Annotated in this window: 57 protein-coding genes and 4 tRNA genes (2 of these 61 running past the window's edge); 28 read left to right on the forward strand and 33 right to left on the reverse strand. The window is 72.7% G+C overall.

Annotated features, from left to right (window positions below):
- Positions 1-377, reverse strand: partial view of an FUSC family protein gene (locus ACPYO4_RS07245; RefSeq protein ID WP_425708544.1) — the start only. It extends 835 nt beyond the left edge of the window; only the first 377 of its 1,212 coding nucleotides appear in the window; it begins with the start codon at positions 375-377; its stop codon lies off the left edge, out of view.
- A 124-nt stretch (positions 378-501) separates the two neighbouring features.
- Here ACPYO4_RS07245 and ACPYO4_RS07250 point away from each other — a divergent pair.
- A tRNA-Arg gene (locus ACPYO4_RS07250) sits at positions 502-574 on the forward strand.
- A gap of 143 nt (positions 575-717) precedes the next feature.
- On the forward strand, positions 718-1,053 hold the full coding sequence (locus tag ACPYO4_RS07255) for a YtxH domain-containing protein (protein WP_425708545.1): 336 nt from the start codon (positions 718-720) through the stop codon (positions 1,051-1,053).
- A 118-nt stretch (positions 1,054-1,171) separates the two neighbouring features.
- On the opposite strand, the gene ACPYO4_RS07260 is transcribed toward ACPYO4_RS07255, so the two are convergent.
- The 3 genes from ACPYO4_RS07260 to ACPYO4_RS07270 all read right to left on the reverse strand — a co-directional run bounded on the left by ACPYO4_RS07260 (position 1,172) and on the right by ACPYO4_RS07270 (position 3,829).
- Positions 1,172-1,420, reverse strand: a complete 249-nt coding sequence (locus tag ACPYO4_RS07260; RefSeq protein WP_425708546.1) for a hypothetical protein — start codon at positions 1,418-1,420, stop codon at positions 1,172-1,174.
- A gap of 385 nt (positions 1,421-1,805) precedes the next feature.
- Positions 1,806-2,576 carry a response regulator transcription factor gene (locus ACPYO4_RS07265; RefSeq protein WP_425708547.1) on the reverse strand — a complete coding sequence of 257 codons (771 nt, stop codon included), beginning with the start codon at positions 2,574-2,576 and terminating at the stop codon, positions 1,806-1,808.
- A complete protein-coding gene (locus tag ACPYO4_RS07270) occupies positions 2,573-3,829 on the reverse strand; it encodes a sensor histidine kinase (RefSeq protein WP_425708548.1) in 1,257 nt (418 codons plus the stop codon). Before ACPYO4_RS07270 ends, ACPYO4_RS07265 begins: the two co-directional genes overlap by 4 nt.
- 110 nt (positions 3,830-3,939) lie before the next feature.
- On the opposite strand from ACPYO4_RS07270, the gene ACPYO4_RS07275 reads away from it, so the two are divergent.
- Positions 3,940-4,785 (forward strand): GAP family protein, encoded by an 846-nt coding sequence (locus tag ACPYO4_RS07275; RefSeq protein WP_425708549.1) that lies wholly within the window; start codon positions 3,940-3,942, stop codon positions 4,783-4,785.
- Between the two features lie 38 nt (positions 4,786-4,823).
- Here ACPYO4_RS07275 and ACPYO4_RS07280 read toward each other — a convergent pair whose 3' ends face one another.
- Positions 4,824-5,414, reverse strand: a complete 591-nt coding sequence (locus ACPYO4_RS07280; RefSeq protein WP_425708550.1) for a helix-turn-helix domain-containing protein — start codon at positions 5,412-5,414, stop codon at positions 4,824-4,826.
- Between the two features lie 127 nt (positions 5,415-5,541).
- Here ACPYO4_RS07280 and ACPYO4_RS07285 point away from each other — a divergent pair, with 127 nt between their 5' ends.
- Complete coding sequence (locus ACPYO4_RS07285; RefSeq protein ID WP_425708551.1) at positions 5,542-6,597, forward strand: NAD(P)/FAD-dependent oxidoreductase; 1,056 nt, start codon at positions 5,542-5,544, stop codon at positions 6,595-6,597.
- Between the two features lie 7 nt (positions 6,598-6,604).
- Here ACPYO4_RS07285 and ACPYO4_RS07290 read toward each other — a convergent pair whose 3' ends face one another.
- The 4 genes from ACPYO4_RS07290 to ACPYO4_RS07305 all read right to left on the reverse strand — a co-directional run bounded on the left by ACPYO4_RS07290 (position 6,605) and on the right by ACPYO4_RS07305 (position 13,267).
- The gene (locus tag ACPYO4_RS07290) at positions 6,605-8,350 is read right to left on the reverse strand and encodes a pyruvate dehydrogenase (RefSeq protein WP_425708552.1); all 1,746 of its coding nucleotides are present in this window, start codon (positions 8,348-8,350) and stop codon (positions 6,605-6,607) included.
- A gap of 142 nt (positions 8,351-8,492) precedes the next feature.
- A complete protein-coding gene (locus ACPYO4_RS07295) occupies positions 8,493-9,329 on the reverse strand; it encodes an HAD hydrolase family protein (RefSeq protein WP_425708553.1) in 837 nt (278 codons plus the stop codon).
- Positions 9,330-9,385: 56 nt separating this feature from the next.
- Positions 9,386-12,997: an efflux RND transporter permease subunit gene (locus tag ACPYO4_RS07300; protein ID WP_425708554.1), complete on the reverse strand. Its 3,612-nt coding sequence runs from the start codon at positions 12,995-12,997 to the stop codon at positions 9,386-9,388.
- A gap of 132 nt (positions 12,998-13,129) precedes the next feature.
- On the reverse strand, positions 13,130-13,267 hold the full coding sequence (locus ACPYO4_RS07305) for a hypothetical protein (protein WP_425708555.1): 138 nt from the start codon (positions 13,265-13,267) through the stop codon (positions 13,130-13,132).
- Positions 13,268-13,396: 129 nt separating this feature from the next.
- On the opposite strand from ACPYO4_RS07305, the gene ACPYO4_RS07310 reads away from it, so the two are divergent.
- A complete protein-coding gene (locus tag ACPYO4_RS07310; protein ID WP_425708556.1) occupies positions 13,397-14,281 on the forward strand; it encodes an NAD(P)H-binding protein in 885 nt (294 codons plus the stop codon).
- Positions 14,282-14,358: 77 nt separating this feature from the next.
- Positions 14,359-15,033: an oligoribonuclease gene (gene orn, locus ACPYO4_RS07315; RefSeq protein WP_425708557.1), complete on the forward strand. Its 675-nt coding sequence runs from the start codon at positions 14,359-14,361 to the stop codon at positions 15,031-15,033.
- Positions 15,034-15,053: 20 nt separating this feature from the next.
- On the opposite strand, the gene ACPYO4_RS07320 is transcribed toward orn, so the two are convergent.
- Positions 15,054-16,451 (reverse strand): MFS transporter, encoded by a 1,398-nt coding sequence (locus ACPYO4_RS07320; protein ID WP_425708558.1) that lies wholly within the window; start codon positions 16,449-16,451, stop codon positions 15,054-15,056.
- A 169-nt stretch (positions 16,452-16,620) separates the two neighbouring features.
- Positions 16,621-17,805 carry an epoxide hydrolase family protein gene (locus tag ACPYO4_RS07325; protein WP_425708559.1) on the reverse strand — a complete coding sequence of 395 codons (1,185 nt, stop codon included), beginning with the start codon at positions 17,803-17,805 and terminating at the stop codon, positions 16,621-16,623.
- A 270-nt stretch (positions 17,806-18,075) separates the two neighbouring features.
- Between ACPYO4_RS07325 and ACPYO4_RS07330 the strand changes: the two genes are divergently transcribed.
- The 3 genes from ACPYO4_RS07330 (at position 18,076) to ACPYO4_RS07340 (ending at position 20,602) form a co-directional block, all read left to right on the forward strand.
- Positions 18,076-18,151 (forward strand) — tRNA-His (locus ACPYO4_RS07330).
- A gap of 584 nt (positions 18,152-18,735) precedes the next feature.
- Positions 18,736-19,203 (forward strand): SRPBCC domain-containing protein, encoded by a 468-nt coding sequence (locus tag ACPYO4_RS07335; protein ID WP_425708560.1) that lies wholly within the window; start codon positions 18,736-18,738, stop codon positions 19,201-19,203.
- A gap of 151 nt (positions 19,204-19,354) precedes the next feature.
- Positions 19,355-20,602 carry an AI-2E family transporter gene (locus tag ACPYO4_RS07340; RefSeq protein WP_425708561.1) on the forward strand — a complete coding sequence of 416 codons (1,248 nt, stop codon included), beginning with the start codon at positions 19,355-19,357 and terminating at the stop codon, positions 20,600-20,602.
- Between the two features lie 31 nt (positions 20,603-20,633).
- Here ACPYO4_RS07340 and ACPYO4_RS07345 read toward each other — a convergent pair whose 3' ends face one another.
- From ACPYO4_RS07345 to ACPYO4_RS07375, 7 genes are all read right to left on the reverse strand, one after another.
- Positions 20,634-21,800 carry a Gfo/Idh/MocA family protein gene (locus ACPYO4_RS07345; RefSeq protein ID WP_425708562.1) on the reverse strand — a complete coding sequence of 389 codons (1,167 nt, stop codon included), beginning with the start codon at positions 21,798-21,800 and terminating at the stop codon, positions 20,634-20,636.
- A gap of 2 nt (positions 21,801-21,802) precedes the next feature.
- Positions 21,803-23,302, reverse strand: coding sequence for a tripartite tricarboxylate transporter permease (locus ACPYO4_RS07350; RefSeq protein WP_425708563.1), 1,500 nt, complete (start codon positions 23,300-23,302; stop codon positions 21,803-21,805).
- A 9-nt stretch (positions 23,303-23,311) separates the two neighbouring features.
- Entirely contained in the window at positions 23,312-23,791 is a 480-nt protein-coding gene (locus tag ACPYO4_RS07355) for a tripartite tricarboxylate transporter TctB family protein (RefSeq protein WP_425708564.1), read from the reverse strand.
- Positions 23,792-23,881: 90 nt separating this feature from the next.
- Positions 23,882-24,904, reverse strand: a complete 1,023-nt coding sequence (locus tag ACPYO4_RS07360) for a Bug family tripartite tricarboxylate transporter substrate binding protein (RefSeq protein WP_425708565.1) — start codon at positions 24,902-24,904, stop codon at positions 23,882-23,884.
- A gap of 11 nt (positions 24,905-24,915) precedes the next feature.
- Positions 24,916-25,944 carry a LacI family DNA-binding transcriptional regulator gene (locus ACPYO4_RS07365; protein ID WP_425708566.1) on the reverse strand — a complete coding sequence of 343 codons (1,029 nt, stop codon included), beginning with the start codon at positions 25,942-25,944 and terminating at the stop codon, positions 24,916-24,918.
- A 207-nt stretch (positions 25,945-26,151) separates the two neighbouring features.
- Positions 26,152-26,661 carry a hypothetical protein gene (locus tag ACPYO4_RS07370; protein WP_425708567.1) on the reverse strand — a complete coding sequence of 170 codons (510 nt, stop codon included), beginning with the start codon at positions 26,659-26,661 and terminating at the stop codon, positions 26,152-26,154.
- Between the two features lie 79 nt (positions 26,662-26,740).
- Positions 26,741-27,697, reverse strand: coding sequence for a bile acid:sodium symporter (locus tag ACPYO4_RS07375; RefSeq protein WP_425708568.1), 957 nt, complete (start codon positions 27,695-27,697; stop codon positions 26,741-26,743).
- Between the two features lie 147 nt (positions 27,698-27,844).
- Between ACPYO4_RS07375 and ACPYO4_RS07380 the strand changes: the two genes are divergently transcribed.
- Positions 27,845-28,678, forward strand: a complete 834-nt coding sequence (locus ACPYO4_RS07380; protein WP_425708569.1) for a siderophore-interacting protein — start codon at positions 27,845-27,847, stop codon at positions 28,676-28,678.
- Positions 28,679-28,800: 122 nt separating this feature from the next.
- On the opposite strand, the gene ACPYO4_RS07385 is transcribed toward ACPYO4_RS07380, so the two are convergent.
- Positions 28,801-29,610, reverse strand: a complete 810-nt coding sequence (locus ACPYO4_RS07385; RefSeq protein WP_425708570.1) for a helix-turn-helix domain-containing protein — start codon at positions 29,608-29,610, stop codon at positions 28,801-28,803.
- Between the two features lie 71 nt (positions 29,611-29,681).
- Between ACPYO4_RS07385 and ACPYO4_RS07390 the strand changes: the two genes are divergently transcribed.
- The 3 genes from ACPYO4_RS07390 (at position 29,682) to ACPYO4_RS07400 (ending at position 31,171) form a co-directional block, all read left to right on the forward strand.
- Entirely contained in the window at positions 29,682-30,230 is a 549-nt protein-coding gene (locus ACPYO4_RS07390) for a VOC family protein (RefSeq protein WP_425708571.1), read from the forward strand.
- Positions 30,231-30,314: 84 nt separating this feature from the next.
- Positions 30,315-30,497, forward strand: coding sequence for a hypothetical protein (locus tag ACPYO4_RS07395; RefSeq protein ID WP_425708572.1), 183 nt, complete (start codon positions 30,315-30,317; stop codon positions 30,495-30,497).
- A gap of 11 nt (positions 30,498-30,508) precedes the next feature.
- The gene (locus tag ACPYO4_RS07400) at positions 30,509-31,171 is read left to right on the forward strand and encodes a class I SAM-dependent methyltransferase (protein WP_425708573.1); all 663 of its coding nucleotides are present in this window, start codon (positions 30,509-30,511) and stop codon (positions 31,169-31,171) included.
- Between the two features lie 77 nt (positions 31,172-31,248).
- Here ACPYO4_RS07400 and ACPYO4_RS07405 read toward each other — a convergent pair whose 3' ends face one another.
- A complete protein-coding gene (locus tag ACPYO4_RS07405; protein WP_425708574.1) occupies positions 31,249-32,610 on the reverse strand; it encodes an MFS transporter in 1,362 nt (453 codons plus the stop codon).
- 274 nt (positions 32,611-32,884) lie between these two features.
- Between ACPYO4_RS07405 and ACPYO4_RS07410 the strand changes: the two genes are divergently transcribed.
- Positions 32,885-33,430 (forward strand): winged helix-turn-helix domain-containing protein, encoded by a 546-nt coding sequence (locus tag ACPYO4_RS07410; protein WP_425708575.1) that lies wholly within the window; start codon positions 32,885-32,887, stop codon positions 33,428-33,430.
- Positions 33,431-33,474: 44 nt separating this feature from the next.
- On the opposite strand, the gene ACPYO4_RS07415 is transcribed toward ACPYO4_RS07410, so the two are convergent.
- From ACPYO4_RS07415 to ACPYO4_RS07425, 3 genes are read right to left on the reverse strand one after another with little or no spacing between them, the layout of a single operon-like run.
- Positions 33,475-34,437, reverse strand: a complete 963-nt coding sequence (locus ACPYO4_RS07415; protein WP_425708576.1) for a 1-phosphofructokinase family hexose kinase — start codon at positions 34,435-34,437, stop codon at positions 33,475-33,477.
- Positions 34,434-35,201, reverse strand: coding sequence for a DeoR/GlpR family DNA-binding transcription regulator (locus ACPYO4_RS07420; RefSeq protein WP_425708577.1), 768 nt, complete (start codon positions 35,199-35,201; stop codon positions 34,434-34,436). Before ACPYO4_RS07420 ends, ACPYO4_RS07415 begins: the two co-directional genes overlap by 4 nt.
- Positions 35,202-35,258: 57 nt before the next feature.
- Positions 35,259-36,317, reverse strand: a complete 1,059-nt coding sequence (locus ACPYO4_RS07425) for a zinc-dependent dehydrogenase (protein ID WP_425708578.1) — start codon at positions 36,315-36,317, stop codon at positions 35,259-35,261.
- A 184-nt stretch (positions 36,318-36,501) separates the two neighbouring features.
- On the opposite strand from ACPYO4_RS07425, the gene ACPYO4_RS07430 reads away from it, so the two are divergent.
- On the forward strand, positions 36,502-38,571 hold the full coding sequence (locus tag ACPYO4_RS07430; protein ID WP_425708579.1) for a PTS mannitol transporter subunit IICBA: 2,070 nt from the start codon (positions 36,502-36,504) through the stop codon (positions 38,569-38,571).
- Positions 38,572-38,668: 97 nt separating this feature from the next.
- Positions 38,669-39,202, forward strand: coding sequence for a putative glycolipid-binding domain-containing protein (locus ACPYO4_RS07435; RefSeq protein WP_425708580.1), 534 nt, complete (start codon positions 38,669-38,671; stop codon positions 39,200-39,202).
- Between the two features lie 21 nt (positions 39,203-39,223).
- On the opposite strand, the gene ACPYO4_RS07440 is transcribed toward ACPYO4_RS07435, so the two are convergent.
- The 3 genes from ACPYO4_RS07440 to ACPYO4_RS07450 all read right to left on the reverse strand — a co-directional run bounded on the left by ACPYO4_RS07440 (position 39,224) and on the right by ACPYO4_RS07450 (position 40,849).
- A complete protein-coding gene (locus tag ACPYO4_RS07440; RefSeq protein ID WP_425708581.1) occupies positions 39,224-39,676 on the reverse strand; it encodes a hypothetical protein in 453 nt (150 codons plus the stop codon).
- 201 nt (positions 39,677-39,877) lie between these two features.
- Positions 39,878-40,414 carry a DUF6506 family protein gene (locus ACPYO4_RS07445; protein WP_425708582.1) on the reverse strand — a complete coding sequence of 179 codons (537 nt, stop codon included), beginning with the start codon at positions 40,412-40,414 and terminating at the stop codon, positions 39,878-39,880.
- Between the two features lie 87 nt (positions 40,415-40,501).
- Positions 40,502-40,849: a hypothetical protein gene (locus ACPYO4_RS07450; protein WP_425708583.1), complete on the reverse strand. Its 348-nt coding sequence runs from the start codon at positions 40,847-40,849 to the stop codon at positions 40,502-40,504.
- 14 nt (positions 40,850-40,863) lie between these two features.
- Between ACPYO4_RS07450 and ACPYO4_RS07455 the strand changes: the two genes are divergently transcribed.
- Positions 40,864-42,144: a glutaminase gene (locus ACPYO4_RS07455; protein ID WP_425708584.1), complete on the forward strand. Its 1,281-nt coding sequence runs from the start codon at positions 40,864-40,866 to the stop codon at positions 42,142-42,144.
- 72 nt (positions 42,145-42,216) lie between these two features.
- Here ACPYO4_RS07455 and ACPYO4_RS07460 read toward each other — a convergent pair whose 3' ends face one another.
- Both ACPYO4_RS07460 and ACPYO4_RS07465 read right to left on the reverse strand, forming a co-directional pair.
- The gene (locus ACPYO4_RS07460; RefSeq protein ID WP_425708585.1) at positions 42,217-42,840 is read right to left on the reverse strand and encodes an SRPBCC domain-containing protein; all 624 of its coding nucleotides are present in this window, start codon (positions 42,838-42,840) and stop codon (positions 42,217-42,219) included.
- A gap of 89 nt (positions 42,841-42,929) precedes the next feature.
- Positions 42,930-43,847: an ATP-grasp domain-containing protein gene (locus ACPYO4_RS07465; protein WP_425708586.1), complete on the reverse strand. Its 918-nt coding sequence runs from the start codon at positions 43,845-43,847 to the stop codon at positions 42,930-42,932.
- Positions 43,848-44,045: 198 nt separating this feature from the next.
- Between ACPYO4_RS07465 and ACPYO4_RS07470 the strand changes: the two genes are divergently transcribed.
- The 5 genes from ACPYO4_RS07470 (at position 44,046) to ACPYO4_RS07490 (ending at position 47,686) form a co-directional block, all read left to right on the forward strand.
- Positions 44,046-44,951 carry a MetQ/NlpA family ABC transporter substrate-binding protein gene (locus tag ACPYO4_RS07470; RefSeq protein WP_425708587.1) on the forward strand — a complete coding sequence of 302 codons (906 nt, stop codon included), beginning with the start codon at positions 44,046-44,048 and terminating at the stop codon, positions 44,949-44,951.
- Positions 44,952-45,046: 95 nt separating this feature from the next.
- Positions 45,047-46,198: a methionine ABC transporter ATP-binding protein gene (locus ACPYO4_RS07475; RefSeq protein ID WP_425708588.1), complete on the forward strand. Its 1,152-nt coding sequence runs from the start codon at positions 45,047-45,049 to the stop codon at positions 46,196-46,198.
- On the forward strand, positions 46,195-46,857 hold the full coding sequence (locus tag ACPYO4_RS07480; protein ID WP_425708589.1) for a methionine ABC transporter permease: 663 nt from the start codon (positions 46,195-46,197) through the stop codon (positions 46,855-46,857). Before ACPYO4_RS07475 ends, ACPYO4_RS07480 begins: the two co-directional genes overlap by 4 nt.
- Before the next feature lie 131 nt (positions 46,858-46,988).
- On the forward strand, positions 46,989-47,315 hold the full coding sequence (locus ACPYO4_RS07485) for a hypothetical protein (protein ID WP_425708590.1): 327 nt from the start codon (positions 46,989-46,991) through the stop codon (positions 47,313-47,315).
- Complete coding sequence (locus ACPYO4_RS07490) at positions 47,312-47,686, forward strand: hypothetical protein (protein WP_425708591.1); 375 nt, start codon at positions 47,312-47,314, stop codon at positions 47,684-47,686. The genes ACPYO4_RS07485 and ACPYO4_RS07490 overlap by 4 nt, the downstream gene beginning before the upstream one ends.
- Before the next feature lie 102 nt (positions 47,687-47,788).
- Here the strand turns inward: ACPYO4_RS07490 and ACPYO4_RS07495 are convergent, their stop codons facing one another.
- The 3 genes from ACPYO4_RS07495 to ACPYO4_RS07505 all read right to left on the reverse strand — a co-directional run bounded on the left by ACPYO4_RS07495 (position 47,789) and on the right by ACPYO4_RS07505 (position 49,381).
- Positions 47,789-48,739: a PRC-barrel domain-containing protein gene (locus ACPYO4_RS07495; RefSeq protein WP_425708592.1), complete on the reverse strand. Its 951-nt coding sequence runs from the start codon at positions 48,737-48,739 to the stop codon at positions 47,789-47,791.
- 59 nt (positions 48,740-48,798) lie between these two features.
- Entirely contained in the window at positions 48,799-49,065 is a 267-nt protein-coding gene (locus ACPYO4_RS07500) for a hypothetical protein (RefSeq protein ID WP_425708593.1), read from the reverse strand.
- Between the two features lie 243 nt (positions 49,066-49,308).
- Positions 49,309-49,381 (reverse strand) — tRNA-Lys (locus tag ACPYO4_RS07505).
- 136 nt (positions 49,382-49,517) lie between these two features.
- Here ACPYO4_RS07505 and ACPYO4_RS07510 point away from each other — a divergent pair.
- From ACPYO4_RS07510 to ACPYO4_RS07525, 4 genes are all read left to right on the forward strand, one after another.
- The gene (locus ACPYO4_RS07510; RefSeq protein ID WP_425708594.1) at positions 49,518-50,666 is read left to right on the forward strand and encodes an MFS transporter; all 1,149 of its coding nucleotides are present in this window, start codon (positions 49,518-49,520) and stop codon (positions 50,664-50,666) included.
- Positions 50,667-50,681: 15 nt separating this feature from the next.
- The gene (locus ACPYO4_RS07515) at positions 50,682-51,152 is read left to right on the forward strand and encodes a peroxiredoxin (RefSeq protein ID WP_425708595.1); all 471 of its coding nucleotides are present in this window, start codon (positions 50,682-50,684) and stop codon (positions 51,150-51,152) included.
- A complete protein-coding gene (locus ACPYO4_RS07520; protein WP_425708596.1) occupies positions 51,149-51,655 on the forward strand; it encodes a peroxiredoxin in 507 nt (168 codons plus the stop codon). The genes ACPYO4_RS07515 and ACPYO4_RS07520 overlap by 4 nt, the downstream gene beginning before the upstream one ends.
- 76 nt (positions 51,656-51,731) lie before the next feature.
- Positions 51,732-51,813: transfer RNA gene (locus ACPYO4_RS07525), tRNA-Leu, on the forward strand.
- 15 nt (positions 51,814-51,828) lie between these two features.
- Here ACPYO4_RS07525 and ACPYO4_RS07530 read toward each other — a convergent pair.
- Entirely contained in the window at positions 51,829-52,674 is an 846-nt protein-coding gene (locus tag ACPYO4_RS07530; RefSeq protein WP_425708597.1) for an Ltp family lipoprotein, read from the reverse strand.
- 212 nt (positions 52,675-52,886) lie between these two features.
- Between ACPYO4_RS07530 and ACPYO4_RS07535 the strand changes: the two genes are divergently transcribed.
- Positions 52,887-53,423: a DUF4916 domain-containing protein gene (locus ACPYO4_RS07535; protein ID WP_425708598.1), complete on the forward strand. Its 537-nt coding sequence runs from the start codon at positions 52,887-52,889 to the stop codon at positions 53,421-53,423.
- Between the two features lie 92 nt (positions 53,424-53,515).
- Positions 53,516-53,914: a DUF3054 domain-containing protein gene (locus ACPYO4_RS07540; RefSeq protein WP_425708599.1), complete on the forward strand. Its 399-nt coding sequence runs from the start codon at positions 53,516-53,518 to the stop codon at positions 53,912-53,914.
- 18 nt (positions 53,915-53,932) lie between these two features.
- Here the strand turns inward: ACPYO4_RS07540 and ACPYO4_RS07545 are convergent, their stop codons facing one another.
- Positions 53,933-54,125: the final stretch of a hypothetical protein gene (locus tag ACPYO4_RS07545; RefSeq protein WP_425708600.1), read on the reverse strand. 521 nt of this gene lie beyond the right edge of the window; 193 of the gene's 714 nt are visible here — the last part of the coding sequence; its start codon lies off the right edge, out of view; its stop codon occupies positions 53,933-53,935.

Here is a 54,125-nt window from a genome sequence, read left to right on the forward strand (position 1 = left end):
ACCCCGAGGTAGCTGCCGACGAGGAAGGACAGCCCGACCCCGATCGCCGACGACAGGGTGAGCTGCACGCCGCTCGACATCGACCGGAAGACCGTGGCGTGCACGGTGAGCAGCGCCGTCCAGGGGGCGAGGAACGGCAGGGCCGACTCCAGCACCTGCACGGAGAACCACCAGGCCATGGTCGCGGCGACCACGCCCTTGGCGATCTGGGTGAGCTCCGTGAGGACGTCGGGGCGACGCAGGAGGCCGGCGAGCCGACGGGTCCCCGGGTCCGCCGACCGTCCGTCGGCCTGGATGCATGAACGTTCCCTACTCGAGGCGTCGCGGCGGCGGCTGGACCAGCACCCGCCCGACCGCGGGAGAGGCCAGACTCCCATCTCCCGCCACCGGACGCGCGGCCGGAGGTCGGCATCGGCGCACGTGGCTACGCCGCCGAGATCCGCGGGAACCGCCCCTCGGGCGCACGTAGACTTGCGCGGGCGGCGCGCCGGCGCCGTCCGCGCCTCCATAGCTCAATGGATAGAGCACCGGCCTTCTAATCCGTAGGTTCCCGGTTCGAGTCCGGGTGGGGGCACCGCCTCGTGAGCACCGCTCGTCGAGGAGCGTCACCGCGCGCCGACCGCCCCGCTGCCTGCCCGCCGTCTCGTGCGAACGCGCGCCGAGCGGCCGCGCGCTCTAGGCTCGTACACGTTCCCGAAGCACGAGGAGGATGACGAGATGAGCAAGGTGTCGTTCCTGGCTGGACTGGGTGTGGGGTTCGTTCTCGGCACGCGGGCGGGTCGCGGCCAGTACGAGAAGATGAAGCGGCAGGCCACGCAGATCTGGGAGAACCCCAAGGTCGCCGAGGTCCGCGAGCAGGCCACCGAGAAGGCCGAGGAGCTCGCCAAGCAGGCACCGGGCGCCGCGGCGTCCGTCGCGCGGACCGCCAAGGAGAAGGTCGACGAGCGCCGCGAGCGCTCCGGGTCCGACGACGGCTCGCCCGCGAGCACCGGCCCGTCGCCCGCCGTCGAGGCCGGGATCCAGGACGCGCCCGGGCGCGTCCAGACCGACTGAGCCACACCGCTCCGCAGCAGCAAGGACGAACGACGCCGGGCCCTGCGCGTTGGGCCCGGCGTCGTCGTTGCGCGAAGTCGTTCATTGTGCGAACCGCCCTCTCGCGGGTCACCGGCCCTCAGCGGACCATCGTGCGGACGAGGAAGTAGCCGGCCGCCTCGGTCCATGCCGCGCCGTAGTTCGGGTCGGCCTCCATGCGTGCGCCGACGTCGTCCCGAAGAAGTGCGTCCAGCACGCCGCGCACCGCACGCGCGATGCGCGCGGCTGCTCGTGGACGGGTCGCGGGCGTGATGGACCGTGGCGGCGTGCGCACGGCGTACTGCGGGACGACCGATGGTCCTGCGGTGGTCGTGGGTACTGCGTTCATGCGTCTCCTACCCGTGACGGCGCGCGTCAGGCGCGCCGAGGTGCACTGCCACCCCTGCGGGCGGCGGAAGATGGGCACGACCGGGCCGCGCGTGAGCGCGCAGCGGTGGCGGTCGTCGCCTCGTTCGCGGCCGCGTGGGTGCGGCCGGTGCCGTTCAGCGGTGTCGGCTACGCGAGGCGGGGAGCCCCGTCGTGCGCCGACGCCGGACCGTTGCCTGTGAAGTGCACGGGGTCCTCCTTCGCGTCGTGCGGACGGGTGTGTCACGACGTCGCTGGGCAGGTCGGGCCCGGCCCTCGCTCGTCGTGGTGACCACCTCACCATGGTCGGCCCACGGTGTCAGGTCATTTATCGAGCCGTGCCGGCGTCGTGTCGGGCCGGCGTCGTGTCAGGCCAGGCCGGCCTCACGCGCGACGATCGCCGCCTGCATCCGGGAGGTGACGCCGAGCTTGGCGAGCACTCGTGAGACGTGGGTCTTCACCGTGGCCTCGGCGATGAACAGATCGGCGGCCACGTCGGCGTTCGACAGTCCCCGCCCCAGGGCGCCGAGCACCTCCCGCTCGCGCCCGGTGAGGTCGATCCCGGCGAGCGGGTCGGGGCCCGCGCCACCCCACCCTCGGGTCCGGGCACCGTCCGTCGATCGGCCACCAACGCCTCCTGGTCCCGCGCCCTCCACGCCTGCGTGACCGGACTGGGCGGCCCCACGCACACCTCCACCGGCTCCGACCCCGCCACGCTCGCCCGGACCGACGAACGCCGAGAGCACCCGGCGCGTGACCTCGGGGGCGACGACGCCGTCGCCCGCCGCCACCCGCCGCACGGCGTCGAGCAGGGCCTCGGGCTCCGCCGTCTTGAGGAGGAACCCGGCGGCGCCGGCACGCAGGGCACCGAAGACGACCTCGTCGAGGTCGAAGGTCGTCAGCACGAGCACCTGAGCGAGGTCCTCACCGACGATGGCGCGCGTCGCCTCCACGCCGTCGACGCCGGGCATGCGCACGTCCATGACGACGACGTCCGGGCGCAGGGAGCGCGCGTTGAGGATCGCGGCCCGGCCGTCGGCCGCCTCCCCGACCACCTCGACGTCCTCCGCGGCGTCGAGCAGGAGACGCAGACCGCCACGGATGGCGGCGTGGTCGTCGGCGAGCAGGACCCGGATCATGTCGTCTCCTCCGTCGGGAAGGTCGCGCGGACCTGCCACATGTCGTCGTGCGCGCCGGCGGAGAAGGTGCCGCCGCAGGCCTCGGTGCGCTCCCGCATCGTGTGGAGCCCGACCCCCGGGGACGGTACGGCCGGCGCAGCACCCGGGCCGTCCGCGTCTCCCCCACCACCCTGGCCGACCAGGGCGGGACGGCGGAGCTCGTTGGAGACGGTCAGCGCGAGAGTGCCGTCGTCGGCCTCGAGCTCGAGGTGACCGTCCCCGGCGCCGTGGCGCAGCGCGTTGGTGAGGGCCTCCTGGGTGACCCGCAGGGCGGCCCGGCCGACCGCCGTCGGGACGTCGAGGTTCGCTGCGCCACCCGGGCCGATGACCCCCGGGGCGACCGTGAGGTCGAGGCCCGCCGCCCGTGAGCGCTCGACCAGCGCGGGCAGCTCGGCCAGTCCCGCCGGGGAGGTCCACTCCTCGTCCGCCTGCGAGCGCAGGAGCCGCACCATCGAGCGCATCTCCTCCAGGGACGCCACCGCCTCGCGACGTACCTGCGCGAGGGCCTCGCGGTCGCGTACCGACTCGGGCGGTGCGGCGAGCGCCGCACCGGAGTGGATGGCGATGGCGGACAGGTGCGAGGAGATGACGTCGTGGAGGTCGCGCGCCATGGCGGTGCGCTCCTCGCGCAGGGCTTCGGTCCGTTCCCGCTGTGCGGCGATCTCGAGGGCGTCGGCCCGCTCGGCCTCCAGGCGGGCCTTCTCGGCGGAGACCTCGGCCAGCTCGTGGCCCCGCCGGACCTCGGTCGCCCACCAGATCGGCATGATGCCGACGGCGCCGACCTGGAGCACGGTCGCGATGAGCACGCGCGGGTCGCTCTCCCCCAGCGCGACCCCCACGCCGGCGAGCGTCGCGACCACCCCGACGCCGACGGTCTCCCCGATCCGCGTGCGCCGCGAGCCCACGAGTGCCGCGTGGTGGAGGAGCTCCCAGATGACGAGCAGCATCGCGATGCTCCCGCCGAGCGCGAGGTCGACGGCGAGGAGCGCGGTCCCGGCGACGAGCGCCCCGACCGCGTGGTACCCGCGCAGCGCGACCACGCCGCCGCCCACGGCCAGCGTGAGGACGAACCACCACGGCGAGATCGACGCCGGATCCACCCCGTAGGCCGAGGGGATGTTCGTGATCGGGTACAGCCCGAGTGCGAGCAGCAGCAGCCCGATGCCGACGACGAACGCCGCGGCGCGCACGTCCTTGGCATGGTCGGCTCTCACGGGACCATCCCAGCACGGGTGAGGCGGTGACCAGGTCCGCCGAAGGATGTACTCCGGTGACGGGCCGTCCGACGGACGCGCGAGCGGGGGCGTCCGCGAAGACTGGCGGCATGGACTTCCTAGGCACCCTGCCGGACGGCGGCATGTCGTCCCCCGCGCTGGCCGGCGTCCTCGCCGTGCTCGCCCTCATCGACTCCACCAGCTTCGGCACGCTGCTCATCCCGGTGTGGCTCATGCTCGCCCCGGGGCGCGTGCGGCCCGACCGCGTGCTGATCTTCCTCGGTACGGTCGCCGGCTTCTACCTGGCCGTCGGCGTGGCCGTCATGCTCGGCGCGGACGCCTTCCTCGCGGCGTTCGGCGACGTGCTGTCGGGCCGTCCGGTGGCGGTGGTGATGATCGTCGTGGGCGTCGCGCTGTTCCTCCTCAGCTTCGCCCTGGACTCGCCCGCGGCGAAGCGCCGCGCCGCCGAGCAGGCCGAGCACGGCGGCGGCCGGATCGGCCGGTGGCGCGAGCGCGCGATCGGCGTGGAGAGCGACGACGACGCCGGGACAGGTAGGACCGGGCTGCCCGGGACCGGGACCCTGCCGTCGGTGACCGGGGCGGCGACGCGCACCCGCGGGCGGGGCTCCGTCGGTGCACTCATGGGACTCGCGCTGGCGGCCGCGACCATCGAGGTCGCGTCGATGCTCCCCTACCTGGCCGGTATCGGACTCATCACCACCCAGGGGCCGGGCTGGCCGACGTCGGTCCTCTGGCTCGCTGCCTACTGCGTAGTGATGATCGCGCCCGCGCTCGTCCTGCTGACCGGGCGGCTCGTGGCCGCCCGGCAGCTCGACGGGCCGCTGCGCCGGCTGGATGCCTGGCTCACGCGCAACGCCGCGTCGACCACCGCATGGGTCGTCGGCATCGTCGGGGTGATCCTCGCGCTCAACGGCTTCCAGTCGTTCCAGCGGTGAGGCGGGCGGTCCGGGCCCGAGCTGTCCGGGCCGGCGGTTCAGCCCGGGTCGCCGGGCGAGGTGCGCACGTGCGCGCGCTCGCCCTGCTTCCCGATGAGGCTGAGGTACTCCACGGGGCCGTCCTCCGTGGCGCCGAACCAGTGGGGGGTACGGGTGTCGAACTCGGCCGCCTCGCCGGGCTCGAGCACCATGTCCTGGTCCCCCAGCACGAGCCGCAGGCGCCCGTCGAGCACGTAGACCCAGTCGAAGCCCTCGTGCGTGCGCGGCTGCGGCACCGTGCCGGGACGGGCCGCGGGCCGGACGAACTTGTAGGCCTGGATGCCGCCGGGCCGGCGCGAGAGCGGCAGGACGACGGACCCGGAGTCACCGGCGATCGGCCGCATGTTGATCCGCGGGTCACCCGTCGGTGGCGCGTCGACGAGCTCGTCGATGGTCACGCCGTGCACCCGTGCCAGCGGCAGCAGCTGCTCGAGCGTCGGGCGCCGCAGTCCCGACTCCAGTCGGGACAGGGTGCTCGACGAGATGCCGGTCCGCTCGGCGAGCTCGGCGAGGGTGACGTCCCGCCGCTGACGCAGTCGTCTCAAGCGGGGTCCGACGGCGTCGAGCGTGCGGTCCAGGTCGCGTCCCATCCCCCGATCGTGGACCGGGGTCTTGCCGTTCGGCAACTCCTCTTGCTCACTGGCATCCCCGGGGGAAGGCTCGGTCACGGACAGACCGTCGGGTACCCCGGCGCCGAACGATACGAAGGACGTCACCATGCGCACGCCTGGCCCCGCCCGCCCCACCACCGCACCGTCGACCGACCCGGCACCCCCGTCCGCCACGGCGCCACCGGTGCCGGTCCCGGCCCCCGACTCCCCCGCACCCGAGGGCCAGCCCAGCGAGGCGGTCTGGGACGTCGTCGTGGTCGGCGGGGGCGCCGCCGGCCTGGCCGGGGCGCTGATGCTCGCCCGTTCGCGCCGCCGGGTACTGGTCCTCGACGCCGGGGACCCCCGCAACGCCCCGGCCGACGCCGTCCACGCGCTCCTCGCCCTGGACGGCACCCCGCCGCTCGAGCTGCTCGCCCGCGGTCGCGCCGACGTCGAGCGCTACGGCGGCGTGGTCCGCCCCGCCAGGGTCTCCGAGGCGCGCGCCGACGGCGACCTGTTCCGGGTCACGGCCGCCGACGGCGTGGTCGTCCGCGCGCGGCGCCTGCTCCTCGCGACCGGCCTGGTCGACGAGCTCCCCGAGCTGCCCGGCCTGCGCGAGGGCTGGGGCTCCGACGTCGTGCACTGCCCGTTCTGCCACGGCTGGGAGGTCCGCGACCGGGCGATCGCCGTGCTGGGCACCACGCCGATGGCCGTCCACCAGGCGCTGATGTTCCGCCAGCTCTCCGACCGGGTCCGCCTGCTCACCTGGGAACTCGCGCTCGGCGAGGAGGATCTCGCCCGCCTGGTGGCACGTGGCGTCGAGATCGTGCCCGGCACGCCGGTCGGCGTCGAGCGCGCCGACGGGGCGCTGAAGGGCGTGCGGATGGCCGACGGGAGCCTCGTCGAGGCCGGTGCGCTCACGGTGCAGACCCGCATGCACCCGCGTGCCGAGCCGTTCGGTCCGCTCGGACTGGAGCTCGCGGAGAACGCCATGGGCACCGCCCTGGCGGCCGGTCCCACCGGCGCGACCTCCGTGCCGGGCGTGTGGGTGGCGGGCAACCTCGCCGACGTGTCGGCGCAGGTCGGCGCCGCCGCCGCGCAGGGGGCACTGGCCGGGGGCCACATCAACGGCGACCTCGTGATGGCGGACGCGGACCTGGCCGTCGCCGCGGCAGCCGCCTGACCGAGACCTACGGCCGCGGGATGTTGCGCAGGTTCGACCGCGCCATCGCCACCGCCTCGCCGGCGCCCTTGGTGAAGACGATCTTGCTCATCGCGGTGGCGAAGCCGAAGACCTGCTCGCCGGTGATCTTCGGGGGCAGGGACAGGGCGTTGGGGTCGGTGACGACGTCGAGCAGGGCCGGGCCGGGGTGCTCGAGAACCTCGTCGACCGCTTCCGGCAGGTCGGCCGGGCGCTCGACCCGGACGGCGTGCCAGCCCATCGCGCGGGCGATCTCGGCGTAGTCGGTGCCCGGCACGTCGACCCCGTGGTCCGGGAGCTTGTCGACGAGCATCTCGAGCTTGACCATCCCCAGCGAGGAGTTGTTGAACAGCATGACCTTGACCGGCAGGTCGTACTGGACGGCGGTGAGCATGTCCCCCAGGAGCATCGACAGACCGCCGTCGCCGCTGAACGCGACGACCTGCCGGTCCCGGTCGGTCATCTGGGCGCCGAGCGCGTGCGGGAGCGCGTTGGCCATCGAGCCGTGGAGGAACGATCCGATGATGCGTCGGCGGCCGTTCGGGGTGACGTAGCGGGCCTGCCACACGTTGCCCATCCCGGTGTCGGCGGTGAACACGGCGTCGCCCGCGGCCGCGTCGTCGATGACCGACGCGACGTACTCGGGGTGGATCGGGACGAGGTCCTCGACGTCGCGCGTGTAGGCGCCGACGGTCGAGTCCATGAGCTTCTCGTGGCGGCGCAGCGTCTTCTTCAGGTAGGCGCGGCTCCTCGTCGGACGCAACCGGCCCAGGAGGGCGCGGACGAACGGTCCGACGTCGGAGTGCACGGGCAGGTCGACGCCGGTGCGCCGGCCGAGAACCTCGGCGCGCCGGTCGACCTGGATCGTGGTGGGCCCGTCGGGCAGGAACTGGTCGTAGGGAAAGTCGGTGCCGAGCAGGAGCAACAGGTCCGCGTCGTCCATGCCCTCGGCGGCCGCCCCGTAGCCGAGGAGGCCGGTCATGCCGACGTCGAACGGGTTGTCGTGCTGGATCCACTCCTTGCCGCGCAGGGAGTGCCCCACGGGGGCGGCGAGCACGTCGGCGAGCTTGACGACGTCGTCGTGGGACCCGCGCACGCCGGCGCCGGCGAAGATCGCGACCTTCTTCGCCGCCTTGAGGGCCTCGACGGCGGCGTCCACCGCCGACGGGGCGGGCTCGAGGGTGCCGCGCACGGTGGGGACGTAGGCGGGCGCGTCGGCCGTGGCGGACATGTCCGCCACGTCCCCGGGGAGGGTGACGACGGCGACGCCGGGGGCGGCGAGCGCGTGCGTGATGGCGGAGTGCACGACCCTCGGCGACTGCTCCGGCGTGCTGACGAGCTCGCTGTAGACGGAAGCCTCGGTGAAGAGCCGGTCGGGGTGCGTCTCCTGGAAGTAGGACTGGCCGATCTGGGCGCTCGGGATGTGGCTGGCGATCGCGAGGACCGGGGCGCCGGAGCGGTTGGCGTCGTACAGGCCGTTGATGAGGTGGAGGTTGCCAGGGCCGCAGGAGCCGGCGCAGACGGCGAGCTCCCCCGTGATCTGGGCGTCGGCGGCGGCCGCGAAGGCGGCGGACTCCTCGTGGCGGACGTGGATCCAGTCGATGCCGCCGTTCGCGGACCCGCCGGTGCGGCGGACGGCGTCGACGACGGGGTTGAGGCTGTCGCCCACGATCCCGTAGATCCGGCGGACGCCCACCTCCTGGAGCTGGGCGACGATCTGTTCGGCGAGCTTCACGGCGGTGACCTCCTCGACCCGGCGGTGGTCAAGCCCACGTCGGCGGGGTCGTGCGCCCGGCGTCGGCTCCCACCAGGCTACGGCCGCGCCGCGGCGGGCGCCCGGTCGATAGCGGCGCCGAGGCCCTGGGCGCGCGGACCGGTCAGCGCCCGAGCAGACCCAGCTCCTCGAACGCGGCGACGAGGCCCTCGACCTCCGGGCCGGCTGCGGTCCGGTCGGCAGCGTCGATCACCCGCGGGTCCGCGCCCTCGATCGCGACCCCGAGGCCCGCCGCGCGCAGCATCTCGAGGTCGTTCATGCCGTCGCCGAACGCGATCGAGTCGGCCACGTCGGCGCCGAGGTGCTCGAGCGCGGCGAGCATGCCGACGGCCTTGTGCATGTCGGCGAGGTAGAGCTCGCCGGAGGAGGGGTGGAGCCCGGGCACGGAGGCCTCGAGGGAGAGCACGCCGTCGCCGGCCTCGCGGGCGAGCCGGGTGTTGGGTACCGCGGACTCGACGACCACGGCCTTGGCGAAGGGGCGGCCCCGGAGCTCGTCGGACACCGACAGGGCGGCGAGGATGTCGGACGGACCGGCGTGCGCGGAGCCGTCGTCGCTCGACTCGTGACGGGCGACCTCCGCGCGGATCGCCGCCTCGGCGCGCGGCGTCCCCAGGAGGGCGCGCGGTGTCTCGAGGACGAACACCACGTCGTGGGACTCGAGCACGTCGACGAGCCGGTCGCCGAGATCGGCCGGGAACCGGCGGTCGGCGACGACCTCGCGGCCGACCTCGACGTACGCCCCGGCCATGGCGACGATCCCGTCGAAGCCGGCGGCGACGATGCGCTCGGGGAGCATGGCCTTGGACCGCCCGGTGCACAGGAGCACCCGGTGGCCGGCCGCGCGGGCTGCCTCGACCGCCCGCGCGTGGCCCGGCGGCACCTCGCCCTGGTGGGCATAGGTGCCGTCGACGTCGAGGAAGACGATCTTGCTGTCGGTCATGGTCCGATTCTCCCCGAGACCACCGGGCGAGGTGCGCGCGGTCCGCGCATCGGCCGTCACTCGGCGACGTGCTTCCCGCCTCCCGAGTCGTCGGCGTCGCGCAGGGCGTCGTCGTCGTCGGGCGGGCCGGCGGCGTGCGCCCCGGTACCGGCCGCACCGGCGTCGTGGCCCGTCCCTGCGCCGGCCGCGTCGGCGTGCGCAGGGCGACCCGCGGCGTCGACGTGCATGTCGGCGTCGTGGCCGGCCTCCGCGGCGGGCGCGCCGGCGTGCGCGAGCACCCGTGCGTCGTCGTCGCCGACCCGCTCCTCCTCGCGGACGCGGGCGGCGCCACCGCCGGCGCGCAGCCGCTCCAGCTCGGCCGCCGGTGCGCTCGCGTCCTCGCCGCGTTCCGTCCGTGCGGCGACCACCTTCTCCAGGCGGGCGATCTCCTTGTCGCGCGCGCGCCGCTCGCCGCGGCCCTCGGAGAGCTCGTAGAGCACCGGCACGAGCAGGAGGGTGAGCAGGGTCGAGGTGATGAGGCCGCCGATGACGACGATCGCCAGCGGCTGGCTGATGAACGCACCGCCGCCGGTGATGCCGAACGCCATCGGGACGAGCGCCATGATCGTCGCGGCCGACGTCATGAGGATGGGCCGCAGCCGGTGCCGGCCACCCTCGATCACGGCGGTGCGCAGGTCCATGCCCTGGGTGCGGTACTGGTTGATGAGGTCGATGAGGACGATCGCGTTGGTGACGACGACGCCGACCAGCATGAGTGCGCCCACGAGCGCGGCGACCCCCATCGGGGTCCCGGTGATCAGCAGCCCGAGGATCGCGCCGGTCGCGGCGAACGGGATCGACACGAGCAGCACGAGCGGCTGCACGAGGGAGCGGAACGTCGCGACCATGACGAGGTAGACGAGCAGGACGGCGAGGGCGAGCGCGAGGAACAGGTTGCCGAAGGCGTCCTGCTGCTCGGCGTTGACTCCGCCGATCTCCACGCTGACGCCCTCGGGGGCGTCGACCGAGTCGAGTGCGGCGGCGAGCTCCGCGTTGACGGTCTGCAGGTCGGCGATCTCGGTGGCCGCGGTGATCGAGGCCGAGCGCAGGCCGTCCTGGCGCGTGATCGTCGCCTGCTGCATCGACTCCTCGACGTGCGTGACGTCGTCGAGCACGAGCGGCGACTCCGGGGAGCCGCCCAGGGGAAGTGCGCGGAGCTCCTCGACCGTGGTCGGGGCCTCGTCCGAGAACAGGACGATCGGCAGCCTGCCCTGCTCGATCTCGACGTCGCCCAGCGGGATGCCGTTGAGCGCGCCGTAGGCGAGGCCGCCGACGGCCTCCTCGGTCAGCCCGAGCGCTGCGGCGGCCGGCCGGTCCACCTCGACCTCGATGAACGGCAGGTCGGAGGCGAGCGAGGTCCGGACGTCGCGCAGCCCGTCGATCTCGCCCACGGCGGTGAGGACCTCCTCGGACGTGGCGGCGACCTCGTCGCCGTCGGCGCCGGAGACGATGACCTCGACGCCGGAGGCGAACCCGCCGGACGAGCCGGGCGCGACCGTGATGGTGCCGGCATCCTCACCGAGGCCCTCGAGCCGGTCGCGGACCTCCTGCTCGACGGCGCCGGCGTCGGCATCGACGTCGAGCGTCACCGAGAAGGTGACGTCCTGGGCCATGCCGAACGCCGCCATGGCCGGGTCCGCGACGCCGACAGTGACCTGGTAGCTCTCGACCTCCTCGACGCCGGCGAGCACCTCCTCGACCTGCTGCGCCGCGGCGTCCTGCGCCTCGAGCGTGACGCCGGTGGGGAGCTCCTGGGTCACGGAGATCGCGTTCTCGCCCGTGTCGCCGATGAAGTCGGTGGGCAGGCGGGTGACGCCGACGACGGTGGCCGCCATGAGGACGACCGCGCCGCCGACGGTGAGCCAGCGGTGGCGGAGCACGCCGCCGAGAGCACCGACGTAGCCGCGCTGCAGGACGCTGCGCCGCTCCTTGTCCTCGGCCTCCGTGCGAGCCCTGGCGGCCCGCTCGGGGTCGACGGGCGAACGCAGGAACCAGTACGCGAGGACCGGGACGATCGTCAGCGCGACGAGCAGGGAGGCACCCAGGGCGAGCGCGACCGTGAACGCGAAGGGGCGCAGGAGCTCGCCGACCATGCCGCCGACGAGGCCGAGCGGGACGAACACGGCGGCGGTGGCGACGGTCGCGGAGGTGACGGCGCCCGCCACCTCCTTGACGCCCGTGAGCACGGCCTGGCGCTTGCCGGTGCCGTAGCTCTGGTGGCGGGCGATGTTCTCGATGACGACGATCGAGTCGTCGACGACGCGGCCGACCGAGATCGTCAGCGCCGCCAGGGTGAACATGTTGAGCGAGTAGTCGGCGACCCTGAGGGCGAGCAGCGCGACCAGCAGCGACAGCGGGATGGAGATCGCCGTGACCGTGGTGGCCGCGAACGAGCGCAGGAACAGCAGGATGACGAGGACCGCGAACGCGAGGCCGAGGACGCCCTCGACGGCGAGGTCCTCGATCGACTGCTCGATGAAGACGGCCTGGTCGAAGGCGACGACGAGCTCGCCGCCGTCGCCGAGGGAGGCCTCGAGCTCGGGCAGCAGCTCCCGGATCTGCTCGGAGATCTCGACCGTGTTGCCGTCGGGCGTGGCCGTGATCGCGAGCCCGATGCTGGCCGCGCCGTCCGTACGCGTGAGCGACGTGGCCGGGACGTCCTCGATCGCGACGTCCGCGACGTCGTCGATGGTGGCGACCTCGGCGGGCTCGGTGGGCTCCGTGGGGGCCTGGTCAGTGGGGGCCTGGTCCGTGGGGGCCTGGTCCGCACCCTGGTCGACGGGTGCCTGGTCGCCCGCCGGAGGCTCCTGGCCCGGATCCGTGGGGCCGGTGGTGTCGGTGGGCGTTCCGGCGTCCCCGGCTCCCCCGGCGTCCCCCGACTCCGCGGGATCGGTGACGAGCGGGAGTGCCGCGATCTCCTCGACGGACGTGATCCGGCTGCCGGCCTGGATCGTCAGCTCGCGCCCCTCGGCGTCGATGGTGCCGGCGGGCGTGACGACCCCGTAGGCGTCGATGGCCTCGGTGATGGCGTCGAGCGAGGCCCCCTGCGCGGCGAGCGCCTCGGGGTCGACGTCGATCGTCACCTGCTGCTCGGTGATCCCGGAGAGCTGGACCTGCCGGACGCCGTCGACGCGGGAGAGCTCGGGCACGACGACGTCCTCGACGCGCTGCTGGAGCTCGGCGGTGTCCGAACCTCCGGTTGCCGCGAGCTGGATGACCGGCAGGTCGTCGACGGAGCCCGCGATGACCTGGGTGTCGGCGTCGTCGGGCAGGTCCTGCTCGACCCGGCCGAGCGCGACCTGGAGCTCCTGCTGCGCGGTGAGGATGTCGGTGCCGTACTCGAGCTCGAGCATGACGGCGGAGACGCTCGGGCCGGACTGCGAGGTGGTGCCCTCGAGGCCCGGGACGCCGCGGGCGGCCTCCTCGACCACGCCGGTGACCTGGTCCTCGACGATCTCCGGCGAGGCGCCGGGCATGGTGGTCACGGCGGCGACGATGGGGAGCTCGAGGTCCGGGATGAGCTCCTGCCGCAGCGTCGTGGTGGCCCACAGTCCGGCAAGCACGGCGATGATCGTGGACAACGCCACCAGTGCGCGGTTGGACAGCGAGAAGCGGGCGAGGTTCGCCACGGGCGTGCTCCGGGGGTCGTAGGGGTCGTCGCGCCGGACCGCCGGCCGCGCCGTCGCAGAGTCTAGACGCGGTGTCTCGTCTGGCGGGATCCACCGAAGGTCTGACGTTCGCGCGCCGAGGTGTGGTCGGCGTCAATCCCGGTGTGCGTCCACGAAGTCACGTCGCGCCTGCTCCACCCGGTACCGCTCGTCGAGGAACAGCTTGCGCGTGGTCGCCTGCCACCGGACGCGCTCGGCCGGGGCCGCATCGAACAGCAGGCGCCCCTCCATCGCGACCCGACCGGCTCCTCGGTCGTGCACCCGGTTCCCCCACCGGCCAAGTGGTGGCGTCACCCGGAATATCGGCCCGGGACCGACGGTTGGTCGTCGTTGAAACGTCAACGAATCAAGGAGCGTGTCATGTCGTTCGTCGTCACCGGAGCCACCGGCCAGCTGGGCCGCCTCGTCATCGAGCACCTGCTCGACCGCGGCGTCGCCCCGGACACCATCACGGCCACGGCCCGGTCGGTCGACCGCCTCGCGGACGTCGCCGACCGTGGAGTGACGACTGCGTACCTCGACTACGCGCAGCCCATCGACGGCGCCCTGAAGGCCGGCGACACGCTCCTGCTCGTGTCCTCCAACGAGGTCGGCCAGCGGTTCACCCAGCACTCCGCCGTGATCGAGGCGGCGACGGCCGCCGGGGTCGCCCGCATCGTCTACACCTCGCTCCTCGGCGCGTCGACGTCCAGCCACGTCCTCGCGCCGGAGCACAAGCAGACCGAGGAGGCCATCGCGGCCTCCGGCATCCCCTTCACGATCCTGCGCAACGGGTGGTACTCGGAGAACTACCGCCCGAACTTCGACCAGGCGGCAGCGAGCGGCGCGTTCGCCGGCGCTGCCCACGACGGGCTGGTGTCGCCGGCGGCGCGGGCCGACTACGCCGAGGCCGCCGCCGTCGTCCTCACCACCGAGGGGCACGAGGGCAAGGTCTACGAGCTCGCCGGCGCCCCGGCGCTCACGACCGCCCAGATCGCCCAGGAGTTCGGCGCCGCACTCGGCCGGGAGATCAGCTACGTCGACCTCGACGCCGACGCGTTCGCCGCGCAGCTGACCGAGGCAGGGCTCGACGAGGGACTCGTCGGCTTCCTCGTGGCGGCGGACACCAACACCGCCGAGGGCACGCTCCACTCGACCTCGACCGACCTCCAGGACCTCCTCGGACGGCCCTCCACCCCGCTCAGCGAGACCGTGGCGACCTGGGCCGCCGAGTCAGAGGCCGGCCGGAGCGCCGCCGGCGCCTGACCGAACGCTCGTGGCGGGCGGCGGTCGCGGGACGTCAGGTGCCCGCGACCGTCGCATGTCACGCCTACCATCACCTGGTGAGCCCTTCCTCCCCCGCGGACCCCATCGTCTGGATCGACTGCGAGATGACCGGCCTCGACGCCGAGCGCGACTCGCTCGTCGAGGTGGCCGTCGTCGTCACCGACTCCCACCTCAACCCGCTCGACGCCGGGCTCGACCTCGTCATCGCGCCGCGCCCCGGCACGGTGGAGACGATGGACGAGGTCGTGGTCCAGATGCACACGGCGTCCGGCCTGATCACCGAGCTGGACTCCGGGCTGGAGATGGCCGACGCCGCTGAGCAGGTCCTCGCGTACGTCAAGCGGTTCGTGCCCGAGGTGCGCCGCGCCCCGCTCGCCGGCAACTCCGTGGGCACCGACCGGGTGTTCCTCGCGCGGGACATGCCCGAGGTCGTCGAGCACCTGCACTACCGGATCATCGACGTCTCCTCGATCAAGGAGCTCGCCCGCCGCTGGTTCCCGCGGGCCTACTTCCAGTCGCCGCAGAAGAGCGGCGGCCACCGGGCGCTCGCCGACATCCTCGAGTCGATCGACGAGCTGAGGTACTACCGGGCAGTCCTCTGGCCCGAGGGGGCGGGACCGACGACGAGCGAGGCCCGCGCCGCCGCCAAGCTGGTCAGCGAGCGGCCGACGAGCGCCGCCATCGCCGCGCTCGGCAGGGACACCCCGTCGTCGACGCCGTCGACGGACTGACCGGCAACCGCGCTGCCGTCTCAGGCCTGTTCCGGTGGGGACGACCGCGGCGAGACCCTGCCTCGGATGAAGACCGCCGCGATCACCGCCCCGGCCGCGAGCCATCCGGCGCACCACCACATTGCGGTGGTGTATCCGGCGTCGAACACGGCTGGGACGGTGTAGTCGTCACCGGTCAGCCCCACCATCGGAGGCAGCGCGGCCACCGAGAGCAGGCTCCCCGACCTCGCCACAGCGTTGTTGACCCCACTGGCGACCCCCGCCTGGCGGCCGGGCACCGCGGCCATGACGGTCGACGTCAGCGGCGTGACCATGAGAGTGATCCCGGCACCGAAGAGCACCACCCCCGGCAGCACCCGGGTGGCGTACGGCGCGTCGGCTCCGACCGTCGACAGCACCAGGGCGCCCGCGGCGGCGAGCGCCGGACCGAGCGTCATGAGCAACCGGGGGCCGGTGCGGCGCATCAGGGCACCCACGCGCGGTGAGAAGACGAGCATGAGCAGCGTGAAGGGGACGGTGGCGAGTCCGGCCTGCAGGGGCGAGTAGCCGCTGACCACCTGGAGCTGAAGCACGAGGAAGAACATCAGTGCGCCGAGCGCGCCGTAGACCACGAAGGTCATCGCGTTGGCCGCCGAGAACGCCGGAGAGGTGAAGACGCGGAGCGGGAGCATCGGGTTCCGGGTCCGATGCTCGACGACGACGAAAGCCGCGAGCCCCGCCACCCCGAGGAGCACGATCGGCCAGGCGCCCTCGATGAGCGCGTAGGTGAGGGCGCCCAGTCCGAGCATGGCCAGCGCGGCGCCCGTCAGGTCGAAGCGCGGCCGCTCGCCGCGGGCGACGCCACCGGACTCGGGGACGTGCCGGATCACCACCGCCACCACCGCGGCCGCCACCGGGAGGTTGACGAGAAAGACCCAGCGCCAGGAGCGCACGTCGATCAGCCACCCGCCGAGCAGCGGGCCCGCCGCGCTGGAGATGCCGGACCACGCGGCCCAGATCCCGATCGCTCGCGGGCGGTCCGCCTCGGCGATGGTCGACTGGATGATCGCCAGCGCGCTCGGGGTCAGCAGGGCGGCACCGACGCCCTGGAGAACGCGCGCGGCGATGAGCTGGTCGACCGTCAGGGCCAGCCCGCACCCGAGCGAGGCGACGGCGAACCACACGATGCCGACGAGGAAGACCCGTCGGCGACCGAGCCGGTCACCGAGCGACCCGCCCACGAGCACCAGCCCGGAGAGCGTAAGCATGTAGCCGTTGACGACCCACTGCAGCTGCGGGAGCGAGGCGCCCAGCTCGAGCCCCAGGGGGCGCAGGGCGACGTTCACCACGGTGCCGTCGAGCAGCGCCATCGCCGAGCCGAGCGTCGCCGCCAGCACCACCCATCGGCCCTGCGCGGAGCCGAGCGCGACGTGAGTCACCGGCTCATGGTGTCACTACGGCCAGGGGGTGACTACGGGCCTCCGGCGGCTGGCCGGCAACGTCCGGCCGCGCGTCGACGTCGGCACCGTGCGCTACCGGTCGACGGCCGCGGCGCACGGAGACCCGCGCGATGACGCCTCCGCGTCGTGCGCACGTGACTCCTTCGGACTACGTGAGGTCGCCGATGCCCGCACGGATGTCCGCTGCGACGAGCTCGGGCTGTTCCCAGGCCGCGAAGTGCCCGCCGCGCTCCGCTGCGGTCCAGTGCACGACGTTGTCGGTCGTCTCGACCAGCCGGCGCACGGGACGACCGATGTCGTCGGGCATGACGAGGATGGCCGTAGGCACGGTCGAGGGCTGCAGCGGCTCCGACCAGTCCGGCAAGCCGTACTTGTAGTACCGCGCCGAGGACCCGGCAGTGCGGAAGAACCAGTAGATCGAGACGACGGTGAGCATCTCGTCCCGGTCGAGCACCTCGTCGGGATCGCCCTCGGCGGCCGACCAGTCCCGGAATCGCTCGACGAGCCAGGACATCTGCGCGACCGGCGAGTCGGTGAGCGCGTAGGAGATCGACTGCGGCCGGGTGGACTGGAGCATCGCGTAGCCGCCGACGTCGTACATGTACCGGTACCCGTCGGCGATCGCGGCCGCCTCCTCCGGGACGGACATGTCGGCCGTCTCCTCCGTGAGCTCCTCGCCGCCGAGCATGCCGGTGGTGTGGATGCCTGCGACGTGGTCCCCGTGCCGCAGTCCGAGCTCACGGGCCACGCCGGCGCCTGTGTCGTATCCGTGCACGAGGTAGCGGTCGTACCCGAGGCGCTCCATGAGCTCCGCGAACGCGTCGGCGACCCCGGTGAGCGTCCACCTCGTCACCGGCCCCGACACTCCGAAGCCCGGGATCGTCGGTGCGATGACGTCGAAGGCCTGCCCGCCGTCGTCGGGCTCGGTGAGGAGCGGGATCATCAACAGGAAGTCGGTCGGTCCGCTGGGCCAGCCGTGCACGAGGAGCAGCGGCTTCGCATCCGGTCGGGACGAGCGAACGTGGAAGAAGTGGATGTCGTGGCCGTCGATCCCGGTGGTGAACTGCGGGACGGCGTTGAGCCGCTCCTCCTGTGCCCGCCAGTCGAAACGATCCCGCCAGTACTCGGCAAGCTCCTTCGCGTAGGCGAGCGGGAGCCCGTCGGCCCATCCGGCGTCGGGGGCCTCGTCGGGCCACCGGGTGGCGTCGAGGCGACGGGCGAGGTCGTCGATCTCGGTCTGGTCGACCGCGAGAGTGAGGGGGCGGACGACGGTGTCGGTCTCGGTGGTGCCGGAATCGTTCGTGTCGGTGGCGCGGGTGCCGGTATCGGTCATGGCGGCGACGCTACGGTCCGACCCGGACAGGGCGTGACCTCATTTCCGGCTCGGCCCGAATCAGCGCGTCCGCGCCGGGAGCAGGGCAGCACCCGCCTCCGAATGCCCGGACCGGGCGTCCCGGTCACGCGACCGTGCTTCCGATCGACGCCGCACGCTCCACGCACCTCACGATCCATCTGACGTGATCGAAGGCACCGGCTACGCGTCACGAGGGGCGACGTCGCTCGGATACGATGGTGCGTCGTCACTGCGAGATGGTGACGCATGGTGGCTATAGCTCAGTCGGTAGAGCGCCGCGTTGTGGTCGCGGAGGTCGCGGGTTCAAGCCCCGTTAGCCACCCCACGAGAACGGGCGGGCCCCGGACGAGGATCTTCTCCACGTCCGGGGCTCGTCCGCTGCCGGGACCGTATGCGCTCACCCGCGTAGCGCGGGACCACTTCTGGTCGGCGCGCGTCACGACGTGGTCGAGCGGCTCACCCCCACTGCGCGAGAAGGACAGCCTCCGTGGCAAAGGTGCCCATATGGGACGCGGCTCGCCCCACGCGGCCAAGGAGAGGGCCGCGCCTGGTCGATCCAGGGAGCCCGAAGGTGGGGGTCGCCCCCGCTGCGCGGCGGAGAGACCAACCCGGGACGTAAGTGGCAGGTCACGCGAGGGCCCACCCCCGGTGCGCGGAGAGGACGACTCCTACGGCCAGGTGACCCAGCCTCGGTCACCCGGAGGATGGTTGCTTACGCGTTCTCCGGTCGACTCAGCACGGTTCACGCTGCCCCCAGCGCACCGGTCGTCACCACCCGAACTCGGGAGAGCCCGGCCGGGGCTCGCCCGTCGTGGCACCCGGTCTCGACGTCGAGCAACCGACCCGGCCGCCTGCCATCCCCGACGACGCCGCGCTGCGCGGATCGGCGGATGGGGGCAGAGTTGAGGGATGAGCACCGACCAGACCACTCTGTCAGTCTCCCGCACGATCGACGCGCCGGCCGACGCGATCTTCCAGGTCCTCACCCTCCCCTCGCGCCATCGCGAGTTCGACGGGTCGGGCATGGTCCGCTCCGACGACTACGCCGATCGGATCCAGCAGGTGGGCGACACGTTCGTCATGAACATGCACGCCGAGTCCCAGGGCGGCGACTACCAGATGCGCAACTACGTCACCGCGTACGCCGAGAACCTCATGGTGGGATGGCAGCCCAACAGCCCCGACGCCGACGGACCCGGAGGTTGGGAGTGGCTCTACGAGCTGAAGTCGCAGGGCTCGGACTCGACCGAGGTCACGCTCACCTACGACTGGTCGAAGGTCGAGGACCCGAAGCTGGCCTCCGTCTTCCCCGTGCTGACCGAGTCGAGCCTGGAGGAGTCGTTCAATCTCCTCGCCGCCGCCGTCTCGGACGCGTGACCCGGTGATGGCGCGCATCCGATCGCGACGGGGCGCCCGACGACGTGCGGGCCGCGACGTCCCCCAGGTTCCCGGCCGAGGCGCCCCAGGCACGGCCGGCCATGACGCGGCGCTCGGCGCCGGGGAGGCACGAGACACGACGTCGGACGACGTGACCTCCGACCTGCCGCGACGGCGGGGCTTCCTCGCCGAGTATCCACGCACGCGGGTGGTCATCCTCGCCTCGGTGACCATCGTCCTGGTCGGCCTCGCCGTCCAGACGATCAACCAGGCCGGCGTGCTGCTGAGCTCCGTCCTCATCCCGTCGGCGGTGGCGATCCTGCTCACGGGGCTGCTCATGCCGCTGCAGGTGCTGCTCAACCACCGGCTACGGCTGCCGCGCATGGCGGCGGCGGCTCTGACGATCCTCATCACGCTCGCCTTCCTCGCAGGCATCGGTACGCTCGTCGGCACCCAGCTCGCCGAGGGGGTCGGCGAGGTCGGTGAGCTCGCCTCCCTGCAGGTGCAGGACATCGTCAACGCGATCGCGGGCTCCTCGCTGCCCGTCGACGCCGCCCAGGTGCAGTCCGCGATGGACCAGGCGACCACCTGGCTCCAGGAGAACTCCTCCACGATCGCCTCGTCGGCCATCGGTGTCGGCACCGGTGCGGCGGGCGTGCTCATCGGCGCGCTGCTCTGCCTCATCGCCACGTTCTTCTTCCTCGCGGAGGGCGACCGCCTGGGCACGTGGGCGATCATGCGCCTCCCCCGCCAATGGCACGAGCGGGCCTACGAGGCGTCCCGGCGCGGCTGGGTCACCGTGGGTACGTACACGAAGACGCAGGCGCTCGTCGCCGCGGTCGACGCGCTCGGCATCGGCATCGGTGCGGCGATCCTCGGCGTGCCGTTCGTCATCCCCCTCACCGTGCTGACCTTCGTGCTGTGCTTCATCCCGGTGGTCGGTGCGGTCGTCTCGGGCGCCCTGTTCGTGCTCGTCGCGCTCGGCTCCGAGGGCCTGACGGCGGCCATCATCATGCTGGTCATCGTCGTCGGTGTGCAGCAGCTCGAGTCGAACCTGCTGCAGCCCGTGCTCATGGGCAAGGCCGTGGACATCCACCCGATCGTCGTGCTGCTCGGTGTGGCGGCCGGTTCCTACATCATGGGCCTCGTCGGAGCGCTGTTCGCCGTCCCGGCCATCGCCACCGCCAACACGATCGCGAGCTACCTCGGCGGCCGCGACCCGTTCCCGGGGCTGGCCCGCGGCGGGAGCGCCCTGACCGACCCGCCGCGCAAGCTCCTGCCGGAGGTGTCCGCGGAGTCGATACCGAAGCGGGTCGGCTCCGTGTCGCCCGGGTGGGTCGACAGCCGGAACTCCCGGCGCGACCGGAAGATTCGCGAGGTGCGCCACGGCGACGCCTGACCGGTGACCGTTCGGCCCGGTCGGCGTCGAGTCACTTCTCGAGCCGCACCCTGCGGTCGGTGGCCGCCGACTCGTAGGCGGCGTAGATCGCCTGCATCGATGCGTAGGCCAGCTCGAAATCGGCCTGCGGCGTCCCGCCGTGGACGACGCAGTCGATGAAGTCCTGCATCTCCCCGATATACCCGCGCGCCAGCAGCTCGTCCAGCAGCACGTACTGCCAGCCCCCCTTGTTGTCGACCTTCTCGGTGACGTACACGTCGTCCAGCGCGGCGGCGTCGGAGTGGTAGAGCCGCATCGAGTCGTTCGGGCTGATCTGGCACAGGTGGACGCTGTCCGTGGTGAACACCTGGACGGAGTTGCGCACGCCGCCCACGATCGTGTCGGTCGCCGTCACCACGCCCCGCGTCCCGTCGTCGAAGCCGAGGATCACGTTGGCGACGTCCTCGACGTCGACGGGCCGGGCGTGCAGGTATCGCCGCTGGTCGTCGGCGAGCGTGGGCGTGAGCGCCGTCGTGTCCGCGAGGACGGACTCGACCGCCACGCTCCCGCCCGACGCCCGGGCCTCGACCTGCTTGAGGTACAGCATCGCCGAGAGCGGGTGGCAGCCCTGGCGGATGAGCGCCCCGCCCCCGGTGTGCCGCCAGTACCGCGCGTACTCGGAGTGCGAGCCGTTGTGCGACTCCTCCCCCAGCATCATCGTGATCCGTGAGCCCGTTCGCTCCAGCACCTCGCGGCTCTTCTGGACCGACGGCGCGTAGACGTAGTTCTCCGCGTAGCCGAACACCAGTCCGCTCGCGGCGACGACGTCGCGCAGCCGGTCCATCTCGGCCGTCACGGCGTCGTACATCTGCCGGCGATCCACCTGGTCCGCCCCGGCGTCGGGCACGTCGAAGTAGCCGGTCAGCGGCTTCTCGCAGATCACGTGCTTGCCCGCCTCGAGCGCGCGCGTCACCATGTCGACGTGCACCGACGGCGGCGTGCAGATGTCCACGACGTCGACGTCGTCGTCGGCGAGCAGCTGTTCGAGGTCCTCGTAGACCGTGCCGACGCCGTGCCGCTCGGCGAACGCGTCCCGCCGCGTCGGAGGCGCGGCCACGGCGACGATCCGGACGTCGTGGCCCGCCACCCGGCGATACGCCTCGGCGTGCAGGTCCGCCACGAATCCCGCGCCGACCATCCCGATACCGACTGTGCGCATGTCTAGCGGTCCTTTCCAGAGGTGACGAGCTTCTTGATCCTGCCGAACGCACCGAGCTGCGCGAGGAGGACGACGGCGATCAGGACGAGGAACATCAGGCTGATCGGCCGTTGGAACATGGGCAGCCAGCTGCCCTCGCTGAGGATCAGGGCGCGACGCAGGTTCGAGTCCGCCATGGGCCCAAGGATGACACCGAGGAGGAACGGTGCGGCGGGGAAGCCGAACTCGTAGAGGAAGAGGCCGACAAGCCCGAAGACCAGCATCATGCCGACGTCGAAGAGCGAGTAGTTGATCAGGTACGAGCCGATGACGCACAGCACGTAGATGACCGGCATGAGGATCTCCTTGCGGAGCCCGAGCACGCGCACCGACACCTTCATGACGAGCAGCGCCAGGAACCACATCGCCACCGCGGACGCGGCCAGATAGACGGCCACCTCGTACATGAAGTCCGGGGACTCGCGGCTCAGCAGCGGACCGGGCCGGTACCCGTGCATGAAGAAGGCCGCGAGCAGGACCGCCGCCGGCGCCGACCCGGGGACGGCGAGCGAGAGGATCGGGATCATCGCGCCGCCGATGGCCGAGTTGTTGCCGGACTCCGCCGAGATCACCCCGAGCTCGTTCCCCTTGCCGAACGACTCGCGGTCCGTGCTGGCGCCCTTGGTGGCCGCGTAGGAGAGCCACCCGCCGACGTCCTCGCCGACACCGGGGATGATCCCGACGCCTGTCCCGATCGCGGACGACCGCACCACCGTCGGGGTCCTGCGGAAGACGGTACGGAGCGCGGCGCCGACCCGTGCCTTCGCCATCCTCAGCGCGACGTGGTCCGACCTGCGGAAGGCCTTGACGATCTCGGGAAAGCCGAACAGGCCGATCATGATCGGGATCAGCTGGATGCCGCCCATGAGGTTGACGTTGCCGAAGGCGTACCGCGGTTCGGCACCGATCGGGTCCAGGCCGATCTGGGCGACGAAGAGCCCCAGGAAGCCGGCGATCCACCCCTTGAGCGCGTTGTCCTTGGCGGTGAGCGTGCCGCAGATCGCGATGCCGAACCCCGCCAGGAGGAAGAACTCCCAGGCACCGAAGTTGAGCGCCGCCTGGGTGAGCAGCGGGGTGAGCGTGAGCAGGAAGATGACGCTGATGATCGTGCCGACGGCGGACGCGGTGATGGCGAGGACGATCGCGTACCCTGCCCGGCCCTGCTGCGCCAACGGGAAGCCGTCGACCGCCGTCGCCGCCGACGCCGGCGTCCCGGGGATGTTGAGCAGGATCGCTGTCTGTGCCCCACCGGAGATGGAGCCCACGTAGATCGCCAGCAACGAGATCAGCGCGGTGTCGGTGGGCATGCCGAACGTGAGCCCCGCCAGCAGCGCGATCGCCATGGTCGCCGAGAGGCCGGGCAGGATGCCCATGATGAGGCCGACGAAGGTCGCCAGCACGAGCACCACGAAGTTCAGCGGCTCCGAGACGGTGCTCAGAGCTCCGATCAGATGGTCAGTCATGGCGCGTCCTCACGGGAGCGGGATGTTGAACACGACGGTGAACAGGACGACGATCGCGCCGACGGTCGCAGCGGAGATGACGAGCACCCAGTACCAGCGCACCGCGCGCAGGAAGGCGAGCATGGCGATCGCGAAGATGAGGGACGCGGCCCAGAACTGGAGGACGTGGACGAGCACGAACGTGTAGATCGCCATGAGCAGCAGGCCGACCACGGTCGTCCGGGTGTCCGGGTGCCGGGCGACGCCGGCGAGCCACGAGACCGCCTCGCGCGACCGAGCCCGCACCCCGGCGCCGCGGACCGACTGCCTGAGCAGCAGCAGGCTCGCGACGAGCAGCGCACCGCCCAGGAGCGCCGGCATCAGGGCAGGCGAGGAGTGCAGCGGCTCGGCCGTACGGTTGTGGATGCCGACGCTCCCCGCGAGGATCGCGAGCGACAGGACCGTCAGCAGGGTCGAGCTGATGAGGTTCAGCCTGGGTTCGTTACCCATCGGTGCATGCTCCTGCCCGTGACTGCGCGATGAACGGTGACGATGCGGTGCCGGGCGGGCGCCGTGGACCGGCCGCCCGCCCGGCCCTCACTACGGTCGGGGGATGTCGAAGTCCTCGGGGCTGTTCTCCGCGACTCCGGCGTCGAAGAGGGTCCAGGCGACGATCGACTGCAGCTCGGCGACCCGGTCACCGGAGTCGGCGCGGCCGATCGCCACCGGGTCCATGCCGTTCTCCGCGCAGAACTCGAGGAAGGCCTCGTCCTCCATCGCCGCGTCGAAGCCCTCGTCGAGCGCGGCGAGCACGCCCTCGTCGAGGCCCGTGGGAACAGCCAGTCCGGTGGTCTCGCCCATCGGCAGCGTGTCGCTGATCTCGGGAAGGGCGTCGGACAGCGTCGGGATGGTGATGTCGCCGTCGAGCGTGACCGGCTCGTCCGAGAGCGTCGCCAGGCCACGGAGGTCGCCCGCGATCAGCATGTCCTGCATCTCGACGAGGAGCTGCGGGGCGAAGTCGACCTCGCCCCCGAGCGCGGCGAGGATCGCCGGGTTGCCCCCGTCGTAGGGCACGTGCCGATACTCCACGCCGGCCGCCGTCGCGATGAGCTCGGCCGCGATGTGCCCCGCGCTGCCCGGGCCCGCCGTGCCCGCGGAGACCTCGCCCGGATTGCCCTCCATCGCCGCCAGGAGGTCCTCGATGGACTCGTAGGGCGAGTCAGCGGGCACCGCGATGATGTTCGGGGTGAACGTCGCCAGCCAGAAGTCCCAGTCAGACGGCATGGTCTCGAGCGTGCCCATCACCGGCATCGAGGTGAAGGCGAGCATGCCGTTGGCGAGCAGCGAGTACCCGTCCTGGCCGGCGTTCATCACCGTCTGCGTGCCGACCGACCCCGCGGCGCCGGGGCTGTTGGTCACGACGATCTCGTTGTCGTAGTGGCTGCCCATGGCCTCACCGACCGTGCGGGCCGTGAGGTCCGTCGATCCGCCGGCGTTGAACGGCACCGTCACGTTGATGTCGCGCTCGGGGAAGTTCGCGCCCGGGTCGTCGTCGCCTGCGCAGCCCGCGGTCACGAGCGCCACGGCTGCGGCGCCGGCCATCACCTGGTTGATCCTTCGCATGTCGATCTCTCCTAGTCGGTTCGTATGTCGATGACGGAGCTGCCCTCGTGGAGCCGGCAGCCGATGGTGGTCTGGGCGGGCTCGCCGCCGGATGACGAGAGCTCGCCGAGCATCTGCTCGGCGGCAGCACGACCGACGTCGCCGGAGCGGGGGTCGACGAGGGTGAAGTCGTTCCTGCCGACCGTCGCCCAGTCGGGCGCGCCGATGATGACGACCGAGAGGTCCTGCCCGGGCGTGACGCCCTGGTCCCGAAGGAGGTCGATGCTGCCCCTGGCCGGCACGTTGTAGCCGAGGCACCAGGCGGTGACCTCGGGATGGTCGCGAAGCGTGCGCTCGGCGAGCTGGTACCCGCCCTCGACCGAGAACTCGCCGTCGAGGCTCAGCTCGGTCACACCGGTGCCCGCGGCGGCCTCGAGCCCGTCCCAGAAGCCTCGGCGACGGCTGTCGAGAGTGGCGAAGCCCGAGTCCCACCCGAGGAACGCCGCACGGGTGTGGCCCTTCCGGCCCAGGTGCTCGCCCAGCAGGTACCCGCTGCGGTAGTTGTCCGGGACTACCTCGCTGAAGGATCCGGTGATCCCCTGCAACGGACGGTCCACCAGCACGAGGGGGACGCCGATCTTGCGGATGAACTCGGTGTTCGTCGCGCCGGCGGTGGTCGGCGCGAGGATGAGACCGTCGACGCGCTGCTCGGCCATCTTGATGATGATGTCCCGCTCGCGGGTCGGGTCGTCGAACGTGTTGCTGATCGACAGGACGTACCCCTCGCGCTCGACCACCGACTCGATGGCGACCATGAGGTTGGTGAAGTGCTGGTTGGCGAACTGCGGGACCAGCACCGCGATGACACCCTGCCGCTTGCCCTGCAGGCTGCTCGCCGGGCTGCTCTTGATGTAGCCGGTCGCAGCGACCGCCGCCATGACCCGCTCGCGCATGTCTGCGCTGATGAACCTGCCTTCCTTGCCGCTCAGCACGTACGAGACGGTGGCCGCGGTCGTGCCCGCCTCCCGTGCGACGTCCTTGAGCGTCGGATAGCGCCTCATGCCGCCATCCCCGTCGTCCTCGAGCGCCGCGACAGTGCCGTTCGGGCCGTCGGCGCGCTCGTCCTGCAGTGGTCCACGTTGACCTCCGTACGACAGGCAAACGTTTGCCTATCTGATGCACCGAGCATCGCGGAGGTCAGCTCCTGTTGTCAACCCCTCGACCGGGCCGGGCACGCGGGTGTGCCCCACCTCGGAGGGCCCCGGCAGCTACCCGACGACTCCGCGCAGCACAGCCTCGAGCCGGTCGAGCGCCTTGCCGGACGTGCGCTGCTTGATGAGCCCCTCGAGCCCGTGGGCCGTGAGAACCGCCTGTCGCGGGTGCCACTGGACCTGGATGACGGCCGTGTTCATGTTCATCGCGCCCGAGCCCATGAGACCGATGAGAGCCCGCCGGTCCTGGCGCAGCACCGCGCGCAGCTCGGCGGCCACGGCCGCCTCCCGCTCCGCCGTCGGGGGAATGGGCACGACGCGCTGCGAGCCGTAGACCTTCGTGAACAGCCGGGCACCCAGCCTGCCGCCGCTGCGGCCGCCGGAGCGTCCACCGACACTCCCGCCCAGGGATCCGGCGGCGGCGCCGCCGATCCCGCCGCCGATGGCTCCGCCGACCGCTCCCCCGCGCGCGCCGAGGTCCGCGTTGGCCTCGACGAGGAGGTGCCTGACCTCCTCGGGGGTGAGGATCGGCGTCGGGTGGTCGCGGACGTCGGGGGCCCGGTTCATGCGCGGCGGCCCGGCGTCGGGCCGTCCGCGGGTGGGACGGGCGAGCGGTGTCGTGGCACGGGCCAAGGCTAGCGGCCCGTCAGCGCACGAGCCGCGGCACGAGGCGGACGAGGGCCACCATGACGAGGAGCTCGACGAGCGTCTGCGTGACGACGACGATCGGGGCCACCTCGAAGCCGGCGGGGAGCGCGAGCGCGAGCGGGAGCACCACGAGCGAGTTGCGGGTGACCCCGGAGAACATGACGGCGCGCCGCCCGGGGACGTCGAGCCCGGCGGCCCGGCCCACCCAGGCGCCGACCGGGAGCATGACGGCGGCGAAGGCGACGTAGACCGGGACCACGAGCGGAAGCGCGCCGAGCTCTCCGCGGACGGCCGCGATCTGGGAGGTCACGACGACGCCGAGCGTGAGCATCATCAGCGGCACCATCGCGCTCGCCACTGCGCTCGACCAGGCCGCGGCCGCGCTCGCGCGGGCGGCGATCGCCTGGGTGAGCGCGGCGGCGGCGAGCGGGAGGGCGATGAGGACGCCGAACGCGCGGACGAACGGGGTCAGGTCGACCGCGGCGACGGCGTCGGGGCCGGCGAGCAGCCACAGGTAGGCGGGCAGCAGCGCCATCTGCGCGAGCATGAGGAGCGGGGCCACCGCGAGCAGCCGGTCGTGCGCGCCGCCGGCGAGGCCCGTGAAGACGATGACGTAGTCCACGCACGGGGTGAGCAGCACGAGCAGGACGCCGACGAGCAGCGCCCGGTCGTGCGCGACGACCCGCGAGAGCACGGCGACCACCACCGGCACGAGAAGGAAGTTCACCGCGAGCACGACGACGACGAACCGCACGTCCTGCACCGCCCCGCCGATCCGGGCGAACGGCACGCCCAGGAACGTCGCGTAGAGCAGCAGCGCGATCGCGGGGTCGACCGCGTGGCGCACCGCCCCCGCCGTACCCGGGACGAGGAGGCCGACCGCGGCACCGAGCGCCAGCGCTACCAGGTAGAGCGGCACCTGGTGGCGCTCCATCCCCTCGACGACCCTGCGCATGCCGTCCATCCTCTCGCGGGCATCCCGCCCGGTCCGGGTGATCTCCTCCGCACGTGACGCCCACGCGGGTCGCGGTTAGGCTGGCCTAAGTTGCCGTGCCCCGCGCAACGTGCGCGTTCGGGCAGGCCCCCGAGCCGAAAGGTGCACATGACTGCCCCCACAGAGCGTCCCCGTCGTCCGAAGCGGCCCCAGATCGTCCTCGAGGTGCTCGAGCAGATCCAGCTCACGCCGCACATGGTGCGCATCGTCGCCGGCGGGCCGGGGATCTCCGCGGTCGAGGACGCCGGCCGCACCGACGCCTACACGAAGATGCTGTTCCCCCACCCGGACACCGACCTCACGCCGCCGTACGACATGGAGGCGCTCCGCGAGGAGCTCCCGATCGAGCAGATGCCCGCGCGGCGCACCTACTCGATCCGGCGTTTCGACCTGGACGCCGGCCAGATCTGGATCGACTTCGTCGTGCACGGCGACCGGGGCGTCGCGGGGCCCTGGGCGACGGCGGCACGGCCCGGGGAGGCGGTGGTCCTCGGCGGGATCGGCGGCGGCTACTCCCCCGACCCCGACGCCGACTGGCACCTGCTCGCCGGCGACGACTCGGCCCTGCCGGCGATCGCCGCCGCCCTCGAGGCGATGCCGCGCGACGCCGTGGGCGTCGCCCACATCGAGGTCGACTCGGCCGCCGACCACCAGGAGATCGACGGACCGGACGGCATCGAGGTGCGGTGGTTGCACCGCGACGGCGCCGAGCCCGGCACCACCTCCCTGCTCACCGACGCCGTGCGCGAGACACCGTGGCGGGACGGGCGAGTCCAGGTCTTCGCACACGGCGAGCGCAGCGCGATGAAGTCGCTGCGGCCGTACCTCACGGACGACCGGGCGCTCGATCGCGCCCAGCTGTCGATCTCCGCGTACTGGGCCCACGGCCGGATCGAGGACGCGTTCCAGCAGGAGAAGCGCGAGGACGTCGGGCGGATCTGACGCGGACGGCGTAGGCCGGCGGACCGAATCGCGCTCACTCGTCGAGCGGAAGTTCGCTCACCGGTCAGCCGTGGTGGGGCCCGTCGGGCAGGTTCGCGCTCACTCATCGAGCAGAAGTCCGCTCACTCGCCGGAGCGGGTGCGGCGGTACTCGCTCGGCGTGAGGCCAAGGACCGTGCGGAAGTCGGCGCTGAGGTGTGCGTGGTCGGCGTACCCGAGGTCGGCGGCGACGTCCGCGATGCCGAGGCCCGGCTCCTCCCGCAGCCGGCGGGCGGCCTCCTGCAGCCGGTATCGCCGCACGATCGCCAGCGGCGGCAGGCCCACGTACCTGCGCGCGACGCGCTGGACCGCCCGCACACTCAGCCCCAGCTGCTCGGCGACCTGCTCGACCCGGACGACGTCGGGGTCGGTCGCGACGAGGTCCTCCATCGCGTTGGCGGTGCGACCTGCCGCGTCAGGCGGCGGCAGGTGGGCGCCCACCCAGTCGGCGAGCGCCGCGACCGCCCGGTACCGGCCGGCGTCCTCATCGGGGTCCGCCATCGCCTCGACGACCTCGGCGTACAGCTCCCTCAGTCCCCGCCCGGCGAGGTCGAGGTCGGCCTCGACGTCGCGCAGGGTCCGCGGGTCGTCCGCGAGGGCGGCGAGCCCGGCCGGCCGCAGCAGCGCGCCGACCGCCCAGCCGGTACCGACGAGGTCGCGGTGCGAGACCCCCGTCGTCGGGCCGGCGAGGGTGACGCCGTCGGGCCCCACCACCAGGTTGGACGCGGGGTACGGGAGGATCCGCTGGCGGGAGACCCGCCCGGCGGACAAGCGCCAGCGCGGCACCCAGAACCAGCGCACGCGGTCCCCGAGGTCGGCGGGCACGGGTGCGCGGTGGAAGGTCGGGAGCCGCGCGGGGTAGAGGATCCCGCGCCCGTCCGTCAGGTCGGTCACCGTGCCCCCCGCCTCCGGCGTCGTCGCGAATCTCCAAGCCGCACCCGTCCACGTGAACCTAGCGTCGCCCCGTGACCACCGAGCAGACCACGCCCACGACGACCGAGAACGACGCGCCGCGCCTCGGGGTGAGCGGCGAGCACACCACGGACGGCGTCCCGCACGGCTCGACGAGCCTCACGCCCTTCCTCGCGGTGCCCCGCGCCGGCGCGGCCGTCGAGTTCTACCGCGACGTGCTCAGTGCGCGCGTCGTCGACGTCACCGAGATGGGCGGTGTGGTCGTCCACGCCGAGCTCGACCTCGGCGACGGGCGCCTTCAGATCGGCGAACCCAGCCCGGAGTTCGGCCTCGTCCCGCCGCCCGAGGGCGACGCTGCCTGCTACTCGCTCGGCTACTTCTGCGCGGACGCCGACGCGGTCGTCGCGCGCGCAGAGGCTGCCGGCGCGCGGGTCCGCGAGCCGCTGGCCACGTTCGTCTCCGGCGACCGGTACGCCTCGATCCTCGACCCGTTCGGCGTGCGCTGGACGATCATGAGCCGGGTCGAGGACCTCTCCGAGGAGGAGAGCGCGCGCCGCGTGGCCGCGTGGGCGGCGGAGCAGCAGGCCGCCGCACTGGCCTGAGGTCGGACCCGCGCCCTCCCCGACGACGGGCGGTGACACGGAATGCGGTACCCGCGCGCGCCGCCCGGGTGTCAGACTGGGGCCATGCAGGGACGCAGCACACTCGTCACGGTGCTCATCGTCGTCGTCTTCATGGTCGCGGCCTGGTGGCTGGTGGGCTGGTTGTTCCAGGCGGTGTGGTTCCTCGTGCGGCTCGCAGTCGTCGCGGTCGTCGCACTGGTGCTCTACGTGCTCGTCAGCCGCTGGCTGGCACGCCGCGGCGACTGATCGCGAGCACCATGGACGCACACGCCGCCGGGCACGAGCACGTCGACCCGCACGCCGACCCGCTCGAGCACTGGGAACGGCGCTACTCGGAGTCGGACCGCATCTGGTCGGGCCGGCCCAACGCGACCCTCGTCGACGTCGCCGCTGACCTGCCGCGCGGGCGCGCACTCGACCTGGGGTGCGGCGAGGGGGCAGACGTCATCTGGCTGGCGCAGCAGGGGTGGACGGCCACGGGTGTCGACCTGTCCTCCGTGGCGGTCGGCCGGGCCCGGGCCGCGGCCGCGGATCTCGACCTCCCGACCGGATCGGCGAGGTTCGTCGCCGCCGACCTCGGCACCTGGGACCTCGACGGCGGCCCGTGGGACCTCGTCACGGCAAGCTTCCTGCACTCGACCATCGAGCTGCCCCGCACTCAGATCCTGCGCCGCGCGGCGGACGAGGTCGCGGCGGGCGGCCACCTGCTCGTCATCACCCATGCGGCCCCGCCACCCTGGGCGGACGCCGCGATGCACGAGTACCGCTTCACCACCCCGGAGGAGGACGCCGCCGAGCTGGCTCTTCCCGCCGGCGACTGGAAGACCGTCCGCGCCGAGGTCCGCCGGCGCGCCACCACCTCCCCCGACGGCGAGGATGCCGACCTCGACGACGGCGTGCTGCTGCTCCGCCGCAGGTAGCCGCCGGGCCACCCTGTCCTGTACCCGCCCGGCCGGGCCGTCCGCCCCGGCGGTTCGTGATCGCGGAGGGCACCTGGTCAGGCCACGACGTCGTCGTGCTCGATCTCGTGCGCGGCGACGAGACGGCTGCTGATCCGCGTGGCCACGTAGGCGACGACGACCAGGGCGAGGACGACCGTCCCGACGAACACCGCCGGCAGGCCCCACAGCTCACCCACGAGGCCACCGGCGAGCGCCCCGAGCGGCATGAGGCCGTAGCCGATCATGCCTCCGGCACCGCCGACCCGGCCGAGCGCATCGGCGGGGATCAGTCTCTGCCGGAGGGTACGGGTGACGACGTTGCCGATCATGTTGAGCAGGCCGACGACGACCAGGGCGATGCCGATCGCCCACGGCTCGGGCACGAGGACCGGCACCAGGAGTGCTCCGAACTGGATCGCCCAGGACCCGATGAGGACCGGCACCTCGGGCAGCCACCGCGAGACGTGCTCGGCGAGGAACGACCCGACGATCGCTCCGACCGCGAGGAGCGCGGCGAGCATGGCGTAGCGCTCCGGCGTCATGCCGACCGCCGACTCGGCGCCGACCATCCACAGGACGAACACCGCGAAGTAGGCGGTGCTCGCAAAGTTGAGCACCGACTGAGCGATCAGCAGCGGCCGGAGCACCGGGTGCCGGACCTGGAGGCGCAGACCCTCCAGCACCTGCTGCAGGCGGCCGCCGACCGGCTCCGTCGGCGCCGATCGCCGGGGTCGGAAGTCTCCACGCATGCCCAGCCCGAGGACGAGCAGGAACGCCAGGCCGAGTGCGACCGGTATGCCGAAGACCCAGCCTGCGCCGGCCGCCACGAGGAACCCGGCGACCGGGGCGCCGAGGAAGTTCGTGCCGATCTGCTCCAGGCCCATCACCCGGCCGTTGGCAGCGGTCAGCCGCGAGCGCGGGACCAGCTGCGGCACGATCGAGGATCCGGCGAGGTCGACGAAGACCTGCGTGACGCCGTACAGACCGACCCCGGCCACCAGCAGCGGGATCGACAGGTTGTCCGTGACGGCGAGCGCCGCGAGCCCGGCGACGACCGCCAGCCGCGCGGCACCGCCGACGAGCTGGACGTGGCGCCGGTCCGAGCGGTCGACGACGACGCCGGCAACCATCCCGAGCAGCAGCCAGGGCAGCCAGAAGGCGACCTGGATGAGCGAGATCTGTCCCGGGGAACGTGTGAGCGTGATGGCGACGAGCGGGACGCCGACGAGGATGAGGCCGTCGGCGAGGTTGGCGATCCCGACACCCGTGAGATGGACGGCGAATCGTCGACCGAGCGGCTCGCGCACCGTGGCAGCGATCGCAGGGACCGGTCCGTCGACGCCGCGTTCAGCCGTCCCTCCCGCGACGGTCGCGTCGACATCGTGCGCGGGTGGTGCCGTGGTGTCTCGCGTCGTCATGTCGGTTCTCCCCTAGAGTTGTTACAGACGAACGTCTGCAAAGAAGACTCTGCAAAGGTATCTCTGCATCATGTCGACGCGCAAGAGCCCCACGCCCCCGTCCTCATCGGGCACCGGTCCCGGGGCGGCCACCGGCGAGCCCGGTACGCCCGGTACGCCAGGTACGCCAGGTACGCCAGGTACGCCAGGTACGCCAGGTACGCCAGGAGAGCCTGCCGGGCCGACCGACGGCCGTGATCCCGCGATATTCGCCCCCGCCATCGACGCGGGCGCGATGAAGGCCTTCGCCCATCCCCTGCGCATGGCGATGTACGACTACCTCAACGACCACGAGGCCGCGACGGCGACGACGCTCGCCCGGCACACCGGGGAGAGCACCGGACAGACGAGCTACCACCTGCGCCAGCTCGCGCGGCACGGGCTCGTCGAGGAGGTCCCGGGCCGGGGCACGGGCCGGGAGCGCTGGTGGTCGGCGGTGGGGTTCCGCATGGACACCGACGTCTGGTCGGACCCCCGCAACCGGCCGGCTGTCGCCACGGTGCTCGACCACCAGATCACCCAGCGCGCCCGGGCAGTCGAGGAGTGGCTGCTGCGTGCCGAGACCGGCGACGGCGCGTGGACGGAGGCCTCCGTCAACTCGCGCCACACGGCGACGATGACGTCCGAGGAGACCCGCGCGATGCGCGACGCGCTGATGGCCGTGCTCCACGAGCACTCCGAGGCGGCGAAGGCGCGCCGCGAGGACGGGGAGTCCGCAGCGGCCGGCCCGACCCGACGCGTGCGCGTCTACCTCGACGTGTTCCCGCTGCCCGAGGACTGATCACCCGCGGCCGCGTCGGAGCTCGGGGCTGCGGAGGGCGTCGGTCAGGTGGTCGGCGCGGGCCGGCCGACCTGGAGCCGCACGGGTCGGACGGAGGCGGGCCCGACGTCCGACGGGCGCGGGATCGTGGTGCCCGGGAGACCGGCGGCGGCGCTCCCGTAGGCGACCGCGTGCGCGAGCCGCTCCTCGGGCGGCAGGCCCCGTTCGCTCGCGAGCAGGTAACCGAACAGGCTGGAGTCGCCGGCGCCCACGGTGCTGACGACCTCCGTCGCAGGGGCCGGGGCGTGCCAGGCCCCGTCCGGCGTCGCCAGGACCGCTCCCCCGGCGCCGAGCGTCACCAGCACCGCACCGACGCCGCGCCCGACGAGCTCGAGCGCGGCGTCGGCGGCGGCCCGGTGGTCCGCCTCGAGGCGCACCGCATCGGCGGCGGTCAGGCTGGCCAGCTCGTCGCCGTTGGGCTTCATGAGGTCCGGGGCCGCCGCAGGCAGTGCCGCGGCGAGCTCCGCGAGGGGCGGTCCGCTGGTGTCGACGGCGATCCGGGCACCGGTCGCCCGCAGGTCGACGACGAGCTCCGCGTACCAGGCATCGGGCGCCCCCGGCGGGAGCGAGCCCGCGAGGACCACCCAGTCGGCGTCGCCCGCGAGCGAGACGACGTCGTCCCGCAGACCGTCGAGCAGCCGGCGGTCCGCGACCGGGCCGGGGTGGTTGATCTTCGTCGTCGTGCCGTCCGGCTCCGTGAGCGTGAGGTTGACACGGACAGGACCCGCGGGCAGCCGGGTGCGGCACTCGATCCCCGCGCCACCCAGCTCTGCGACGAACACCTCGTCGGCCGGGAGCACGGCGAGCGTGGGGACGCCGGCCGCGACCGCGGCGCGCGAGATGTTGACGCCCTTGCCCCCGGCCTGCGCGGTGGCCCCGGTCGAGCGAGCGACCCCACCGCGCACCAGCCGGCCGCCGAGGACCACCGTGCGGTCGATCGACGGGTTCGCCGTCAGGGTGACGATCATGCGACCACGAGCTCGACGCCGAGGTCGTCCAGCACGGCGCGCGGGACGGGCGGGTCCGCCGAGTCCGTGACCACCACGTCGACGTCGGCGAGGTCCGCGAAGCTCACCGTGGCGTCGCGCGCGAACTTCGACGAGTCCGCGAGCACGACGACGATGCGGGCCGCCCGCACCAGCGCTGCCTTGACGGCCGCCTCCTCCGGGTCGGGGGTGGACAGACCGTGCTCGGCGCTGATTCCGTTCGTCCCGACGAACGCGACGTCGACCCGGACCCGCTCGAGCGCCTCGGTCGTGGGCGACCCGACGGCGGCCTGCGTGGTGCGGCGGACGCGGCCCGGCAGCAGGTGCAGGTCGACCTCGGGCAGCAGGGCGAGACCCGCGGCGATCGGCACGGCGTGGGTGAAGGCGACGAACCGCGCGCCCTGGGCGACGAGGTTGACGAAGCGGCCGGTCGTGCTGCCGGCGTCGATCACCACCGTGCCGCCGGCGTCCGGGAGGAAGCGCTGCGCCGCGAGGGCGATCCGCTCCTTCTCCCGGGATCGCGTGACGTCGCGCTCGTCGAGGCCGGACTCGATCGCCGAGAGCGACGCGGCAGGCACGGCACCACCGTGCACCCGGCGCACGAGCCGCATCCGCTCGAGCGCGCCGAGGTCGCGCCGCACCGTCTCGCTCGTCACGTCGAACTCGTCGGCGAGCTCCGCGACGGAGACCCGGCCGCGCGTGAGGACGAGCCTCGCGGCGGCCTGCTGCCGTTCCTCTGCATACACGGTGCTCCTCCCTCGCGACCCGACGGTGCTCGCGCCGATGCTATGCGCGCCTGGCGCTCAGGGCTCGACCGTCACCTTGATCCCGGCCCCGGTGCGCACCAGGTCGAAGGCGTCGAGCACGTCGTCGAGCGGCACGCGATGGGTGATGAGGTCCGCGACCGGGACGCGCCCGGACGCGATGTGCTCGAGGGCCCGCCGGTTGTGCTCCGGGGCGGACCCGTTCGCGCCGTGGATGTGGAGCTGCCGGTAGTGCACGACGTTGGAGTCGAGCGCGATCACCGGGTCGTTCTTCGGCAGGCCGCCGAAGAACGAGATGCGCCCGTTGCGGGCGGCCATCGCGACCGCCTGCTCCTGGGCGACCTTCGCCGCGGTCGCCGTGATGACGACGTCGGCCCCCCGCCCGCCGGTCAGCTCGAGCACCCGCTCGACGACGTCGACCGTGGAGGCGTCGATCGTCCCGTCCGGCCGGGCGGCGGCCGCGGACATCGCGAGCCGCTCGGCGTTGACGTCGACGAGGTGGACCGCCCCGGCGCCGTGGACGCCGCGGGCGACACGGACGTGGAGGCAGCCGATCGGACCGGCACCGAACACGACGACCGTGTCCCCCTCCTCGATCCCGAGGAGCTCCTGCGCGTTGATCACGCAGGCGAGCGGCTCGGCCACGGACGCCTCGTCGAGCCCGACGCCGTCGGGGACGCGGTTGAGACCGTCGACGGCGAGGACCTCGCGGGGCACGACCATGTACTCGGCGAACCCGCCCTCGTACTGGTAGCCGACCGACGTCTGGTTCTGGCACACGGCCATCCAGCCCCGGCGGCACTCGTGGCACCGACCGCACGGCACGGCGGCGATCACCTGCACGCGGTCGCCCACCTGCCACGGCCTGCCGTCCGGGGCCGCCGCGTCCGCACCGACCTCGACGACCTCGCCGGCGATCTCGTGCCCGGTGGTCCGTGGGGGGCTGAGGTTCTGGTGCCCGTTGTGGAAGATCTTGACGTCGGTTCCGCACGTCGAGCAGTTCCGCACGCGGATCTTCACCTCGTGCGGTCCGCACGTCGGCTCCGGCACGTCCTCGAGCCGGACGTCCTCGGGTGCGTAGAAGCGCAGGGCCTTCATCGGTCCTCCTGGGTCGACCGTCGGCGCCGGTGCCGGCCGCCGACCCCGATCATAGCCACACGTTCGCAGAATCTGCCAGCGCTGTTTACTTGGCTTCAGTTGGGTTCGTGTGGTTTCATCCTCGCAATAGACGTGTGGCAGCGCGACGGCCGACGTCGGCCGCCGTCGATCTCGAGGAGGAGAGATGTCCGCACCCACTGACGTGAGGCCGGCCGCGGAGGACGCCCGCCCCGGGCGGGGCGCCCGGGTGGCCGTGCAGCGGTTCGGCACGGCCCTGTCGAACATGGTGATGCCCAACATCGGCGCGTTCATCGCGTGGGGGCTCATCACCGCCCTGTTCATCGAGGCGGGGTGGATCACGCTCGTCGGCGACCGCGTCCTCGGGCACGAGGGCGGGTACGGGTTCGTCGAGCACTTCGGCGGCTGGGGTGCCGGCGCCGAGGGCGGCGGAATCGTCGGTCCGACAATCACCTACCTGCTGCCGATCCTCATCGGGTACACCGGTGGTCGGATGATGTACGGCGACACGGCTCGAGGTGGCGTGGTCGGCGCGATCGCGACGATGGGCGCGATCGCCGGTGCCGACGTCCCGATGTTCCTCGGCGCGATGGTGATGGGACCGCTCGGCGGCTGGTCGATGAAGAAGCTCGACGCGCTGTGGGCCGACCGCATCCGGCCCGGGTTCGAGATGCTGGTCAACAACTTCGCGGCCGGCATCTGGGGCATGCTCCTCGCCGTCGTCGGGTTCGTCGCCGCGGGCCCGTTCGTCTCGGCGTTCTCCACCGCCGCGGAGCGGGTGGTCGACGTCCTCGTGGACAACAGCGTCCTGCCACTGACCTCCGTGCTCGTCGAGCCTGCGAAGGTGCTCTTCCTCAACAACGCGATCAACCACGGCGTCTTCACCCCGCTCGGGACGGCCGAGGCGGCGTCGGAGGGGCAGTCGATCCTCTTCCTCATCGAGGCGAACCCCGGACCCGGGCTCGGGCTGCTCCTCGCGTTCACGGTCTTCGGCACCGGCATGGCGAAGGCGTCCGCGCCCGGCGCCGCCCTCATCCAGTTCGTCGGCGGCATCCACGAGATCTACTTCCCGTACGTCCTCATGAAGCCGGTGCTCATCGTCGCGATGATCGCGGGTGGTATGACCGGCGTGGCGACGAACCTGCTCCTCGACTCCGGGCTGCGCGCCCCGGCCGGGCCGGGGTCGATCATCGCGGTGCTCCTGCAGTCACCGGCCGGCAGCCTCCTCGGCGTCACGCTGTCCGTCGTCCTGTCGGCGGCCGTCACCTTCGTGGTCGCCGGCGCCCTGCTGCGGACGGGGCGGTCGGGTTCCGACGACCTCGCCGGGGCGACGGCCGACATGGTGGAGATGAAGGGGCGCAGCTCGATCGCCTCCTCGCTCGTCGCCGGTGCGGGCGGGACGGGCCGGATCCGCACCATCGTGTTCGCGTGCGACGCCGGCATGGGATCCTCCGCGATGGGGGCCTCGGTCCTCCGCAGGAAGGTGCACGCGGCCGGCTTCACCGACGTCACCGTGGACAACCGGGCGATCGCGAGCCTCACGGACGACGTCGACCTCGTGGTCACGCACCGGGACCTCACCGAGCGCGCCCGCGGCCGTACGCCGTCGGCCGTCCACGTGTCCGTCGACGAGTTCCTCGCCAGCCCGCGCTACGACGACGTCGTCGCCCTGCTCCAGGAGCAGGCGGACGGGACCGTGGGCGGGACCGCGGACGGAGCCGGCACCCCGGTCGGCACCGAGCACGGCGCTCCGATCGGTGCCGATCAAGGTGCCGCGGCGGTCGCGACCGCCGCACCCCCGAGGCACGGCCTGCTCGCGCGGGAGTCGATCGTCCTCGACGGCGCCGCACAGAACCGCGACGACGCGATCGACGAGGCGGGTCGGCTGCTGGTCGCCGCGGGCGCGGTCCCCGAGGAGTACGTGGCCGCGATGCACGAGCGCGAGCTGTCGGTGTCCACGCTCGTCGGGAACGGGCTCGCGATCCCGCACGGGACCGACGCCGCCAAGGACCTCGTCCGACGCACGTCGCTGTCCTTCGTCCGGTACACCGAGGGCGTCGACTGGGGCGGGCAGCGGGCGGAGTTCGTCGTCGCCATCGCGGGCACCGGTGACGACCACCTCCAGGTGCTCTCGGCGCTCTCGCAGGTCTTCCTCGACGAGGCGGAGGTGGACCGGCTGCGCGCGGCGGGCTCGCCCGAGGAGGTGCTCGACATCCTCGGCGCGGTCCAGGTCTGACGGGAGGCGGGCTGCCCCCCCGGCTCGACCGGGTTGCGGTCCGCGCCGCCGGAGGCGACGCTCAGGGTGCCCGCCGCCCGTCGTTCGAAGGACCCCAATGCACTCGCTGACCCGCAGGTGGACCCGGCTCGACCAGGAGGGGCACGAGGACCTCGAGCTCCACCACGCGGCGAGCCTGGTCGCCGTCGGTGCCGTCGAGGTCGGCCAGGAGCGCTACTCCTACCGGGCGAGCCTCACCCACGACTGGGACTTCCTCCACCTCACGGTCGGCTCCGGCGACGGCCGTGCGCTGTCGGTCCACCGCTCCCCCGCCGGCGTCTGGAGCGTCGACGCGCAAGACCGCGAGGACCTCGCGGACGCGGTCGACATCGACCTGTCGTTCAGCCCGTTCACCAACACCCTGCCGATCCGGCGACTCGACCTCGACCTCGGCGCCTCCGCGGAGATCGTCTGCGCCTACGTCGACACGCCGTCGCTGGAGGTGACGACCGACCCGCAGCGGTACACGCGGCTCGACACCCACCTGTACCTCTACGAGTCGATGGACTCCGACTTCACCCGCGAGATCACGGTCGACGACCAGGGGCTCGTGGTCGACTACCCCGGCCTCTTCACCGTCGAGCCGGCCTGAGGGGCGTCGCGCCCGTCGGGCTCATCCGTCGAGCACGGCCGGATACACCCACAGCGCCAGGACGGCCGCGACGGCGAGCGACACGAGCGCGGCGACAACAAGAGTGATCCTGGTCGCGGCGCGCCCGCGCACCACCAGGGCCAGGAGCAGCAGCCCCACCCCCAGCACCCCGAGCAGGGCCGCGAGCGCCGCCGCCACCCCGGCGTCGGTCGCCACCTGCTCGTCCGCTCCGCCGTTCGCTGCCTCGACCTCGGCCCAGGTGAATCCGAAGTAGGCCGCCGAGACGGCGGCGGCGACGATGACCGCCACCAACCAGTACCGGTTACGGGTGCTCGCCCGGTCGGCGTCCGCCTGGGTGATGCGCCTGCGCTCAAGGCGAGCGGCGGTCGGGTCCTCGTGCGACATCGGCCCGGCACCCGCGGCCGGGGCGTCCTGGGGGAACTCTGCGTCGTCCCTCGACGGGTCCGTGGTCATGGTGCGCCTCCTCGGCTCCGGTGCGGGCGAAGGTGCCCGCACCACCCCGCGCCGGGCGCCGAGATACCGTGCTCACCCGCCTGACGCGGACACTCCGATCATACCGAGGGCGCCTCGGGCCGTTCCCTTCCGGGAGGGCCGGACCGTGCCCCGCCGGCGGGGCCGACCCGCGCGACGCACGCCCAGGCACGTTCGTCGCGATCAGTCGTCGTAACCGACGAACCCGACGGGGATGCGTCCGCCGGAACCGCGCCACACGGCGGCAGCGTGGTCGGTACCCAGGCCCCCGTAGAGCTCGATCATCCCGACGCCTGCTCCGGCGAGATCGACAGCCAGCCCCTCCGTCTCCCAGAGCGACCCGACGGGGATGATCGTCGCGTCAGGATGCTCCACACGCTCCACGCCGTCGCGCGCGGGGACCAGGAACACCTGCGGACGGACCTCGCCGCGCCCGAACGCCGCCTTGAAGTCGGCGATGAGCTCGAGCGACTCGAAGCCGTACCGGTTGAGGCCGAGCCGCACCGGGTCCGGGCGGTCGTCTCCCGCGAGAGCAGCCCGGACCTCTGCCGCGACGTCGACCGGGAGCCCGCCGCAGAGCTCGAGCCGCGCCCACCCCTCCCCGACGAGTCGCAGGGCTTCGGGGACGACGTCGGCAGCCTCCGCCCCGACGACGGTCAGGCCGTCGGTCAGCAGGCGGTCACCCGGTGTCCCCTCGTACAGCACGGCGGTGGGTTCCATGTGGGGGACAACCGCGGGCGGTACGGACATGTTCCACCGGTCCGCCACCGCGTCGGCGGGTGAGCACTCAGCCGACGGGAGCGTCCGCTACCGCTCGAGCATGACGGGATAGAGCACGAGGACCAGCACGGCGGCGACCACGATGAGCGCCACGGACAGGCCGAACGTGACCCCGGCCGAGATCCGTCGGCCCGGTGCACGGGCGAGCAGGAGCGCCACGATGTTGCCGACGCCGAACGCCCCGACCGCGGCCGCCCCGCCCACGACCAGCGCGGCGGCGCGCACTCCGTCCTCGTCGAGGCCGTGCGCGGTGGCGTCGGAGTGCCCCCACCAGAAGCCGAGGAAGGCGGCGACCGCGGCGAGCCCGACGACGACCGGCACGACCCACGCCCGCCCGTCGCCCCCGTTCGTCGACGGTGCGTAGGGATCGGTCATGTGACGATGGTGCCATGCGCTCCCCGGTCGCCGAGTACCTCGACGAGATCCTCGCCGCGACGGCCATCGGGCCGGCCCGCGGGGAGCAGGCCACCTACATACCCGAGCTCGCCCGGGTCGACCCCGGCCTCCTCGGCCTGGCGCTGACGACCACGGACGGGGTCACCTACACGTCCGGTGACGCCGACACCCTGCTCTCGATCCAGTCCGTGTCCAAGCCGTTCGTGTACGCCCTGGCCCTGCGCGACCGGGGGATCTCCGCCGTCGAGGCGAAGGTCGGCGTCGAGCCCACCGGGGAGGCCTTCAACGAGATGACCCTCGAGGAGGTCTCCAAGCGTCCCTACAATCCGATGATCAACGCCGGCGCCATCGCCACGAACACCCTCGTCGGCGACCCGGGGCTCACGGACGCGGACCGGGAGGCGGTCATCCTCGACGGCCTGTCCGCGTTCGCCGGGCGGCGCCTCGATGTGGAAGAGACGGTGTTCGAGTCCGAGATGGGCACCGCCCACCGCAACTACTCGATCGCGCACATGCTGGCCGGCTACGGGATCCTCGGGACCGACGCGCACGCCGCCGTACGCGGATACGTCCGCCAGTGCGCGGTGCGGGCGAGCGCGCGGGACCTGTCGGTCATGGCGGCCACCCTCGCCAACGGCGGGACGAACCCCGTCACGGGGGAGCAGGTCGTACCGGGCACGGTCGTGCGCCAGACGCTGTCGGTCATGCTCGCGTGCGGGATGTACGACGCGGCCGGCGACTGGATCACCGACGTCGGCATCCCGGCCAAGAGCGGTGTCGGCGGCGGACTCATCGGCGCGCTGCCCGGGCAGCTCGGCGTCGCCTCGTTCTCTCCCCCGCTCGACGAGCACGGGTCGAGCGCCCGCGGCGTGGAGATCTTCGAGCGGCTCAGCCACGACTTCGGCCTGCACCTCATGTCCGTCCCGCCGCTCACGAGGTCCGTGATCCGCGGCCGCCGGACGCTCGACCTGGGCGGCGGCGCCTCGGCGACCTGCTACGAGCTGCAGGGACCGCTGCGGTTCTCGAGCGTCGAGGCCGTCACGCGGGTGATCTCGGAGAACCCGCCGTCGCACCCGGTCGTCGTCATCGACACGAGCTCGACGACGTCGGTCGACCCGACCGCCACCCGCATGCTCGGCGACGTGGTCCGCCGCCTGACCGACGACGGCGCGCGAGTGTGGCTCGTCGGCCCGCCGGGGACGATCCACGAGCACGACCTGGGCGAGGACGCCCACGTGGTGTCGACGATCGACGACGTCGGCCGGGACGCGTAGCTCCGGACGGATCGGGGCGGCACGGGCCGCGAGCCCCGGGGGCCCGTGGCCGGCCGGTCCTCGGGGCCCGGGTCAGCCCGGCTCCTCCTCGCCGCGGTAGAAGGCCGCCGCCCGGGCCGCCGCGTCACGCGCCACCTCGGGGTCGGCCCCGGCGGCGAGATGGGCGGACTCCCAGGCGCGTGCCAGCTCGGTGGCGAACCGCAGCCCGGGCTCGGACGTGCTGAACTCGCCCATCGCCTCCGGGGTCGAGCGCGGGTCGCCGGCGAGGAGAAGCGCCAGGGCGAGGAACGCGCCGTCCCAGCCGATCCCGGTCGCGGCGGGTCCGAACGCGCGCCAGTGGTCGTCGTCGGGCACCGTGTGCCGCAGGGCCACCGTCGTCCCCCCACCGGACGGCACGATCGCCACCGACAGTCGACTGACGTCGCCCTCGAACTCCCAGGTCACGTCGAGGGCGCCCGGCTCGACGCAGCGCTCGATCGTGCCCTCGGTGCCGCTGCCCGTCAGCCGGTAGCGGCCCCCCTCGCGCAGGTCGCCCTCGACGGGCTCGAGCCACCTCTCGAGCCGGGCCGGGTCCGTGAACGCCGACCACAGCTCGGCGGCCTTCGCCGCGAAGGTCTGCTGGAGGAGCACGACGTGCGTACCGTCGCCGGGCTCGAGGGCACGCCCGACGGCTGCGATCTGCTCCGAGAGGTCCACCCCGCCACGGTGCCAACCGGGTCCAGCCTCCGCAACCCGACGGGCCGAGGCGGCCCGGACCGGGGCAGGGCGGTCGGCGAGCGGTCAGGTCACCAGAACGCGCGCACGGCGATGGCGTCCGCGAACGCCTCGAGCCCGTCGTCGACGGCACCGAGGTAGAGCGAGCCGTCGATGAGCGAGATCTCCATGACGTAGAAGCCGCCCTTGCCGTCCCGGACGAGGTCGACCCGGCAGTAGAGCAGCTGCTCGTCGCGGCCGAGCCGGTCCTTGATGTAGCCGTGGATGGCCCGCCGGATCCGCTCGCCCCAGCGCCACTCCTCCTCGGAGGCCTCGCGGGAGGACGCGACCTCCTCGTGGACGTCGTCGACCGAGCGGAAGGACGGGTGGAGCATCGGCTCCTTGACGACCATGTGCTCGGAGAGGCCGTTGAAGTAGATGAGGGAGATCTCGCCCTCGCGGTCGATCTGGTCGAGGTAGCGCTGGACCATGACGGTCCGGCCCTTCCGCAGCTGCCGGTCGACGTGCAGGATCGCCTCCTGCCGGGAGGCGGCGTCGGTGGACGTGTAGCGACCGGTCCCGCGCCCGCCGGAGGAGACCGCGGGCTTGACCACGAAGTCGCCGTCGGCCGGCATCCGCGTATGGATCTGGTGCTTGCTGTAGCCGACGTCGGGCTCGAGCCACTGCGTGGGGATGATCGGCATCCCGCGCTTCTCGAGCTCGAGCAGGTAGTGCTTGTCGGTGTTCCACTCCATGACGTCGGGGTGGTTGAGCACCCGGTGCAACGACTTCGTCCACGTGAGGAACTGGTCGAGCTTCTGCGCGTAGTCGCGCACGCCGCGGACGACGACCAGCCCGGCCTCGGACCAGTCGACCGTCGGGTCGTCCCACACGCGCACCCGCACGTCGATGCCGCGGGCGCGCAACGCGGCCGGCAGCTCCCGCTCGTCGTCGCTGAGCTCCGGCGCTCCGGACCACGTGGCAAGGGTGACTACTGGCGTCGTCGACATGCTCGGCAATCTACCCGCGACCACGGCGCCGCGCGGCCCGGCGCCACGCACGCCGACGACCGGCGTCGCGCAGGTCACCCCGGCGTGACCAGCATGTGAGACATGGGGGGCGGGGGCAGCGCGCACCCCCGGGGACCGCGCAGAGTCCTGCCGTTCCGCCGGGCACCCCCCGGGCCCCACGCACCGACAGGGATCACGATGACCGCACGCCGCACCCACCGCGCAGCCGCTCTGCTCGCGCTCGCCGCCGCACTGCCCCTCACGCTCGCCGCCTGCTCCTCGGAGGACGAGGGCGACGGGGAGCGCGGGTCCTCCGCGGACTCCCCCATCCGCATCGGCGTCGTCGGTGCGGCCGACCCGCAGTGGGACATCTTCACGGACCTGGCCGAGGAGGAGGGCATCTACATCGAGGTCCAGGACTTCACCGAGTACACGCAGCCGAACCCGGCGCTGACGGACGGCTCGCTGGACCTCAACCAGTTTCAGCACATCCTCTACCTCGCGCAGCACAACGAGGCCACGGGCGACGACCTCACCCCGATCGGCGCCACCGCCGTCTACCCGCTCGGCCTGTACTCGACCGAGTTCACCGACGTCGAGGAGATCCCCGACGGCTCCGAGATCGCCATCCCCAACGACGTGACCAACCAGGCGCGCGCCCTGTTCGTCCTGGAGGAGGCCGGGCTGATCGTGCTCAACGAGGACGCCGGCGTCGTCCCCGACCCGACGGACGTGGACGAGGGCGCCTCCAGCGTGACCGTCGCGCCGATGGACGCGAACCAGACGGTCGTCGCGCTCGACTCCGTCGCGGCCTCGATCGTCAACAACGACTTCGTCAGCGACGCGGGGCTCTCCCCCGCCGATGCGATCTTCGAGGACTCCGCCGAGTCCGAGGGCGCCCGCCCCTACATCAACGTGTTCGTCGCCCGTGCCGACGAGGCGGAGAACGAGAACTACGCCCGGCTCGTCGAGCTCTTCCACGACCAGAGCGTCGTCGACGCCCTCCAGGAGAGCTCGGGCGGCACCGCCTCGATCGCGGACCAGGACCCGGCCGAGCTGCAGGAGATCCTCGACGAGGTGCAGGCCTCGCTCGCCGAGGGCTGACCCTGCCACCTGCGAGGCAGGGACCGGAGAACCCTCAGAGCCCACCGTCGGCGGGGCGCGGAGCACCGCGCCCCGCCACCGGCATGAAAGGTGCCATGAGCACAGTCATCTCCTTCGACGACGTGTCGAAGACGTTCCCGAGCAAGTCCGGCGACGTGCGCGCCGTGCGTCACGTGAGCCTGGAGGTCGCCGAGGGTGAGATCTTCGGCGTCATCGGCTGGTCCGGCGCCGGGAAGTCCACCCTCGTCCGGCTCATCAACGGCCTCGAGCCCGTCACCGACGGGCGCGTGAGCGTCCTCGGCACGGAGATCTCCGGCCTGACCGAGCGGCGCATCCGCCCGATCCGGCCCGAGATCGGGATGATCTTCCAGCAGTTCAACCTCTTCAACAGCAAGACGGTCACCGAGAACATCGCCTATCCGCTGCGCCTGGCCGGCTGGTCGAAGGAGCGGCGTACCGCCCGGGTCGCCGAGCTGCTGGACTTCGTCGGGCTGAGCGACAAGGCCCGCTCCTACCCCGACCAGCTCTCGGGCGGGCAGAAGCAGCGCGTGGGCATCGCGCGCGCCCTCGCCCCGGGGCCGAGGATCCTGCTGGCCGACGAGTGCACGTCGGCCCTCGACCCGGAGACCACGCGCGAGGTGCTCGCCCTGCTCCGCCGCATCAACGAGGAGCTCGGCCTGACCATCGTCCTCATCACCCACGAGATGGACATCGTCAAGCACCTGTGCGACCGGGTCGCGGTGATGGAGCTGGGCGAGGTCGTCGAGTCCGGCACCGTCTACGACCTCTTCTCCGACCCCCAGCACGACACGACCCGCCGTTTCGTCGCGACGTCGCTGCGCGACAGGCCGCGTACCGACACGCTCCGCGCGCTCGCCGAGACCCACCCGGGCGCCGTTCTCGCCACCGTGGCCGTGCGGGAGAACCGTGGGTCGTCCGCCGTGCTGGCCCGGACGCTCGGCGAGCACCCCGGCGTGCAGTCGGCCCTCGTCTACGGCGGCATCACCGACGTCGGCAACCGACCGCTCGGGTCGCTGACCTTCGCGCTGACCGGGGACGCCGAGCGGGTGGCGGCGCTCGTGGAGGCCCTCGAAGAGGTCGCCGAGGTCGAGCGTCACGAGCTCGACGCCGGGCCCGACCCGAACGACCTGCCGCCCGCACCGACGACCCCGACCGATGCGACCACGCCGACCGGTCCGACCACGCCGACCGGCCCGACCACGCCCGAGACGGAGGGCCCGCGATGACGTTCGACTGGGAGAACAACTGGGACGTCTTCCTCGAGGCCTTCCTCGTCACGCTGCAGATCGTCGGCACCACGCTGCTCATCGGCGGCGTGGTCGGCCTCGTCCTGGGGACGCTGCTCTACGCGACCCGGCGCGGGGGCGTGCTCGCCAACCGCTGGCTGTTCGGGTTCCTCAACGTCCTGACGAACTTCGTCCGGCCGATCCCGTTCATCATCTTCCTCACAGTGATGGGCCCGGTGACGATCGGGATCGTGGGCACCCGGATCGGCACGGAGGCGTTCATCGTGCCGGCGTCGATCATGGCCTCGTTCGCCACCGGGCGGATCGTCGAGCAGAACCTCGTGGCGCTCGACCCCGGCCTCATCGAGGCGGCGCGCGCGATGGGCGCCTCGCCCTGGCGGATCATCCGCACCGTCGTCATCCCCGAGGCGCTCGGACCGCTCATCCTCGGCTACACGTTCATCTTCATCGCCATCGTCGACATGTCCGCCCTCGCCGGGATGATCTCCGGCGGCGGTCTCGGTGCGTTCGCCCTGACCTACGGCTACCAGCGCTTCGACTGGTGGCTGACGGTCATCACGGTGATCGTCATCGTCATCCTCGTGCAGTCGGTGCAGTTCTTCGGCAACTGGCTGGCGCGCAAGGTCATGCGCCGCTGAGGCCGCGAGGCACCGCTCTCAAGGGTGTCGGCGAGGTTGCTGGTGCGGGTGACGTCCAGAGAGCGGGCGATGGTCTGAACTGCCCCGATGGAACCGTTCCCGGCGTGACGCCCCGGTGACACCATGTCGCCATGCCGAGCCTCTCAGCACTCGCCTCACCGGTCCTTGCCACTCCGGTGCTTGCCGGTGCCTCGCCGTTCGCGGACCGCCCGACGCCGATCATGTTCTACGTCGTGCCGGCCCTCATGGTGCTGATCATCGTCGGCAGGGTCGTCCAGGGGATCCTCCGGCTGCGCGCGGAGCGGCGCCGCCAGGAGCACCAGATCCGCATGCTCGAGCTGCGGCACCAGGCGTCGACCGGGAACGTCGGCCCCGCGCCGTCCGGCACCGCCGACGAGGGGTGGTCCGGCCTCGAGGCGCAGTACCTCCGCGCGCGGCAGGGGCGCGGCGCCTCATGACAACGGGAGGAGCGTCGTTCCCGACGGGGTGGGTGATCACCGCCGTCGTCATCATCGCCGTGATCAACGTGGCGAGGATCCTCTGGCGGCTGGGAACGGGCGGGTACTCAGGGCACGGCGGTGACGACGGCTACGGCCGTGATCGGCGTCGCCGGTCCGGCTGGGGGCGCGGCTCGGGACGCCGTCGTGGCTCGTCGGGGCGGAGCAGCTTCGGCGGCTCGTTCGGTGGCGGCTCGGGATCACGGTCGTTCTCGGGGCGCTTCGGCGGAGGCTCGGGCCGCTCGCGCCGCCGGTCCTCGGGCGGCTCATCGAAGCGTCGCGGCGGCGGGATGCGCAAGGGCAGTCGTCGCATGGGCGGCAGGAAGCGCTGACCCGGCACACGGACGACCGGACACAAGGACGGGGCCCGACGGCGGAACGTGCGTTCCGTCGTCGGGCCCCGTCCGTGTTCAGCGGCGGCCCCCCGCGTGGGGTCAGCGGCTGTGCCGCCCGGCGCCCTCGTCGCCGAGCGGTCCGGGTCCGCCCGTGCCGTCCGCGTCCTCGGGATCACGCTCGATGTGGATGTCCTCGCTGGTGACGGGCGTGCCGTCCTCGGCGAAGGTCTCCGTCACGGTGTACCGACGCAGGCGCACACGTCCGGTCGCCTGACCGGCCGCGTCGGTGCCCGCGGGAGCGCCGTGGTCGGCGTGCGTCGGCCGCGCCCCCGCGGGGACGTCGTGCCCGGTCCGGGGCTCGGCGCCCGCGACGGGCTCGGGTGCCGGACGCTCGGTCACCGCCGGGGCGGCGTGCGTGCCGGGCCCGCCCGCCGGCGGCAGGTCGGGTCCGGGGCCCGCCGAGGGGGCGACCCGCTCGTCCGGGGCCGCTGCGGCGTCGGTCGTGGAGACGTCGGCCTCGAGCGGGCGCCCGTCGGCGGTCGGAACGTCGGGACGCGCGGAGTCCGGCCGGTCGTCGCGGAACGCGCCGCGCTCGTCGGCACCCTGCGCCGGTGCTCCCTGGAAGCCGGCCGCGGGGGGCGCTCCGTGGACACCTCCACCGGCGACCGCCGGGTCGATGTCCGGACGACGCTCCTGGTCGGCGACGCCGGGCTGCTGGTCCCAGCCCGCGTACCGGCCCTGGAGCCCGTAGTGCGCGAACAGCTCGCTCTCCTGCTCGGGGCTGAGGCTCTCGTCCACGTCGAGCCGCGGAGCGTCCTTCACGAGGTCCTTCGTGAAGGGCACGACGATCTCGTCGTGGTCGTAGCTCGCCCCCTCCAGCGGGACGAACGACTCCTTGGTGCCGAACAGACCGGTGTTGACGGTCATCCACGTGGGGTCGTTGCTCGAGTCGTCGAGGAACACCTGCCCCACGGTGCCGATCTTGCCGTCGTTCCCCCGGACGGGCGTCTTCGCGGCGAGGATGCCCCCGACGTCATTGATGCTGATCATGCTTCTCCCTCGTTCGATGGTGTCGTACGGGTGATCTGCTCAGCTGATCGGCGGTCGTGTCAGACGTCCGGCTCGTCGGGACGCAGGGTGCCCCCCTTGTCGCCCTCGACGCCCGAGCCGCCCAGCACGCCACCGTCGTGCGTGCGGCCGGTACCGCCGCCACCGTCCTGTCCGTCGTGCATGAACGCGGACGAGCGGTCCTCGTGCTCGGCCACCGGGTTGTCCGGGCGGTTCACGCCGTGCTGGTACTCGCTGGGCTGCGACTCGCCCACCTCGTCGTGCTCGCCGTCGTGGCGGTCGGCGACATGCTTTCCGTGGTGACTCATGACGTGCCTCCTCAAGGTGTGGACGCGGGCCGCCCGGTGCGGGCGCTCGCACGCTGCGAGGCGCCCCCGGGCCGACGCCACGTCCCCGTGGCACGACGCTACTCGGGGCCCGCCCGCCGCGCACGGGGAGACGACGTTCGTCGTCGACAGGGCCGCGGCGCTGCCCGGTGCCCACCTGCCGCGCACGGGGAGACGACGAGGGCCCCGGACGCGGATGTCCGCGTCCGGGGCCCTCGTTGCCGGTACACCGCCTGGGACTCGAACCCAGAACCCACTGATTAAGAGTCAGTTGCTCTGCCGATTGAGCTAGCGGTGCTCGGTGCTGGGGTCCGTCGTGGGGCGACGGGCACCGGCTGAACCGAGGGATCACACTACCGTGGCGGGACACGGCGGCCCAGTCCGTCGCCCGGTCCGGGGCCGTGAGGTCACGCACAGCGGCCTACCCTGACGCTGTGACCACCCCACCCGCCGCCGCCCCCCGGCGGCTCTGGGTGCTCTACCTGGGCGGCTTCATGGGACCCTTCGGCGGGGGCATGGTGACGACGATGCTGCCCGAGCTCGCCGAGGGGCTCGGCACCACGGTCCACGGCGCCTCGCAGTCGATCACCTGGTACCTCGCACCGTTCGCCGTCCTGCTCCTCGTCTCGGGCACCCTGGCGAGCCGGTGGGACCGCGCCACGGTCGTCCGGGTCGGCTACGCCGTGTACGCGGCCACCTCCCTGGCCTGCGCCCTGGTCCCCAACCTCCCGCTCTTCCTCGGGGCCCGCGCCCTCCAGGGCGGGGCCAACGCCTTCCTCACGCCGGTGCTCATCACGCTCATCGTCGCGGCGAGCGACCGACGGCACGTGGGCCGCGCGCTCGGCGGTCTCGCCGCTGCCCAGGCGGGCGGGCAGGCGCTGTCCCCGCTCGCCGGTGGTCTCGCGGCCGGCTACGACTGGCGGATCGCGTTCCTCGCCACGGCCGTCGCGGCGCTGCTGCTCGCCGTGCTCACGCCGTCCGGGCCGCGGGGCCGGGTCGAGCGCGAGGTCGGGTCCTGGCGGGCGCTGGCCAACCTGCGCCTCGGGTCCACCACCGTCGTGGCGGCCTGCGCGCAGCTCGCCGCGAACTTCGTCGTGCTGTCCGCGGCGCTCATCGCGACCGACCGGTTCGGGATGAGCCCGGGTCAGCGGGGGCTCGTCGTCGTCGCCTTCGGGGTCGCGGGGTTCGCGACGGCGCGGGTCGCCGGCGGATGGGCCGACCGCGTCGGCGTCCTCACCATGGGCGCCGTCGCGTCCGCGGTGCTCGCGGCGGCCACGTTCGCCGTCCAGGTCTCCCCCGCGCTGTGGGTCCTCGTGCTCGCCCTCGCGCTGTGCGGAGCGACCGCCACCTGCGTGCGGATCCTGTCCTCCAGCCTGGCCATCGCCTCGACCCCCAGCAACGAGTCGGGGGCGACGTCCGTCATGCAGGCCGCGCAGTTCGGTGCCGGCGCCGCCGCTCCCCTGCTGCTGCCGCTGTTCGCCGTGTCTCCGGCCCTCACGGGTGCGGTGCTCGCCGCGGTCGTCGTCGGGGGCATCGTCGTCGTGGCCCTTCCTCGGGCACACCGGCGCGGGCCGCCGTCCTGATGTCACGATAGGGACATGGAATCTCTCGCCACCGGTGACCTGGCCCCCGACTTCGACCTGCCCGCGCACGACGGCTCGCGGGTCGTCCTCTCCGAGCTCGTCAGCTCCGGGAAGGGTGCTGTCGTGTACTTCTACCCGAAGGCCGCCACCCCCGGCTGCACCACGGAGGCCTGCGACTTCCGGGACAACGAGGCGGCGCTGGCGGCCGCCGGCTACTCGCTCGTCGGCATCTCGGCGGACCCGGTCGCGGACCTCGAGGCGTTCGCCGCGGACAACCACGTGTCGTTCCCGTTCGCGTCCGACGAGGACCACGCCGTCGGCGACGCCTACGGGACGTGGGGCACGCACGAGACGCCGTTCGGCACGCAGACGGGCAACAAGCGCTCGACGTTCGTCGTCGACCCCGAGAGGCGACTGACCTACGTCGAGTACGGCGTCGACCCGAACGGTCACGTCGCGCGCCTGCGCGAGGTGCTCGGGGCGTGACGGCTCCCACGGGGGCGCGGCTCGCCATCGGCGACACCGCGCCCGGCTTCAGCCTGCCGGCACACGACGGGGGCGACCGCAGCCTCGCGGAGCTGCTGGGCGTGGGCAGCGCCGGCCTCGTCGTCTACTTCTACCCGCAGGCGCTGACCCCCGCGTGCCGGCAGCAGGCGTGCGACGCCCGTGACCGGTACGACGTGTTCACCGACGCGGGCTACGGCCTCGTCGGCATCTCGCCCGACCCGGTCGAGCGGCTGGCCCGGGCCGTGGAGGACGACGGGCTACCGTTCCCGCTGCTGTCCGACGAGGACCACGCGGTCTCGGAGCAGTGGGGCGCCTGGGGCGAGAAGAAGAACTACGGGCGCACCTACTCGGGCCTCATCCGTTCGACGGTCGTGCTCGACCCGGCCGGGGTCGTCAGCTGGGTGCGCTACAACGTCCGGGCCAAGGGGCACATGGCGCTCCTCGCCCGCGAGCTCGGGCTCACGGATCCGGCGACGCCGTAGCGGCGGTTCGGCGTCGACGTGCGGTTCGGCGTCGTGCGACGACGTAGGCTCTTCCTCCGCGGGCGCGAGCCCGCGAGCGCGAGTGGCGTAACTGGCAGCCGCGCCAGGTTTAGGTCCTGGTGCCTTCGGGCGTGCGGGTTCGAGTCCCGCCTCGCGCACCGTTCCCCTAGCGGTCAGTATCCGACTGCCGCCGCTCCGTACTCGACCTGCGACTGGCTGAACCCCTCGAAGAGGAGCTGATCGATCAGACCCTGGCGGGAGAAGGACATGAAGTCGAGGTAGTTCTCGGCGCTCAACGCCGCCTGCTCGTTCCAGTCCACCGAGAGGCTGTCCACGGCGTAGGTCGCGTCCTCGGTCGAGTAGCCCTCGTACTCCAGCTGGTCGATCAGGCCCTGCCGGGAGAACGACATGAAGCTGAGGTAGTTCTCCGCGGACCCGACGGCGTTCTCCTGCGCGATCGACCGTCCCGAGGTGTCGGCCTCCCCGGCGGCGGGTGGCTGCGGCGCCTCGACCTGCGCGCCCGCACCGTCGTCCTCGTCGGTCGCCACCGATGTCGTGTCGTCGGCGCTGTCGGAGCCCGTGTCCGCCACGGCGACGGCCGCGTTCAGCTCGTCCACCTCCGACTGAAGGGCGTCGACCTCGCCCTGGGTGTCGGCCAAGGCGTCACGGGCATCCTCCGCCTCGCCCTCCGCCTCGGCCAAGGCGTCACGGGCATCCTCCGCCTCGCCTTCCGCCTCGGCCAAGGCGTCACGGGCATCCTGCGCGTCACCCTCGGCCTCGGCCAGCGCGTCTCGGGCGTCCCTCGCCTCGGCCTCGGCCTCCTCGCGCGCCTCGACCAGCGCGGGGTCGCTCGCCTGCGACGTCCCGATGCCCACGCCGAGCAGGAGACCTGCGACGGCGGCCGCCGTCAACGGCACCCATCGCCTCTTCTTCTTCGTCGGTGCGGCGGCGGGCGGTGCGTCGGGCGTCGGTGCCTGGGTCTGATCCATGTGCGGACCGGGGTACACGGGCTGGTTCATCGGGCTGTCCTTCACGGGGGGCTGTGCAGCAGGACGGTGTGTACAACAGGGTGCTGTGCATACCGCAGGGGGGTAGGCAGATAGTAACCATGTTCTTCCGACTGCGACGCGGTTGCGGCTCACGATCTTCACCTCGCTCGCACCCGGGTGCCCGGCGCCGGCGTCCGCGTGGCAGGTCGCGCCGGAGGCCGCCGCCGGGGTAGAAACGACGGGTGAGCGACATCGCGTCCGACGACATGGGTCCCTGGCTGTCCGAGGAGGACCTCGAGCTCGTGCGCCGCAAGGTGCCGATGCTCTACGTCGACGTCGTCCCCGTGCGGGTCGGCGAGAACGGCACCCTCGAGGCGGTCGGCCTCCTGCTGCGTGCCCGCCCCGAGGGGACGATCACCCGCGAGCTCGTCTCCGGCCGCGTCCTGTTCCAGGAGACCGTGCGTCAGGCCCTCGTGCGACACCTCGACAAGGACCTCGGCCCGCTCGCCCTGCCACAGCTGCCGGTCTCGCCCGTGCCGTACGCGATCGGTCAGTACTTCCCCACCCCCGGCGAGCACTACCTGGACCCGCGCCAGCACGCGGTGTCGCTCGCCTACGTCGTGCCCGTCGCGGGCGACTGCAGCCCGTCCAACGACACCCTCGAGCTCAGCTGGTTCACGCCGCGCGAGGTGCTCACACCGGAGATCACCGGCGACATGTCCGAGGGGCACGCCGACCTCGTACGGCGCGCGCTCGCGCACCTCGGTCGCCTGCCGTGACGAGAGGTGGGGAGCGGGTCGGGGGCCGTCCCGCTCGTCACGACGACGTCGGTCGTACGGGGACCGGAGCCTCGCCCACCCGACCCGACGGCGTGACACCGGTCGCGCGGCGTCGTGGCGTCGTGTGGTGGGCGCTCCTCCTCGACGTGGCAGTGGTCGCGGCCTTCACACTCGGCGGTGCGGACGCCCACGAGCGGGGCGCCGGGGACCTGGCTCGCATTGCGTGGCCGTTCCTCGCCGCGCTCGCGATCACGTGGGTGGCGGGTCGGCTGTGGCGTGCCCCGACCCCGCTGTGGCCCACCGGGATGGTCGTCTGGGTCGGCACCCTCGGGATCGGCATGGCACTGCGCGCACTCACCGGCGGCGGCACCGCGTGGACGTTCGTGCTCGTGGCTGCCGGCCTGTTCGCCGCCGGGTTCCTCGGCTGGCGGCTCGTGGTGCTGGTCGTCCGGCGTGCGACTCGACCCGGTTCCGACCGCTCCCGACCGTGAGGAAGCAGCTGCCGCTCGTCAGTCCTGCGCCTTCAGCGCGTAGGGCCACTCACCCGAACGGAGGGACGGGGTCGAGGAGATGGTGGCGAGCAGCTCGTCGAACGGCGTCGTGTCCTTCAGCTGGTTGGCCAGCTCGATGAGCTTGGCGATCGTGAAGCCCATCATGACGAGTGAGCCGACGAGCCCGACGATGCCGAGGACGCCCGAGACC

Source organism: Georgenia sp. Z1491, from assembly GCF_049856175.1.
Lineage (GTDB): Bacteria > Actinomycetota > Actinomycetes > Actinomycetales > Actinomycetaceae > JB111.

Coding starts and splice junctions, on each gene's coding strand:
- ACPYO4_RS07255 (WP_425708545.1), top strand. CDS start 718: ATGAGCAAGGTGTCGTTCCTGGCTGGACTGGGTGTGGGGTTCGTTCTC.
- ACPYO4_RS07260 (WP_425708546.1), bottom strand. CDS start 1,420: ATGAACGCAGTACCCACGACCACCGCAGGACCATCGGTCGTCCCGCAG.
- ACPYO4_RS07265 (WP_425708547.1), bottom strand. CDS start 2,576: ATGATCCGGGTCCTGCTCGCCGACGACCACGCCGCCATCCGTGGCGGT.
- ACPYO4_RS07275 (WP_425708549.1), top strand. CDS start 3,940: ATGGACTTCCTAGGCACCCTGCCGGACGGCGGCATGTCGTCCCCCGCG.
- ACPYO4_RS07280 (WP_425708550.1), bottom strand. CDS start 5,414: ATGGGACGCGACCTGGACCGCACGCTCGACGCCGTCGGACCCCGCTTG.
- ACPYO4_RS07285 (WP_425708551.1), top strand. CDS start 5,542: ATGCGCACGCCTGGCCCCGCCCGCCCCACCACCGCACCGTCGACCGAC.
- ACPYO4_RS07295 (WP_425708553.1), bottom strand. CDS start 9,329: ATGACCGACAGCAAGATCGTCTTCCTCGACGTCGACGGCACCTATGCC.
- ACPYO4_RS07305 (WP_425708555.1), bottom strand. CDS start 13,267: ATGGAGGGGCGCCTGCTGTTCGATGCGGCCCCGGCCGAGCGCGTCCGG.
- ACPYO4_RS07310 (WP_425708556.1), top strand. CDS start 13,397: ATGTCGTTCGTCGTCACCGGAGCCACCGGCCAGCTGGGCCGCCTCGTC.
- ACPYO4_RS07325 (WP_425708559.1), bottom strand. CDS start 17,805: ATGACCGATACCGGCACCCGCGCCACCGACACGAACGATTCCGGCACC.
- ACPYO4_RS07335 (WP_425708560.1), top strand. CDS start 18,736: ATGAGCACCGACCAGACCACTCTGTCAGTCTCCCGCACGATCGACGCG.
- ACPYO4_RS07345 (WP_425708562.1), bottom strand. CDS start 21,800: ATGCGCACAGTCGGTATCGGGATGGTCGGCGCGGGATTCGTGGCGGAC.
- ACPYO4_RS07350 (WP_425708563.1), bottom strand. CDS start 23,302: ATGACTGACCATCTGATCGGAGCTCTGAGCACCGTCTCGGAGCCGCTG.
- ACPYO4_RS07355 (WP_425708564.1), bottom strand. CDS start 23,791: ATGGGTAACGAACCCAGGCTGAACCTCATCAGCTCGACCCTGCTGACG.
- ACPYO4_RS07360 (WP_425708565.1), bottom strand. CDS start 24,904: ATGCGAAGGATCAACCAGGTGATGGCCGGCGCCGCAGCCGTGGCGCTC.
- ACPYO4_RS07365 (WP_425708566.1), bottom strand. CDS start 25,944: ATGAGGCGCTATCCGACGCTCAAGGACGTCGCACGGGAGGCGGGCACG.
- ACPYO4_RS07370 (WP_425708567.1), bottom strand. CDS start 26,661: ATGAACCGGGCCCCCGACGTCCGCGACCACCCGACGCCGATCCTCACC.
- ACPYO4_RS07375 (WP_425708568.1), bottom strand. CDS start 27,697: ATGCGCAGGGTCGTCGAGGGGATGGAGCGCCACCAGGTGCCGCTCTAC.
- ACPYO4_RS07380 (WP_425708569.1), top strand. CDS start 27,845: ATGACTGCCCCCACAGAGCGTCCCCGTCGTCCGAAGCGGCCCCAGATC.
- ACPYO4_RS07395 (WP_425708572.1), top strand. CDS start 30,315: ATGCAGGGACGCAGCACACTCGTCACGGTGCTCATCGTCGTCGTCTTC.
- ACPYO4_RS07400 (WP_425708573.1), top strand. CDS start 30,509: ATGGACGCACACGCCGCCGGGCACGAGCACGTCGACCCGCACGCCGAC.
- ACPYO4_RS07405 (WP_425708574.1), bottom strand. CDS start 32,610: ATGACGACGCGAGACACCACGGCACCACCCGCGCACGATGTCGACGCG.
- ACPYO4_RS07410 (WP_425708575.1), top strand. CDS start 32,885: ATGAAGGCCTTCGCCCATCCCCTGCGCATGGCGATGTACGACTACCTC.
- ACPYO4_RS07415 (WP_425708576.1), bottom strand. CDS start 34,437: ATGATCGTCACCCTGACGGCGAACCCGTCGATCGACCGCACGGTGGTC.
- ACPYO4_RS07425 (WP_425708578.1), bottom strand. CDS start 36,317: ATGAAGGCCCTGCGCTTCTACGCACCCGAGGACGTCCGGCTCGAGGAC.
- ACPYO4_RS07430 (WP_425708579.1), top strand. CDS start 36,502: ATGTCCGCACCCACTGACGTGAGGCCGGCCGCGGAGGACGCCCGCCCC.
- ACPYO4_RS07435 (WP_425708580.1), top strand. CDS start 38,669: ATGCACTCGCTGACCCGCAGGTGGACCCGGCTCGACCAGGAGGGGCAC.
- ACPYO4_RS07440 (WP_425708581.1), bottom strand. CDS start 39,676: ATGACCACGGACCCGTCGAGGGACGACGCAGAGTTCCCCCAGGACGCC.
- ACPYO4_RS07445 (WP_425708582.1), bottom strand. CDS start 40,414: ATGGAACCCACCGCCGTGCTGTACGAGGGGACACCGGGTGACCGCCTG.
- ACPYO4_RS07450 (WP_425708583.1), bottom strand. CDS start 40,849: ATGACCGATCCCTACGCACCGTCGACGAACGGGGGCGACGGGCGGGCG.
- ACPYO4_RS07455 (WP_425708584.1), top strand. CDS start 40,864: ATGCGCTCCCCGGTCGCCGAGTACCTCGACGAGATCCTCGCCGCGACG.
- ACPYO4_RS07465 (WP_425708586.1), bottom strand. CDS start 43,847: ATGTCGACGACGCCAGTAGTCACCCTTGCCACGTGGTCCGGAGCGCCG.
- ACPYO4_RS07470 (WP_425708587.1), top strand. CDS start 44,046: ATGACCGCACGCCGCACCCACCGCGCAGCCGCTCTGCTCGCGCTCGCC.
- ACPYO4_RS07475 (WP_425708588.1), top strand. CDS start 45,047: ATGAGCACAGTCATCTCCTTCGACGACGTGTCGAAGACGTTCCCGAGC.
- ACPYO4_RS07480 (WP_425708589.1), top strand. CDS start 46,195: ATGACGTTCGACTGGGAGAACAACTGGGACGTCTTCCTCGAGGCCTTC.
- ACPYO4_RS07485 (WP_425708590.1), top strand. CDS start 46,989: ATGCCGAGCCTCTCAGCACTCGCCTCACCGGTCCTTGCCACTCCGGTG.
- ACPYO4_RS07490 (WP_425708591.1), top strand. CDS start 47,312: ATGACAACGGGAGGAGCGTCGTTCCCGACGGGGTGGGTGATCACCGCC.
- ACPYO4_RS07495 (WP_425708592.1), bottom strand. CDS start 48,739: ATGATCAGCATCAATGACGTCGGGGGCATCCTCGCCGCGAAGACGCCC.
- ACPYO4_RS07500 (WP_425708593.1), bottom strand. CDS start 49,065: ATGAGTCACCACGGAAAGCATGTCGCCGACCGCCACGACGGCGAGCAC.
- ACPYO4_RS07515 (WP_425708595.1), top strand. CDS start 50,682: ATGGAATCTCTCGCCACCGGTGACCTGGCCCCCGACTTCGACCTGCCC.
- ACPYO4_RS07530 (WP_425708597.1), bottom strand. CDS start 52,674: ATGAACCAGCCCGTGTACCCCGGTCCGCACATGGATCAGACCCAGGCA.